This window comes from Myroides sp. NP-2, from assembly GCF_014145665.1.
GTDB lineage: Bacteria > Bacteroidota > Bacteroidia > Flavobacteriales > Flavobacteriaceae > Flavobacterium.
Window position 1 is genome coordinate 1 of record NZ_JACHTD010000012.1, and the last position, 57,671, is coordinate 57,671.

Annotated in this window: 54 protein-coding genes, 3 tRNA genes and 1 rRNA gene (1 of these 58 running past the window's edge); 29 read left to right on the top strand and 29 right to left on the bottom strand. The window is 37.8% G+C overall.

Annotated features, from left to right (window positions below):
* The first annotated feature begins 13 nt into the window (after positions 1-13).
* Positions 14-123: ribosomal RNA gene (gene rrf, locus H4K35_RS11890) — 5S ribosomal RNA — on the top strand.
* A gap of 72 nt (positions 124-195) precedes the next feature.
* Here the strand turns inward: rrf and H4K35_RS11895 are convergent.
* Positions 196-375 carry a hypothetical protein gene (locus tag H4K35_RS11895; protein WP_182628190.1) on the bottom strand — a complete coding sequence of 60 codons (180 nt, stop codon included), beginning with the start codon at positions 373-375 and terminating at the stop codon, positions 196-198.
* A gap of 192 nt (positions 376-567) precedes the next feature.
* Between H4K35_RS11895 and H4K35_RS11900 the strand changes: the two genes are divergently transcribed.
* From H4K35_RS11900 to H4K35_RS11910, 3 genes are read left to right on the top strand one after another with little or no spacing between them, the layout of a single operon-like run.
* Positions 568-1,419 (top strand): TraB/GumN family protein, encoded by an 852-nt coding sequence (locus tag H4K35_RS11900; RefSeq protein ID WP_182628191.1) that lies wholly within the window; start codon positions 568-570, stop codon positions 1,417-1,419.
* Positions 1,420-1,424: 5 nt separating this feature from the next.
* A complete protein-coding gene (locus H4K35_RS11905; protein WP_182628192.1) occupies positions 1,425-1,937 on the top strand; it encodes a sigma-70 family RNA polymerase sigma factor in 513 nt (170 codons plus the stop codon).
* Positions 1,927-2,529, top strand: coding sequence for a hypothetical protein (locus tag H4K35_RS11910; RefSeq protein ID WP_182628193.1), 603 nt, complete (start codon positions 1,927-1,929; stop codon positions 2,527-2,529). The genes H4K35_RS11905 and H4K35_RS11910 overlap by 11 nt, the downstream gene beginning before the upstream one ends.
* Before the next feature lie 214 nt (positions 2,530-2,743).
* On the opposite strand, the gene H4K35_RS11915 is transcribed toward H4K35_RS11910, so the two are convergent.
* The 3 genes from H4K35_RS11915 to H4K35_RS11925 all read right to left on the bottom strand — a co-directional run bounded on the left by H4K35_RS11915 (position 2,744) and on the right by H4K35_RS11925 (position 6,965).
* Positions 2,744-4,729: a heavy metal translocating P-type ATPase gene (locus H4K35_RS11915; RefSeq protein WP_182628194.1), complete on the bottom strand. Its 1,986-nt coding sequence runs from the start codon at positions 4,727-4,729 to the stop codon at positions 2,744-2,746.
* Between the two features lie 107 nt (positions 4,730-4,836).
* Positions 4,837-6,168, bottom strand: a complete 1,332-nt coding sequence (locus tag H4K35_RS11920; RefSeq protein WP_182628195.1) for an MATE family efflux transporter — start codon at positions 6,166-6,168, stop codon at positions 4,837-4,839.
* A 110-nt stretch (positions 6,169-6,278) separates the two neighbouring features.
* Entirely contained in the window at positions 6,279-6,965 is a 687-nt protein-coding gene (locus tag H4K35_RS11925; protein WP_182628196.1) for an OmpW family protein, read from the bottom strand.
* A gap of 165 nt (positions 6,966-7,130) precedes the next feature.
* On the opposite strand from H4K35_RS11925, the gene H4K35_RS11930 reads away from it, so the two are divergent.
* Complete coding sequence (locus H4K35_RS11930) at positions 7,131-7,490, top strand: CoA-binding protein (protein ID WP_182628197.1); 360 nt, start codon at positions 7,131-7,133, stop codon at positions 7,488-7,490.
* Here H4K35_RS11930 and H4K35_RS11935 read toward each other — a convergent pair.
* On the bottom strand, positions 7,467-8,966 hold the full coding sequence (locus H4K35_RS11935) for a sodium:solute symporter (RefSeq protein ID WP_182628198.1): 1,500 nt from the start codon (positions 8,964-8,966) through the stop codon (positions 7,467-7,469). The genes H4K35_RS11930 and H4K35_RS11935 overlap by 24 nt on opposite strands.
* A 195-nt stretch (positions 8,967-9,161) precedes the next feature.
* On the opposite strand from H4K35_RS11935, the gene recR reads away from it, so the two are divergent.
* The 3 genes from recR to feoB all read left to right on the top strand — a co-directional run bounded on the left by recR (position 9,162) and on the right by feoB (position 12,415).
* Positions 9,162-9,782, top strand: a complete 621-nt coding sequence (recR, locus tag H4K35_RS11940; protein ID WP_182628199.1) for a recombination mediator RecR — start codon at positions 9,162-9,164, stop codon at positions 9,780-9,782.
* 194 nt (positions 9,783-9,976) lie between these two features.
* A complete protein-coding gene (locus tag H4K35_RS11945; protein WP_182628200.1) occupies positions 9,977-10,210 on the top strand; it encodes a FeoA family protein in 234 nt (77 codons plus the stop codon).
* 21 nt (positions 10,211-10,231) lie between these two features.
* Positions 10,232-12,415, top strand: coding sequence for a ferrous iron transport protein B (gene feoB / locus H4K35_RS11950; RefSeq protein WP_182628201.1), 2,184 nt, complete (start codon positions 10,232-10,234; stop codon positions 12,413-12,415).
* A gap of 41 nt (positions 12,416-12,456) precedes the next feature.
* Here the strand turns inward: feoB and H4K35_RS11955 are convergent, their stop codons facing one another.
* From H4K35_RS11955 to udk, 6 genes are all read right to left on the bottom strand, one after another.
* Positions 12,457-13,116 carry a vancomycin high temperature exclusion protein gene (locus H4K35_RS11955; RefSeq protein WP_182628202.1) on the bottom strand — a complete coding sequence of 220 codons (660 nt, stop codon included), beginning with the start codon at positions 13,114-13,116 and terminating at the stop codon, positions 12,457-12,459.
* Positions 13,117-13,136: 20 nt separating this feature from the next.
* Positions 13,137-14,384, bottom strand: coding sequence for a DEAD/DEAH box helicase (locus tag H4K35_RS11960; RefSeq protein ID WP_182628203.1), 1,248 nt, complete (start codon positions 14,382-14,384; stop codon positions 13,137-13,139).
* Between the two features lie 124 nt (positions 14,385-14,508).
* Positions 14,509-15,915, bottom strand: coding sequence for a methylmalonyl-CoA mutase family protein (locus H4K35_RS11965; protein ID WP_182628204.1), 1,407 nt, complete (start codon positions 15,913-15,915; stop codon positions 14,509-14,511).
* An 11-nt stretch (positions 15,916-15,926) separates the two neighbouring features.
* Positions 15,927-17,288 carry a methylmalonyl-CoA mutase family protein gene (locus H4K35_RS11970; protein ID WP_182628205.1) on the bottom strand — a complete coding sequence of 454 codons (1,362 nt, stop codon included), beginning with the start codon at positions 17,286-17,288 and terminating at the stop codon, positions 15,927-15,929.
* Between the two features lie 21 nt (positions 17,289-17,309).
* Positions 17,310-17,615, bottom strand: a complete 306-nt coding sequence (locus tag H4K35_RS11975; protein WP_255492456.1) for a septum formation initiator family protein — start codon at positions 17,613-17,615, stop codon at positions 17,310-17,312.
* A 42-nt stretch (positions 17,616-17,657) separates the two neighbouring features.
* Positions 17,658-18,266: a uridine kinase gene (gene udk / locus H4K35_RS11980; protein ID WP_182628207.1), complete on the bottom strand. Its 609-nt coding sequence runs from the start codon at positions 18,264-18,266 to the stop codon at positions 17,658-17,660.
* A 223-nt stretch (positions 18,267-18,489) separates the two neighbouring features.
* Here udk and H4K35_RS11985 point away from each other — a divergent pair, with 223 nt between their 5' ends.
* The 4 genes from H4K35_RS11985 to yajC all read left to right on the top strand — a co-directional run bounded on the left by H4K35_RS11985 (position 18,490) and on the right by yajC (position 21,276).
* Complete coding sequence (locus H4K35_RS11985; RefSeq protein WP_182628208.1) at positions 18,490-19,314, top strand: siderophore-interacting protein; 825 nt, start codon at positions 18,490-18,492, stop codon at positions 19,312-19,314.
* A gap of 244 nt (positions 19,315-19,558) precedes the next feature.
* Entirely contained in the window at positions 19,559-20,500 is a 942-nt protein-coding gene (gene nusB, locus H4K35_RS11990) for a transcription antitermination factor NusB (RefSeq protein WP_182628209.1), read from the top strand.
* A 27-nt stretch (positions 20,501-20,527) separates the two neighbouring features.
* Positions 20,528-20,980 carry a DUF1573 domain-containing protein gene (locus H4K35_RS11995; protein WP_182628210.1) on the top strand — a complete coding sequence of 151 codons (453 nt, stop codon included), beginning with the start codon at positions 20,528-20,530 and terminating at the stop codon, positions 20,978-20,980.
* Positions 20,981-21,000: 20 nt separating this feature from the next.
* Positions 21,001-21,276, top strand: coding sequence for a preprotein translocase subunit YajC (gene yajC, locus H4K35_RS12000; RefSeq protein WP_182628211.1), 276 nt, complete (start codon positions 21,001-21,003; stop codon positions 21,274-21,276).
* A 130-nt stretch (positions 21,277-21,406) separates the two neighbouring features.
* Here yajC and gap read toward each other — a convergent pair whose 3' ends face one another.
* Complete coding sequence (gene gap / locus H4K35_RS12005) at positions 21,407-22,417, bottom strand: type I glyceraldehyde-3-phosphate dehydrogenase (protein ID WP_182628212.1); 1,011 nt, start codon at positions 22,415-22,417, stop codon at positions 21,407-21,409.
* Positions 22,418-22,465: 48 nt separating this feature from the next.
* The gene (gene lipA / locus H4K35_RS12010; protein WP_182628213.1) at positions 22,466-23,338 is read right to left on the bottom strand and encodes a lipoyl synthase; all 873 of its coding nucleotides are present in this window, start codon (positions 23,336-23,338) and stop codon (positions 22,466-22,468) included.
* A gap of 235 nt (positions 23,339-23,573) precedes the next feature.
* Here lipA and H4K35_RS12015 point away from each other — a divergent pair, with 235 nt between their 5' ends.
* The gene (locus H4K35_RS12015) at positions 23,574-24,407 is read left to right on the top strand and encodes a DUF4261 domain-containing protein (RefSeq protein ID WP_182628214.1); all 834 of its coding nucleotides are present in this window, start codon (positions 23,574-23,576) and stop codon (positions 24,405-24,407) included.
* Positions 24,408-24,715: 308 nt separating this feature from the next.
* On the top strand, positions 24,716-26,059 hold the full coding sequence (nhaA, locus tag H4K35_RS12020; RefSeq protein ID WP_182628215.1) for a Na+/H+ antiporter NhaA: 1,344 nt from the start codon (positions 24,716-24,718) through the stop codon (positions 26,057-26,059).
* 63 nt (positions 26,060-26,122) lie between these two features.
* On the opposite strand, the gene H4K35_RS12025 is transcribed toward nhaA, so the two are convergent.
* From H4K35_RS12025 to H4K35_RS12035, 3 genes are all read right to left on the bottom strand, one after another.
* Entirely contained in the window at positions 26,123-27,472 is a 1,350-nt protein-coding gene (locus H4K35_RS12025) for a DEAD/DEAH box helicase (protein WP_182628216.1), read from the bottom strand.
* Positions 27,473-27,555: 83 nt separating this feature from the next.
* Entirely contained in the window at positions 27,556-28,320 is a 765-nt protein-coding gene (locus tag H4K35_RS12030; RefSeq protein WP_182628217.1) for a C40 family peptidase, read from the bottom strand.
* 88 nt (positions 28,321-28,408) lie between these two features.
* Positions 28,409-29,587, bottom strand: coding sequence for an acetyl-CoA C-acyltransferase (locus H4K35_RS12035; protein WP_182628218.1), 1,179 nt, complete (start codon positions 29,585-29,587; stop codon positions 28,409-28,411).
* 420 nt (positions 29,588-30,007) lie between these two features.
* On the opposite strand from H4K35_RS12035, the gene H4K35_RS12040 reads away from it, so the two are divergent.
* The 5 genes from H4K35_RS12040 to H4K35_RS12060 all read left to right on the top strand — a co-directional run bounded on the left by H4K35_RS12040 (position 30,008) and on the right by H4K35_RS12060 (position 31,895).
* Positions 30,008-30,091, top strand: a tRNA-Ser gene (locus H4K35_RS12040).
* A gap of 6 nt (positions 30,092-30,097) precedes the next feature.
* Positions 30,098-30,175: transfer RNA gene (locus H4K35_RS12045), tRNA-Pro, on the top strand.
* Positions 30,176-30,190: 15 nt separating this feature from the next.
* A tRNA-Arg gene (locus H4K35_RS12050) sits at positions 30,191-30,264 on the top strand.
* 159 nt (positions 30,265-30,423) lie between these two features.
* Positions 30,424-31,260: an AraC family transcriptional regulator gene (locus tag H4K35_RS12055; protein WP_182628219.1), complete on the top strand. Its 837-nt coding sequence runs from the start codon at positions 30,424-30,426 to the stop codon at positions 31,258-31,260.
* 86 nt (positions 31,261-31,346) lie between these two features.
* Complete coding sequence (locus H4K35_RS12060) at positions 31,347-31,895, top strand: YbhB/YbcL family Raf kinase inhibitor-like protein (RefSeq protein WP_182628220.1); 549 nt, start codon at positions 31,347-31,349, stop codon at positions 31,893-31,895.
* Positions 31,896-32,090: 195 nt separating this feature from the next.
* Here the strand turns inward: H4K35_RS12060 and H4K35_RS12065 are convergent, their stop codons facing one another.
* The 3 genes from H4K35_RS12065 to H4K35_RS12075 form a co-directional block, all read right to left on the bottom strand.
* On the bottom strand, positions 32,091-32,315 hold the full coding sequence (locus H4K35_RS12065; protein WP_182628221.1) for a CDGSH iron-sulfur domain-containing protein: 225 nt from the start codon (positions 32,313-32,315) through the stop codon (positions 32,091-32,093).
* Positions 32,316-32,842: 527 nt separating this feature from the next.
* Complete coding sequence (locus H4K35_RS12070) at positions 32,843-33,520, bottom strand: hypothetical protein (protein WP_255492457.1); 678 nt, start codon at positions 33,518-33,520, stop codon at positions 32,843-32,845.
* Between the two features lie 268 nt (positions 33,521-33,788).
* On the bottom strand, positions 33,789-34,349 hold the full coding sequence (locus H4K35_RS12075; RefSeq protein ID WP_182628222.1) for a hypothetical protein: 561 nt from the start codon (positions 34,347-34,349) through the stop codon (positions 33,789-33,791).
* A gap of 161 nt (positions 34,350-34,510) precedes the next feature.
* Here H4K35_RS12075 and H4K35_RS12080 point away from each other — a divergent pair, with 161 nt between their 5' ends.
* Positions 34,511-35,296, top strand: a complete 786-nt coding sequence (locus tag H4K35_RS12080) for an alpha/beta fold hydrolase (RefSeq protein WP_182628223.1) — start codon at positions 34,511-34,513, stop codon at positions 35,294-35,296.
* Here H4K35_RS12080 and H4K35_RS12085 read toward each other — a convergent pair.
* Genes H4K35_RS12085 through H4K35_RS12095 form a run of 3 tightly spaced genes read right to left on the bottom strand, consistent with a single transcriptional unit; the run spans position 35,291 to position 37,103 of the window.
* Complete coding sequence (locus tag H4K35_RS12085; RefSeq protein WP_182628224.1) at positions 35,291-35,494, bottom strand: hypothetical protein; 204 nt, start codon at positions 35,492-35,494, stop codon at positions 35,291-35,293. The genes H4K35_RS12080 and H4K35_RS12085 overlap by 6 nt on opposite strands.
* 53 nt (positions 35,495-35,547) lie before the next feature.
* Positions 35,548-36,444 (bottom strand): lytic transglycosylase domain-containing protein, encoded by an 897-nt coding sequence (locus H4K35_RS12090; RefSeq protein WP_182628225.1) that lies wholly within the window; start codon positions 36,442-36,444, stop codon positions 35,548-35,550.
* 2 nt (positions 36,445-36,446) lie between these two features.
* A complete protein-coding gene (locus H4K35_RS12095) occupies positions 36,447-37,103 on the bottom strand; it encodes an alpha/beta hydrolase (protein ID WP_182628226.1) in 657 nt (218 codons plus the stop codon).
* A gap of 214 nt (positions 37,104-37,317) precedes the next feature.
* Between H4K35_RS12095 and H4K35_RS12100 the strand changes: the two genes are divergently transcribed.
* The gene (locus tag H4K35_RS12100; protein WP_002990470.1) at positions 37,318-37,599 is read left to right on the top strand and encodes a GNAT family N-acetyltransferase; all 282 of its coding nucleotides are present in this window, start codon (positions 37,318-37,320) and stop codon (positions 37,597-37,599) included.
* A gap of 105 nt (positions 37,600-37,704) precedes the next feature.
* Here H4K35_RS12100 and mtaB read toward each other — a convergent pair whose 3' ends face one another.
* Positions 37,705-39,024 (bottom strand): tRNA (N(6)-L-threonylcarbamoyladenosine(37)-C(2))-methylthiotransferase MtaB, encoded by a 1,320-nt coding sequence (mtaB, locus tag H4K35_RS12105; RefSeq protein WP_182628227.1) that lies wholly within the window; start codon positions 39,022-39,024, stop codon positions 37,705-37,707.
* A gap of 89 nt (positions 39,025-39,113) precedes the next feature.
* On the opposite strand from mtaB, the gene H4K35_RS12110 reads away from it, so the two are divergent.
* From H4K35_RS12110 to trpB, 7 genes are all read left to right on the top strand, one after another.
* Positions 39,114-40,724 (top strand): ABC transporter substrate-binding protein, encoded by a 1,611-nt coding sequence (locus H4K35_RS12110; RefSeq protein WP_182628228.1) that lies wholly within the window; start codon positions 39,114-39,116, stop codon positions 40,722-40,724.
* 107 nt (positions 40,725-40,831) lie between these two features.
* Positions 40,832-41,557 (top strand): LytTR family DNA-binding domain-containing protein, encoded by a 726-nt coding sequence (locus H4K35_RS12115; protein ID WP_182628229.1) that lies wholly within the window; start codon positions 40,832-40,834, stop codon positions 41,555-41,557.
* A complete protein-coding gene (locus H4K35_RS12120) occupies positions 41,554-44,523 on the top strand; it encodes a histidine kinase (protein WP_182628230.1) in 2,970 nt (989 codons plus the stop codon). Before H4K35_RS12115 ends, H4K35_RS12120 begins: the two co-directional genes overlap by 4 nt.
* 116 nt (positions 44,524-44,639) lie before the next feature.
* Positions 44,640-45,779 (top strand): metallophosphoesterase, encoded by a 1,140-nt coding sequence (locus H4K35_RS12125; RefSeq protein WP_182628231.1) that lies wholly within the window; start codon positions 44,640-44,642, stop codon positions 45,777-45,779.
* A 58-nt stretch (positions 45,780-45,837) separates the two neighbouring features.
* Positions 45,838-47,697 (top strand): ABC-F family ATP-binding cassette domain-containing protein, encoded by a 1,860-nt coding sequence (locus H4K35_RS12130; RefSeq protein WP_182628232.1) that lies wholly within the window; start codon positions 45,838-45,840, stop codon positions 47,695-47,697.
* Between the two features lie 287 nt (positions 47,698-47,984).
* Positions 47,985-48,635, top strand: coding sequence for a peptidoglycan-binding protein LysM (locus tag H4K35_RS12135; RefSeq protein WP_182628233.1), 651 nt, complete (start codon positions 47,985-47,987; stop codon positions 48,633-48,635).
* Positions 48,636-48,929: 294 nt separating this feature from the next.
* The gene (gene trpB, locus H4K35_RS12140; protein WP_182628234.1) at positions 48,930-50,111 is read left to right on the top strand and encodes a tryptophan synthase subunit beta; all 1,182 of its coding nucleotides are present in this window, start codon (positions 48,930-48,932) and stop codon (positions 50,109-50,111) included.
* Positions 50,112-50,228: 117 nt separating this feature from the next.
* Here the strand turns inward: trpB and H4K35_RS12145 are convergent, their stop codons facing one another.
* The 6 genes from H4K35_RS12145 to H4K35_RS12170 all read right to left on the bottom strand — a co-directional run bounded on the left by H4K35_RS12145 (position 50,229) and on the right by H4K35_RS12170 (position 57,306).
* Positions 50,229-52,442 (bottom strand): peptidase domain-containing ABC transporter, encoded by a 2,214-nt coding sequence (locus tag H4K35_RS12145; RefSeq protein ID WP_182628235.1) that lies wholly within the window; start codon positions 52,440-52,442, stop codon positions 50,229-50,231.
* Entirely contained in the window at positions 52,417-53,394 is a 978-nt protein-coding gene (locus H4K35_RS12150; protein WP_182628236.1) for an SPASM domain-containing protein, read from the bottom strand. The genes H4K35_RS12145 and H4K35_RS12150 overlap by 26 nt, the downstream gene beginning before the upstream one ends.
* Complete coding sequence (locus H4K35_RS12155; protein ID WP_182628237.1) at positions 53,375-53,599, bottom strand: hypothetical protein; 225 nt, start codon at positions 53,597-53,599, stop codon at positions 53,375-53,377. The genes H4K35_RS12150 and H4K35_RS12155 overlap by 20 nt, the downstream gene beginning before the upstream one ends.
* Positions 53,589-54,554 carry a hypothetical protein gene (locus tag H4K35_RS12160; RefSeq protein WP_182628238.1) on the bottom strand — a complete coding sequence of 322 codons (966 nt, stop codon included), beginning with the start codon at positions 54,552-54,554 and terminating at the stop codon, positions 53,589-53,591. The genes H4K35_RS12155 and H4K35_RS12160 overlap by 11 nt, the downstream gene beginning before the upstream one ends.
* Positions 54,555-54,664: 110 nt before the next feature.
* On the bottom strand, positions 54,665-54,805 hold the full coding sequence (locus H4K35_RS12165) for a hypothetical protein (RefSeq protein WP_182628239.1): 141 nt from the start codon (positions 54,803-54,805) through the stop codon (positions 54,665-54,667).
* A 128-nt stretch (positions 54,806-54,933) separates the two neighbouring features.
* Entirely contained in the window at positions 54,934-57,306 is a 2,373-nt protein-coding gene (locus H4K35_RS12170) for an outer membrane beta-barrel family protein (protein ID WP_182628240.1), read from the bottom strand.
* A 355-nt stretch (positions 57,307-57,661) separates the two neighbouring features.
* On the opposite strand from H4K35_RS12170, the gene H4K35_RS12175 reads away from it, so the two are divergent.
* Positions 57,662-57,671 carry the 5' portion of an ABC-F family ATP-binding cassette domain-containing protein gene (locus H4K35_RS12175; RefSeq protein WP_182628241.1) on the top strand. The gene runs 1,622 nt beyond the window's last position, so the window shows 10 of its 1,632 coding nt (coding positions 1-10); the start codon lies at positions 57,662-57,664; its stop codon lies beyond the right edge, outside the window.

The following is a 57,671-nucleotide window of genomic DNA, read 5'->3' on the forward strand; positions in this document are numbered from 1 at the left end:
ATAACAACCGCTTTAGGGTGGTTATTGCGGCGGGGCTCACCTCTTCCCATTTCGAACAGAGAAGTTAAGCCCGCTAGCGCAGATGGTACTGCCACATGGTGGGAGAGTATGTCGTCGCCCTTCTTTTGAAAGCCTGATTACGTAAGTAGTCAGGCTTTTTTTTTGGTTTACAGTGAACAGTACAGATGAGAATAATCAACACAGATTTCGTCGCTCTTTGCTCGTCGCTCTTTGCTCTTTGCTCGTCGCTCGTCGCTCTTTGCTCTTTGCTCGTCGCTCTTTGCTCGTCGCTCTTTGCTCGTCGCTCTTTGCTCGTCGCTCGTCGCTCTTTGCTCGTCGCTCTTTGCTCGTCGTTCGATGCTCGTTGTAAAGCACAATAATCTTACAAATGAAGAAACTAAACAAACCGTGCAAACCGCGCAACTAACAAACCGCGCAAAAAACAAATCGTAGATTCATCAACACCAAAAAAAATATAAACTAGGTGAGATAAACCGTACAAAATAAAGTTGTAACGTTTTTGTACTTTGTATACTAACTCTATAGATACCAAATAATTTGAATTAAATGAGGCATTTACTATTTCTTACTTACTTTTTAGTTTTTAATTTCGGAGCTAGTTCTGCTCAAAATACAATTGATAAATCTAATCTTTGGGAGATTTCTGGCAATGGATTAAAAGAATCTTCTTATCTCTTGGGTACCTTTCATTTACTTTGTGAAACTGATTTGCAGGTTTCTGAGAAAGTGTTGACTGCTATCGAAGCAGTGGAGCAAATTGCCTTAGAGGTAAATCTAGTAGATCCTAATGAATTGCTGAGCTTACAAGACTTACTGGTTTCTTCAACTACCTTATCTTCTCAACTGTCAGAATCTGAGCAAATTGAATTTCGAACTTTGTTGCAAAGCAAGTATGGCATGGATGCATCCGATGTCGATCACATGCCTCCCTTTTTGCTGATGGGCATGTTAGCTACAAAAAATATTCCTTGTGCTATGGCTGGTTACGATATGGCGATCCTACAATTAGGATTGGATAAGAATAAAAATATCTTGGGATTAGAGCGTTTTAAAGATCAAATTGACCTCACTAATCGCATTTATTCTGCCAAAGAAGTTCTTGCTCAATTGAAAGAAAAAGAGAATGCTGCAATGGATTTCGAAAGCATGGTCAATGCTTTCAATCAAGAAGATATAGAAGCGCTTTATCGCATAGTGATTGATCCTAAATCATTATCCAGTGAGGGCAAACGCTTATTGCTTGACAACCGCAATCGCATGTGGATAGAAAAGATGGTGCATATCATGCCTACAGCTTCTACTTTATTCGCCGTGGGAGCTGGACATCTAGCGGGCGAAGCCGGTGTAATAGCCTTGCTTACGGAAAAGGGGTTTACTGTTCAAGCAATTTTAAACTAAAACCCGTGCAGATCAAATTAGAACAAGAATTTTTAGAACGGATTAACGTCCATAAAGGTATTTTATTTAAAGTATCTAGGCTTTATATGGACACTAAAGCAGATCAGGAGGATTTGTATCAAGAAATGATTTGTCAGCTTTGGAAGTCTTATACTAACTTCTTAGGGGCTAGTCAATTCTCCACTTGGATGTATAGGGTTTGTATCAATACGGCAATTACGTATTTTAAAAAAAATAGTATAAGAGCCAAGTCGACGACCCGCCTAGACAACGAGAAGCATCAGTTGCAATTGGAGGAAGCTAGTTTTGAAGTAGAAGAACAACTAAAGTATCTCTATGGGGCTATTCATGAACTCAACGATGTGGAAAAAGCGCTAATCTTTTTGTTTTTAGAGGGTTTTTCCCATCTCGAAATCGCAAATAATCTCGGAATTTCTGAAGGAAACGCTCGGGTAAGATTAAATCGAACAAAAAATAAATTACAAGACATAATAAAACGAAAAGGATATGAATTTTGATGAGATAAAAAAATCGTGGAATAATCAATCGATTCAAGCAGAAAAAGTGACTGAAGAGACGCTATTGACCTCTAAAAGTCGATTGCCCCTAGATCGCATTCGCAAGAATACCTTACAGGATATTATACTACAAACTTCCGCCGTGATTGGGATTGCTTTTTTTCCTCAATTGCATGCCATGCCTGAAGACAAGTGGTTTTTCTTTTATGGGATTTACATTTTATTTGCTTTTGTATCTTTTTATTATATTATTAAGATGGCCTTGTTTTATCGCTCGTCGAGTACTTTTGAGATGAATTCAAGAGATAGTTTATATGAAGTGTATTTTCAAACCCGAATGTATGTCCAATTGTATGAGAATTTTTGTTTTTCCTTGGCTCCATTTGTCCTGTTTTTTATTCCCTTTTTTACTAAAATTCCTTTGAATAAAATCAATTTGCTCTTTACTAAATGGTACTTTTTGGTGTTTTTGATTCTTTCTTCTGCTTCTGTTTTTTTTATTTGTAGGTTGTGGATTAAAAGGCTGTATGGACGTTATCTCAAACAGATAAAAGAAACGCTAGACCAATTTAAGACAGTTGCAGATGAATAAGAAGCTATTCTTTATTAATAATATGTAGTAGAATGAGAAAAGAACAACTAAATATTTGTAGCAGAGACCTTATCCGCTTTGCTTTTAAGCTATTTCTGATAGGAGTGATAATTGGAGGCTTTGTTGCGTATAAACAAGCATAAAAAATGCCCCAAAAAGTGTCTATCTTTTCGGGGCATGTAAAGTTGTCCAATCATGTAAGGACTTTTTGTAATTAGATAAATTTCATTTTTTGGATTCGAACTGCATTTAAGATCGCGAGTAAAGCTACTCCAACATCTGCAAAAACTGCTTCCCACATACTAGCAATTCCACCTGCACCAAGAATTAAAACGATAATTTTTACGACTAAGGCAAAGGTTATATTTTGAATGACGATTTTGCGCGTTTCTTTTCCAATGTGAATGGAGGTAGCTACCTTTGATGGCTGATCAGTTTGTATGACAACGTCGGCCGTTTCAATTGCAGCATCACTTCCTAGTCCTCCCATTGCAATACCTACATCACTTAATGCAAGTACAGGAGCATCATTAATTCCATCTCCTACAAAGGCTATTGAACTAGTAGGATTATCTTTTTTGAGTTTTTCAACTTGTTCTACTTTTCCCTCAGGTAATAGTCCACCTAGAGCAAAATCAATACCTGTTTCTTTGGCTACTTTTTGCGTAATGGTATTTTTATCTCCACTTAACATTACTGTTTTTTGTACCCCCATATGCTTCATAAGGCGAATAGCTTCATGGGCATCTTCTTTGATCTGATCCGCAATGGTGATATAACCTGCGTATGTCTGATTAATGGCAACAACAACTATACTCTCTACAATGTCGTTAATCTCAGCTGGAAAATCAATAGTATGTTGTTCAAGTAAAGCCGTATTTCCAACGAGAATTTCTTGGTTGTTAATCACGCCAGCCAAACCTTTACCCGAAATTTCTCTAACATTTTCTGCAACTAACGCAGTAGGGTAAGCCTCTACAATCGCTTTGGCAATAGGGTGAGTCGATTGTTTTTCAATGGCTGATACAAGCTGAACAAATTCATCCTGTGGATGGGTTGTCTCTACTTTTTGTACTTTGAATACACCCGCTGTTAATGTACCGGTTTTATCCATGACTACAATATCCAATTTCGCCATGAGTTCCAAAAAGTTAGATCCTTTGAACAAGATTCCATTTCTTGAAGCGGCGCCAATACCACCAAAATAGCCTAGTGGAACTGAAATAACTAATGCACAAGGGCATGAGATGACCAAGAAGACTAAGGCGCGCTCTAACCATTGTGTAAAGACATAACCGTCTCCCAAAAACAAATAGGGAACAAAAGTGAGTAATACGGCTAAAAAGAAAACAATAGGGGTGTAAACTTTGGCAAATTTGCGAATATACAATTCTGTAGGTGCTTTACGAGCACTTGCTTCTTGTACCATTTCTAATATCTTTGCCAAGGAACTATCTTGGTATAATTTTGTTGTGCGAACTTCAATTACCTGTTCTAAGTTGATCATTCCCGTAAGGACAATATCTCCTTTTTTATACGTAGATGGTTTGCTCTCCCCTGTTAATGCTGAAGTGTTAAAGCTTCCTTTATCAGAAAGTAACTCTCCATCTAATGGGATTTTTTCTCCAACTTTTACCTGAATGCGCTCTCCAATCGCTACTTCCTCGGGATTTACAATTGTAAAAGTGTTATTTCTGAATACGTTAGCTTCATTAGGACGGATGTCTAAAAGGGCTTTGATATTGCCTTTGGCTTTGTTTACCGCAGATTCTTGAAAGAGCTCTCCAACGGTGTAAAAGAGCATCACAGCAACAGCTTCTGGATATTCACCAATAGCAAACGCCCCTAAAGTAGCAATACCCATTAAGGAAAATTCATTGAAGAAATCCTTTTTAAGCATCATTGAAAACGCTTCTTTTAAAACGGGAAAACCTACTGGAACATAGGCCGCTACATACCACAGAATGCGCAAGGTGGGATTGTTGATAAACCAATCAGCTTTGAGCACATTGGCAAAGAGTACACCCAAAAAGAATAAGAGCACACTAAAACCAATTGTGTACTTGCTATTCATATCACCGTGATTGTGATCGTGGTCATCGTGATCGTGATCGTGATCCCCATGGTTATGTTCAGGGGTTGGTTTTTTGTTGAATTCTAGTTTTGAATTGCAACAGCTGTCTTTATCTTGATGTATCATACCTATTTATATTAATTCTAGATACAAAGTTAAGTACTTCTGTACAATATAAATAGGCATGAGACATGTTTGCAACACTGCTACATTTTGGTTAACGGATATGAAGGTTAGAGTTGTCCTTTATTCACATAGTTTTTCTTGAAAATGTACATCAACGGGAAACTTCTGCAGCACATCCATATCGCAAAAGCGATCCAAACGCTATACAGTTGAAAGCCTAGATAATCGAAGACCAATAAAGTAGGCAAGAAGCCACAAAAGGTAGCGAATATCAGGTTGTTGCGCAAGAATTTTGCATCTCCCATTCCCTTAAAAATTCCGTCATAGATATATGCGAGTGAGTTGATAGGTTGTACCAGTAAAATAATCCAGAATACAGAAGTAAACACGCGAATAACCTCGGGATCTTGGTTGAACAATAGACCAATTTGCTCGTAGAATGCGAAGCAAATCCCAATTAAAATAAGGGAGATAAGAATGGCATATTTGCTGATGGCTTTGCTCATTTTCCAAAGTGCAGTATAGTTCTTTTCACCTAGTAATTTTCCAGACATGGCATTACCTGCGGTGGCATAACCATCGATAAAGAAAGAGAAAAATAACCAAATATTCATCAATATGCTTTGAGCGGCTATAAAGTTTTTTCCATATCCAGTGGCATAGGCGTTGGCCAAGTAAATGGCAACATTGAGGGTTGCTGTTCGGATGATAAAGTTAAAGCTCATGATAATGAAGGGCTTCAACGTAGGATTGATATTTTTACTCAATCGCATGCTAAATGGGGTATACTTGAAAAAGTAGTAAAAAGCCATAATTAGCATCACCGATTGAGCTACAACACTAGCATAGGCGGCTCCTTTGATGTGATAGGCAGGAATAATACCTTCGATTCCATAGACGAGTATGTAGGTGAGTATGACATTAAGTGCGGCTCCTGTTAAACTGCACTTCATTGCCCAAATGGTATTTTGTAAACCTCTAAACACACCATATAAAGCAAAGGTGATAAGCGTTAAGGGAAATCCCCAAGCTCGAATCAGGTAGTACTCTTTGGCATAGGTCAAGAGTAAACCTTCTGCATTATAAGCAGTAAAAATTTCGTGCACAAAAAAAGTTGTCGTTAGGAACAGCAAAAGGCTTAGCGTGAAATTAAACAAAATGGCTTGCGGAATTAATGTTTTAATCACCAATAAGCGCTTAGAACCATAATGCTGCGAAACAGTTGCCGATAACGATGTTTTGGTTTGGGCAACAACCCATATAATAGCCGATAAAAAGGAACCCACTAATCCTACCGCTCCTAGGGCTTCTACGCTATTTTCTTTTAAATTACCCACAATAGCAATATCCGTAAGCGTGATAATTGATTCCGAGATGCCAGAAAAAATGGCGGGTATTGCAAGTTTATTTATCCCTTTAAAAGTAATTGGCTGATCCATATGATTTATTTCTAGGTAAGGAAAATCCAAAGATCGACAAAATCACAGCACAAAAAAAATGTTCCTAATGCAAGCACTAGGAACATTTTATGAAAAAATCAATTAAATAATTAAAAACGCATACCTACACCAAAACCAATTAACATAGGGTCAATTTTAACTTTTGCTGGTATATTTAGTTGTTCACCAGTAGGGTTAAGATTGGTTGCATCAACTGTTACGTCTGTTTTCAAGAATAATTTTTTGAAGTCAACGTTGATAAAGAATTTATCCGTGATGTCGATGTCAAATCCAAATTGGTATCCCCAACCAAATTTATTGTCATATGAAATGTCCTTTGCTGTTCCCGATTTTTCATTGTAGAAAATCGTGTAGTTTACCCCAACCCCTACATATGGTTTGAAGTTACTTGTTACTGGATAGTGGTATTGTACCATTAACGTAGGTGGTAGCAACCATACACTTCCTAAGTCTACATTAGCGTTAGAACCTTTGTCTACTGCAGTTAAATCAGAACCTAAGGTTCCTACGGTGTGTCTTGAAGTACCTAAGATTAACTCGGCAGCCAAGTTTTCTGTAAAGAAATACGTAAAGTCAAGCTCTGGAATAAAGTTGTTATTCACATCTATTTGTCCTCCAATCGTGCTGATGTCAGCTCTATTGTGAGGAATTACTCCCACACCTCTTAGGCGTACTTGCCATTTGTAAGAGTCTTTCTCTTGTGGTGTTTCTTGAGCAGTTGCTGTATTACCCATTAATAAAACAGCTCCTAATAATGATAGAAATAGCTTTTTCATAGTTATCTGTATTACAATTATACTTTAACAAATGTATCTATTTTTTTAATATAAAAACATGATTTTTATCATTGTGTTATATTTTTGTTTAGATAATATTTGAAACTACTAGTGAATTTGTTTTATTTAAGATAATTTATTATATTTAAAGATAAGACTAAAAAGATGAAAAAGACAGTAGTATTAGGTGCTTCTTTGAAAGAAGAGCGCTATTCCAACCAAGCGATTCGCATGTTGCGAGAATATGGTCATCCGGTAGAGGCTCATGGTTTACGTGCAGGAAAAGTAGCAGATGTGGAGATTCATACGGATTTGAATGCTTATTCCGACATAGACACGGTGACCTTATATCTCAATCCACAACGACAGGAAGCATTTTATGAATACATTATTCAACTGCAACCCCGACGCGTTATTTTTAACCCAGGTACAGAGAATCCAGCTTTTTACAAGCAATTGATAAAGAACAATATCGGATACGAAGAAGCTTGTACCTTAGTCTTACTCCGTACGAATCAATTTTGATCGGCTATTACTCCAAAGTAATAGGAGCGTAATTAATGCATTGACAATGATTAGTTCATTGTCAAACACATATCCGTTTAATAAGTCGCTAGAGTGATTGCTAAACCAAAGCGTAATAAAAGGGGCAAGCAAGCAGATATAAGGCACATATTTGTCCTTTACTTGTCTGTTTTTAAAGAAAATAGCAAAGCTAAATAGTCCCAATAATGGACCATACGTATAGGAAGCGATTTTAAAAATCATGCTAACAACAGAGGCATCGTTAATGGCATTGAATAAAATAATAACCAAAAACATGAGAATCGAAAAACCGAAGTGAACCACTTTTCTCTTCCAGACGTTTGCAGGGGAGTCTTTTTGTTTATCCATGTGGAGGAAATCTATGCAAAAAGATGTAGTTAAGGCAGTTAGAGCGGAATCCGTTGTCGCAAATGTAGCAGCGGTTAAGCCCAATAAAAATACTAGTGCAGGAAATAGGGATAAGTGATTAAAGGCTATTTCGGGAAATAGTAAATCTGTTCTGGGTTTTTGCGTTACTGCATCTAAAGGGACCTCGATTCCTTGGTTATTGGCGTAGATGTACAACAAGGCACCAATACCCAAAAACAATAAATTGACCAGCACAAAGATTCCCGTGAATGAGTACATGTTTTTTTGTGCTTCTTTGATATTTTTACAACTCAAGTTTTTTTGCATCAAATCCTGGTCTAGTCCAACCATAGCAATCGTAACGAAAATCCCACCCAAGAATTGCTTGACAAAATGGTAGCGACTCCCCATAAAATCTTCAAAGAAGAAAACTTTGGAATAATTGCTTTCCTTTACTGCTTCAAAGGCTTGAATAGCAGATAAATCGAGTTGATGACAAATAAATATGATCGTTAATATCACGGAGCTTACCAAGAAAAACGTTTGTAGAGAATCGGTAATGATGATGGTTTTTAATCCTCCTTTATACGTATAGGCATAAATTAGTAACAAGGCAATCAGTACAGTTGCAAAGAATGGAATGCCAAAGAAATCAAATACATAGCGTTGTAAAACAATGACGACAAGATAGAGGCGAAAGGCAGATCCAATCGTTCGACTCAACAAGAATATAGAGGCAGCGCTTTTATAGCTGTACACGCCCATTTTTTTTTCGATATAGGTATATATCGAAACTAAGTTATACTTGTAATACAACGGGAGCAAAACGGAAGCAGTAATAATAAATCCCACTGCATTTCCCAAAATGAATTGAAAATACTTAAATTGTTCTCCGTTGGGCGAACCCACTTCACCAGGAACCGAGATAAATGTTACCCCAGAAAGGGCGGTTCCAATCATGCCAAAAGCGACTAAGTACCAAGTAGCATTTTTATTTGCACTAAAAAACGCATCATTACTACTGTCTTTGTTGCTGGTTAAGCGAGAAATAGCAATTAGTATTCCGAAGTAAACAGCGATAATGAGAATAATCGTTAGTGGCGTCATTGCACAAGTTTGTTTTGCATTTGTATAAAATCAAAAGTAAGTAAATTTTAGTAATACACGTCTATTTCTCCAGGTGAAATGAAGCTGTGTTTTTTGCTTTTGGATCAGAGAATTAACAGGATATAGGTGATAAATACTCCCGTTGGACATCACATAAAACGTGGAAAATAGTTGTATATTTTATATCTTTGCCTCATGGATTTCCCTTCAAAATTATTAGAAAAAGCAGTAGAAGAAATTTCTCAATTACCTGGAATTGGTAAACGCACTGCTTTGCGATTGGCCTTACATTTATTAAAACAACCCGAAGAACAAACTTCGCGATTGGTTCAGGCATTGGATAAGATGCGCCAAGAAATTAATTATTGTAACAGTTGTTATAATATTTCCGATGCAGAAATCTGTGAAATCTGTGCAAATCCATCTCGCGATCCACAAGTAATTTGTGTTGTGGAGGATGTGCGCGATGTCATGGCATTGGAAAATACCCAATTATATAAAGGCATCTATCACGTATTAGGTGGTAAAATTTCGCCTATTGATGGCGTTGGCCCAAGTCAATTGAATATTCAATCCCTTGTTGATAAGGTAAAAAACGGCACTGTTAAAGAACTAATTTTTGCCTTGAGTTCAACGATGGATGGAGATACTACCAATTTCTACATTTACAAACAGATCAAAGATTGCGATGTTATTACGTCTACTATCGCACGTGGAATTGCCGTTGGCGATGAGCTAGAATATGCTGATGAAGTAACTTTAGGTCGTAGTTTAGTGCATCGCGTGCCATTTGAAAACGCATTTAAAGCGATTTAAGGCCTTGAGGTCCTGTGCTTACCTTTTTTATGAAGATGGTGTAGCAAGAGGAAAGGCTGATGAATAGCGACTTTTATTGTGCTGTGATGGCTCAAGCTCGTCATTAGTTGTAGTTAAAAACTATAAATTACGCTAAAATTATTGTTAGGCTTGTCTAATTTTGTAATTTTGTACATCTAAACAAAAATAGACAAATGAATTTATCGGATTTAAAAATGGGAAATAAAGGCATTATCAAGGGCATATCAAAAGATTGTCCAAGAGAAGTGCATCAGCGATTTTTAGATTTGGGATTTGTCGCTGGCGCCACTATTGCAGTGCACAGTATTAGTCCCTTGAAAGATCCGGTAGCCTATTTGATATACAACACTATTATTTCTTTGCGCAAAGAGGATGCTAAGATGGTCTTACTAGAAACGAAGAAATAAATTTTGAAGAAAGGACAGCGTATGAGCACAAATTCAGCCTGTGAACTATGTGATTTGAATAAAGCGGCAGATTTAAAAAAACTCGGTAATCTTTCGGGAAAATACGATTATGCAGTAGCTTTAGCAGGAAATCCAAACACGGGAAAAAGCACAATATTTAATGCCTTAACAGGGTTAAAACAACATACAGGAAATTGGCCAGGAAAAACGGTTACCCGTGCTGAAGGTAGTTTCTCGTATAGTGATCAAACGTATCGTTTGATTGATCTACCCGGGACATATTCGTTAATGTCCACTTCTGAAGATGAGGAAGTGGCTCGTGATTATATTTTATTTGGTGAACCCGATGTTACCGTAGTAGTTGTGGATGCAGGACGATTGGAACGCCACTTGAGTTTGGTTGTTCAAATTCAGGAAATTACAACCAAAGTAGTGGTCTGTTTGAATTTAATGGACGAAGCCAAACGTCACGGTATTGAAATTGACGTCCGCGGTTTATCCCGTGATTTAGGGGTTCCTGTGATTCCAACTTCAGCTCGAAATAAAGAGGGAATCACCGATTTACTCCACGCTATTGATCAAGTGGCAAGAGGAACATTTGTAGCCGAACAAAAGAGCATTACTGGAATTTCTGGAGATTCTCGAAAAGCTGTACAAACTATTGCCGCAGACTTATTAGCGCTAGATCCACATATGCCAAGTGTTTCTTGGATTGCTATGCGCTTAATTCAGCAAGACCCTAGTATAGAAACGGCTTTACTAAGTGGAGCATTGTCCGAAGGAATTACTATAGATCAAGTACGTCCCATCATTGAAAAAGCTAAAAAATACCAAGAAACCTTAGGATTGGATTATTCTGATAATGTAGCAGCTGCTATTTTTTCACAAGTATCAAAAATTGTAGAAGGTAGAGTAGAGTCGGATGATAAGCAACGTGCTTTCCGCATCGATCGTGCTATTGATCGAGTGGTAACAAGTAAACGTTGGGGTTTTCCCTTAATGCTTGTGATGCTTGGAGGAATTCTATGGTTGACAATCATCGGATCTAATTATCCTTCTAGTGCACTGTCCTACCTCTTATTGGAACAGTTGTATCCCTTTTTGAAAGAAGGGGCTAGCACGTTGCAATTTCCTTGGTGGTTGAGAGGATTTTTAATTGATGGTGTGTATTTGGCAACGGCCTGGGTTATTGCTGTGATGTTGCCGCCTATGGCTATCTTTTTTCCACTGTTTACCCTACTGGAAGATTTTGGCTATCTACCCCGTGTAGCTTTTAATCTCGACCGTATTTTTAAAGGAGCAGGTGCCCACGGAAAACAAGCCTTGACCATGAGTATGGGCTTTGGTTGTAATGCTGCTGGTGTAGTTGCTACGCGTATTATCAACAGTCCTCGTGAAAAGTTAATTGCTATTATTACCAATAACTTCTCGCTGTGTAACGGACGTTGGCCAACGCAAATTTTAATGGCTACGATTTTTATTGGCGCATTAGTGCCTAAGTATTTAGCTAATACTGTGTCAACATTAGCTGTTGTGGGTATCGTAGTATTGGGGATTGCATTTACCTTCTTTACCTCTTGGATGCTTTCTAAGACCATGCTAAAAGGAGAATCATCCTTCTTTACCTTAGAATTACCACCATACCGTCCTCCGAAAGTATGGCAAACGGTATATACCTCTTTGATTGATAGAACCTTAATCGTATTGTGGCGTGCTGTTGTTTTTGCTGCACCCGCAGGGGCAATTATCTGGTTGGTGTGTAATATTGACATCGCAGATAAGAGCATCGCCCTTTGGCTAATTGATGGCTTAAATCCTTTTGCCTTGCTTATTGGATTGAATGGGGTAATCTTACTGGCTTATATAGTAGCCATTCCAGCTAATGAAATTGTAATACCTACTATATTAATGTTAACAGCCATGGTATTGGGGGATGCAGCAATTGGTCAAGGAGCAGGGGTTATGTTTGAAGTGTCGGATGGAGAAATTGCTACGATTTTACAAGCGGCAGGATGGACCACCCTTACGGGAATTAACCTGATGTTATTCAGTTTACTACACAATCCGTGTAGTACAACAATTTACACTATTTACAAAGAAACACATAGTGTGAAATGGACAACTGTAGCTTCAGTTTTACCAATTATATTTGGTTTGATTGTTTGTTTTACCGTCACTCAAATATGGTATTTGTTCACTTCATAAATGGAAGAGAGAAGCAATATAAACAAGAAAAAGTCGAGTAATTACTCGACTTTTTCTTGTTTTAGTCCTATGCCAATAAGAATTTGAGGACCTAGATATTTTGGTTTTTTATTCGTTAAATTGTCTAGTATTACTTTCACTCGTGCAAATTTTTCGCGTAAAAGGGTTTTAAATCCATACTTTCGGGTTACATCTTGGGCGTTAAATCCAACCGTTTGCAATTCCAAGTGATTGGCGATAAACACTGCTCTTTCGTTGTGGAAGGGTTGGGAAATGATGGTAAAGGCATCTTCGTTAAAAATGGCTTTCATGCGATAAACAGAGTCCAAGGTACGTAATCCCGCGTAATCCAAATAAATGTGATCTTTGGGTACTCCGCGTTCGATCAGTGCTTCTTCCATGTCTTTGGGTTCGTTGTAATTCTCTCGACTGTTGTCGCCACTTACTACTACAAAATCAATTTTTCCTGCGTGATAGAGCTTTGCAGCAGCTTCTATGCGATAGGTAAAATAGTAATTGAGTTGACCAGAACCAAGGTATTTCGAAGTCCCTAAAACAAGTCCCACTTTGTTGTGTGGAATCTGTTCAACAGTATCAAAGAGCTGTGCGCCTGTGCTAGATGCCACGCGTATATTGGCTCCCCATATACAAAAAAATAGGAGGATACAGAGAATTCCGATACAGTAGATTGTTTTTTTCATGCTATTGGATTAAAAGGGCATTAATACCAACGCTTTTTATTTTTCTTTGCGTTTTCGGATTTACGGGCATTGGGATTTTTCGCCTTATTTCGATAATCTTTCTTGGGCGCTGCTTCTCCTTTTTTCGGTTCTTCTTTCCATGGATAGGGATGATCAGAAACAGTTTTCGGTTGCGTACGCGTAAATTTTACAATGGCTTCCCAATACGTTTTTTCTGATTTGTCACAAAAGGAAATTGCTAAACCTTCATTGCCCGCTCTTCCTGTACGTCCAATTCGGTGTACAAAAGTTTCAGGAATGTTAGGTAAATCAAAATTAATCACCACAGGAAGGGAATCAATATCGATTCCACGAGCTGCAATATCAGTGGCAACCAAGACTTTTGTTTCTTTATTTTTGAAACTGTCTAAGGCTTCTTGTCTAAGGTTTTGTGATTTATCTCCGTGAAAGGCTGCGGCCTGAACACCATTTTTTTGTAAGGCTTCTACTACAGAATCCGCACCGTGTTTTGTACGGGTGAAGACCAGTACATCACTTAGTTTTTGATTGCGAATGAGGTGGTACAACAATTTTTTCTTCTCTCCTTTTTCTACAAAATACACCTGTTGTTTTACTGTTTTTGCACTCGATGAAATTGCATCTACAGCTACGTATTGGGGTTGTTTGAGGAAGGTATGAGCTAGTTCTCGGATAGGCAACGGCATGGTTGCTGAGAACAACAAGGTTTGTCTGGTATCGGGAGTAACTTGAATTAGTTTTTTTACATCGTCAATGAATCCCATATCCAGCATTAAATCCGCTTCATCCAGCACCAAAAAGTGAAGGTGATCTAAGTCGAGTTGTTTTTGCTTGTATAGATCCAAAAGTCGTCCTGGCGTACCAATGATGATATCTGCACCTTTGTTTAATTGTTCAATTTGAGGTTTACTTGAAACACCGCCGTAAATGGTCATCAGGGTTGCGTTGGTGTATTTGGCATATTGGGTGAAGTTATCAGCGATTTGTTGTGCTAATTCTCGCGTTGGGGTTACGACCAATACACGAGCTTTTTTGGTGCGTTTCGTATTGCCTAATCGGTGTAAATAATGGAGAATCGGCATCGCAAAAGCAGCTGTTTTTCCCGTTCCCGTTTGTGCACAACCAATGACGTCCTTTTCTTGTAAAACTAAGGGAATCACTTGTTGTTGAATAGGTGTAGGGGTTTGATACTCCAATTCCTCAAGGGCACGTAAAATATTTTTATTCAGTTGTAAATCTTCAAATGTCATAACCTATACATATATTATCAGACAAAGGTAAGCGATTTGAAGTCAATTTATGGAAAACAGCTAAAAAAAGCCTTCTCTTGTATTTTTAATGCCTTGTTAATGAGTGTTTTGATTTGAGAAAGAATTAGTGTAGGAGTGCTTGATGAATTGCATCTAACGTTGCTCCTACTTTAGCTGCTTCAATGGCTGAGGCTAATACATTTTCTCCTTTTGTCTGAACACTGTGAGTGAGTTTCGCTAAAGCGCCTGCTACTTCTTTATCCAGGGGAATAGAAGGTATTGGGCCATGCTCGTTTGCTTTTGCTTGAATACGCGTGGCAAGTACCGATTGAATACCGCCTCGCTCTGTTAGAGAAGGAAGGAGGTTTATTGTTTTTTCAACGAGATCCAAAGTGAGTTTTTCTACATAATAGCTTCCTGCCCATGGGTCAATCGTTTTACAACTCTTAATTTCTTCCATGAGAAAACGCTGCATTTGCCCTGCCGTTAGAGTTGTTGATGCCGTTGGAGGTAGTTGTAAATAAAGGGCTTGAGTTCCTCCAAAGACAGCTGTGGTAGCTTCTATGGTTGCACATGCTAAGGTATCAATAGGCTCGGTAGTTTGGAGGTCTATGTCTGAGGTTTGGGTGCGAATGGGCAAGGCTAAGGCTTGTTCATCCTTGAGGTTAAAGGGACGAAGTAAAGTTGACCAGATTCCCCTTGCAGCTCTCATCTTGGCGATCTCCACGAAGTGATCGGAACCTAAGATCCACGCATACGAAAGATGTGTCGCTATATAATTAACCGGAATTTGTTGTTTACTTGCTTTTTGAAGTAGATCAATTCCTAAGGTTAGGCTGTAGGCTAATTCCTCCTCCGCAGAGAGATTGAGTACTTTCAACGCTTTATTGGAAAGCGATAAGCTGTTAAATTTGGGGTGATGTTGGTGCAAATAGCTGATGGTATCAGTCACTACCTTAGTCGCTTTTTCAAAAGAATAAGCACCGTTGGTGGTTAGGATGGGCAACAACACATCATAGTGGAGATGTCCTGTTATATGTGAGTCTTCAAATCCCAATTCTTGTGCTGCGGCTATAAAGCATGCTAACAAGGGGATGATGGTGTCTGATGAGTATAGGGATACTGTAATTTCATCCAACGGAAGTTGGGCAAGGAGCACTTTCATATCTTCAAGGGAAGAGATGGTTGGCTGTGGATTTGTCCTAGATGATTTTGCAGGCGAAATAAGCGTAATTTCCCTTTGTCCTTGGTTTATCTGATTGCGATAAACTTGATTGCATTTTTCTAAGGTTGCGCTTTGGGGCACTTGATTGATTTGCCAAGGGTGCTGTACATGCATTAAAGGAGAGATTCCTCTGACGAAAGGAGCAAATCCCGCGGCAAAATCGATATCTTCTATAGCTTTAATTGCTTGTTTGCTGTATTTTTTTTGAATAGCAATTCCCTCAACCGTTGTTGTTACAGTGGAATCTGATTGTGTTTCGAATAGAGTAGAATCTATTTTCAAATGTTGTAAATCCTTTCTTTTCATAACGAATAATCTTAGTTGTTTTCCTCTGTTAATCTATGTTGTTCGTAGCTTTCTGCTAGGCGTTTTTCTATCAATGGTGCAAGTAGTGTTTTGCGTGGTTTTTGCTTGACAAAAGGAAAGAGCTCCAATTGTTCTTGTATTTTCTCGTTGGGATTAGCCTGTAAATTTGTACCGACGAGTATTTCTCTTTGCGCATGGAACCAATCTTGTTCTTTCTGGTCAGATTCCGCTATTTTGCGCTGGATTGTCCCTTGATGAAAAGAGGTAATTAATCCATCGGCTTGTTCAATCTGCTTAATGATGTCCAACGCCTTTTCAGCAAGTTGCTTGGTGAGCTCTTCGATGTAGTAAGCGCCTTCTGTTGGGTTGTCTACCGCGTGTAAATGACTGTGTTTTTTCAAAGAAAGAAGTTGATTTCTAGCGATTTGTTGGCTAGCGTAATTCTCTTTTCTGTATAAGGCATCATAGGGTAAGTTGCATACAAAATCTGCACCTCCTAAAACAGCACTCATACATTCGGTGGTTGTGCGCAAGGCATTGACTGTAGCACCATAAAGCGTTTTGTTTCGCTTGGTCGGTGTGCTTATTATTCTAACAGTTAGGTCGGTATAGTTGTATTCACTTGCAATTAAACTGAATAACAAGCGAAGTACTTTGTGCTTGGCAATTTCAAAAAAGTAATTCGAACCAACGGCAACTTCAATAAAAATGGGGTGTTGTATTGTTTTAACTCTCGACAAATATTCATTGAAGTGAGTGCAAGCATAAGCAATTTGTTGAACAATCGAAGCACCTGCTTGTTGATATGCTTTGGTGTCAATTGTGAGATTAACGTTGGAATATTGCTGTGTTAAAGCATTCAGGATATTGAAATCGCTATTGAGGTTGTGAAACCAGTTACCTGATGTGATCAATTGATGAATAGGATCAGTCAACAGGTGTAGGGTGTATTGCTGTTCCCTGGCCCAATGAGCTAGGTTTTCAATATAGGCATGATCTAAAAAGAGACAGCGCAACAAATAGGTTTTGTCTTTGGGCAAAGCTCCTAAGAGTTGGGTAACATCAAGCGTTGGATTTACCAGTGTAAAATAAAGCACTTCCGTACCCTTTTGCAAAGATGTCTTTGCATTGAGAATGGATTTGTCTATTTCTTGAATATAGATGGCTTGAACTATTTGCCACTGAGAGGTCTGCGTAGAAACGGGAATCGTCTGACTTTCATCTCTGTGATAGAACGGACGTACTTTAATTCCTTCTAAACTTTCCCAAACTAGCGTTTCATTGTAATCGGCTCCATGTAGTTCGTATTGAATTTTATTTTTCCATTGCTTGGCAGGAATGGAATTAAATTCTTCGAAAAGTAGATGATTCATAGTACTATAATATCAGGTTTACTAGGAAGATAAGGTATCAAATTCAATAATAAAAATATCTTCATTATCTCGTTTCATATAATATTTTTCTCTTGCGTATTTCTCGATTGCGTCTCCATCTTTCAAGTTTCTGATGGATTGCTTATCCTTGTCAATTTCATTTTGAAAGTAGTCTCTTTTTCCTTCCATTTTATCAATTTCCTGATCAATGGCACGATGTTCAATAAGCGAATAGCTATCAAAAAATACAATCCAAACAATAAAACCAATGGTTATTAAAAAAAACGGGTTTTTCACTATTCGGATGTATCGTAATTTGCGAAGCATACTTTTAGAATCCATTGGCATTATTATTTATATGGGATAAAGTTAACCTATTTTCTCGTTAATTACAGTACGAACAATATCAATTGCTACTGTATTGTAGGTGTCATTTGGAATAATGATATCCGCATAGGCTTTTGATGGTTCAATAAATTGATCGTGCATCGGTTTTAAGGTGTTTTGATAGCGATTTAAAACCTCGATCATATCGCGACCTCGTTCAGCAATATCGCGTTTCAAGCGGCGGATCAAGCGCTCATCAGAATCGGCGTGAACAAAGATTTTAATATCGCATAATTCACGCAGTTCAGGGTTACACAAGATGAGGATTCCCTCGACAATCATTACTTTTCTGGGATGCGTCAGTATATAGTCGTCAGTTCTATTGTGTTTTACAAAAGAATAAACGGGTTGATTCACGCTACTTCCTTCCTTTAACTCCTTGAGGTGTTGTACCAAGAGATCAAAGTCGATCGACCTCGGATGATCAAAGTTGATTAAGGTTCTTTCCTCTAAACTAAGGTTGTCTGTCGCCTTGTAATATGAGTCTTGGGATATGATACCAACTTCTGTTTCAGGGAGTTCGTTCATGATTTGGTGAACAACGGTCGTTTTTCCACTTCCTGTTCCTCCTGCAATTCCAATAATTAACATGTGTGCTTTTAATTTTTAGCAAAAATAGAAATTAATCAAAGAGGGGAAAAACATTTTTTGGTTTTAGGACGTTGTTAAGGCTTTTTAAGCAGGAGGTAAAAGAAGGATTATGTTGGATTATTCGATGGTAGTGTTCTTATTTATACTTGATCTAATTTAAAAAAGCTATATTTGTCTCTTCTGTATCAGGATAAGAGTATTGATTATTATAAACAAAGGATATATGGCTAAGAAAAATGTAGATCGAGGGATATTTACACTCAAAGAAAGAACGTACATCACCCCCCATTATATACGCATTACGTTAGAAGGGAAAGACACTCAAAAGTTCAGTCGTACCACCATAGGGGTAAACAACAAGATATTTTTGGCACCAGAAGGCTGCCCACGCGTTCATTTACCAGAATTTGATTTTGAAAAAGGACAATGGGTACCCATGGATGAGGCAATTCGCCCAAGCGTACGCACTTATACACATAGGGGAATTAATTTAGAAGCGAATGAATTATATGTAGACTTTGTGGCCCATGGCGATGAAGGACCCGCGTCTAAATGGGCGATTCAAGCGCCAATAGGAGCAGAACTTGGGGTAGCAATGGGAACTGAAGCAAGCGAACTCTATCCGGCGGCGAGTCGTTATATTCTAGTAGGAGACGGAACAGCTATTCCTGTATTGGGTGCTATTTTGGAAGATTTACCTGCTAATGTACACGTACAAGCTTTTATAGAAGTAGAAACCAAAGAAGATATACAATCTCTAGCGACAAAAGCAGAGGCATCTATTGAATGGGTAATTAATCCAACGCCAGGTCAGCATACAATACTGGCAGAAAAAGCTATGGCATATATAGAGGAGCAAGGGGAGATGGAATCAAAGTTTGCCTATGTGGCAGCCGAGTTTTCTACGGTTAAGATGTTGCGTAACTTCTTGCGAAAAGAGAAAAACTGGACTAAAGACGAGCTTTATGCGTATTCCTATTGGAAATTCGGCAAGGCAGAAAATGCTTCAGAAGCAGATCGCCGTGCTGAAAAAGCAAGTCTAGACTAAAAAAAGTTGAACCTACATGTATTGTCAAAATAAGGTAGATTCACTCTTCAATACCTTTAATTAAATCTGAAAACGAGGACTAGGGCCCTCGTTTTTTTTATTTATGAAGGAAACTGTCACATAAGTTTATAAAAACAAGTTAAAACTAGACGATCAATCGCGTGATTTTGTTTGATAAGAAATATTATTTGTTACCTTTGTCGGCTGAAATAAAAATTCAAATCATTTTAAGTTCTTTAGTAGCATGTTAAATCGAAGACACATTCGTATCAAGGTTATGCAGACGCTTTATGCCCTGCACCAAAGTAATTCTGACCAAGTTCAAGTTGGTGAGAAATTTTTAAACCACAGCATGGATAGTATACAAGAGTTGTATCTAGTTATGCTAACCCTCCTGATAGAAATTCGAAAAAAAGAAGAAGAATACATCGAAATTTCTCAGAAAAAACATTTAGCTACATCGGAAGAACGCAATCCAAACAAGAAGTTTATCGAAAACCAAGTCCTTGAGTTATTGAGTAATTCTACTTCAATTAGCAATAAAGTGGAAGAGCGCAGTATGGTGTATTGGCAAAGAAAGGATCACTATGTTCAATTGATGTTGGACGAGGTGAAAGCAAGCCAATTGTATAAAGACTACATGAAATCAAAGACGCGTTCGTTTAAAGAAGACCAAGACTTTATCGTTGACATTTACACGGAAATTCTTGCGCCAAACGAGAAAATTTACGACTTCTTAGAAGATACAAAATTAACCTGGGTAGATGATTTACCTGTTGTTAATACTTTGATACAAAAGCAATTAAGACAGTTAAAGGATGCGGAGCAAGCCTTTTTTGTACCGAAAGTATTCAAAGATAGCGAAGATAAAGAATTTGCTGTTGATTTATACCGTAGAACTGTCCTAAACGGTGCTGAATTTGCCAAAGAATACGACGGCAAAACACCAAATTGGGATACAGAACGCATCGCTGCTATAGATATTATTATTTTGAAAATGGCGATTTGTGAAATGTTGCGTTTCTCTTCTATACCAGTCAAAGTAACAATTAATGAATATTTAGAACTTGCAAAAGAATATTCTACACCAAAAAGTAGTATATTTATCAACGGTATTCTTGATAATATTTCGAAAGAACTAGAAACTCAAGGTCGTTTGAATAAAATCGGAAAAGGACTTTTATAAGACTAAATAACTAAATAACTATATCTCATGAAAAAAATATTAATGTTGTCATGTGTGGCCTTATTGAGCATGACAGCTTGTAAAAAAAATGATGCCTCTAGTCGTGTTAGCGAAGAAAGCGTAGCTAAAATTGAAGAAAAAGCTGCAGCTAAAAAAAATAGTGGAACGCCAAAAATGGAGTTTGTAGAACTTGCTCATGATTTTGGTACTATTGGAAATAACGAAGCGGTAGAAACGGAATTTAGTTTTACTAATACGGGAGATGCTGATTTAGTTATTATTGATGCTCGTGCTACTTGTGGATGTACAGTACCTGAGTATCAAAAAACACCTATTAAACCAGGAGAAACTTCAAAACTAAAAGTTAGATTTCAAACAGGAGCCGTAGGACAACAACAAAAAACCGTTACCTTAACAACGAATACAGAAAAAGGAGAGGAGTTCCTAACAATTAAAGCGAACGTTTCTCCAGCAAACTAATTTTTTAATACTTATATTTTATGGAAGGAATACAACAATTTTTACCCATGATTCTTATTTTTGTTGCGATCTATTTTTTTATGATTCGTCCGCAACAAAAAAAGATGAAACAAGAAAAGGAGTACGAGGCTAGTCTAAAAATAGGAGATCGTATTATTACTAAATCAGGTTTACACGGAAGAATTGCTGAGTTAAATGAATCAACAGTTGTTGTAGAAACAATGGCAGGAAAACTATTAATGGAGCGTTCTGCTATCTCTATGGATATGAGCCAAAAGCTTCAAGAGAAGAAATAAGCGAATAAGCAATCGATATAAGAAAATAGGCATCTCAGTGGATGCCTATTTTTTTTGTATGTAATGGGTTCAAATTCATTAATTAAAAAAGAATTTCCTTGGGTTGTCCCTTGTTTTCGTCAAGCTTTTCTTAGGCTTTTCTTAGGCTATCGATATAGCAAATTAAGTCAATTAAGCGAGAAGAATATCCGATTTCGTTGTCATACCAACCAACTACTTTCACCATGCGATCCAAAACTGAGGTTAGTTGTGCATCGAATAAACAAGAGTGGGTGTTTCCGATAACATCTACAGATACAATAGGGTCTTCGGTATAGGCTAAGATGCCTTTTAATTCGTTTTCTGCGGCAGATTTAAAGGCTTGATTAATCTCCTCAATGCTTACTTCTCGTTGTACATAGCAAGTAATATCGGTTAAAGAGCCATCAGGTACGGGTACGCGAATACCTCCACCGCCAATTTTTCCTTCGTATTCCGGAAAAATTTTGGTTAGCGCTTTAGCGGCACCAGTGGTTGTAGGTACAATGGATTGGGCTGCACCTCGAGCTCTTCTCAAGTCTTTGTGAGGTTGATCGTGTAGGCTTTGATCTGTGGTATAGGAGTGAACCGTGGTTATATAAGCTTGCTCCATCCCACATAATTTTTTGATAATTTTCACCATTGGAGCCGCATTATTTGTCGTGCAACTGGCATTGGAAATGATGCGTTCTTCTCCTGTTAAAATGTGCTCGTTAACTCCTAATACAATGGTTTTTATCTCATTGTCTTCTGGGGGAACAGATAAAATAACGCGTTTTGCACCTTGTTTTAGATGTGCTTCTAACAAGGCAGTTGTTTTGCGTTTTCCCGTTGATTCAACCACGTAATCAACATCCAACCTCGCCCAAGGTAGGTCAGTAATTTCCTTTGTGCTAAAATAGGGAATCTTTTGTTGATTGATAATTAAGTGATCAGCATCATAAGTTACCTCGGCTTGCAAGATTCCGTGAATGCTGTCGTATTTTATTAGATGTGCCATGGTCTGCACATCTGCTAAATCGTTAATAGCCACAACTTCAATGACAGGGTGGTTGAGCAATAATTTAAAGAGGTTTCGGCCAATGCGTCCGAATCCATTAATCGCAACGTTAATTTTTTTCATTGGTTGTAAAAGCAGATGGTCGCTTAGTAGCGACCATCACTATTATAATTATAAAATATGTTTTTGAGCTTTGTAAGAAGAACGTACAAGTGCACCACTTTCCACGTGTCTGAATCCCAATTCTAAACCGATTTCTTCGTATTTCTTGAATTGTTCAGGTGTAATAAATTCTTTTACAGGTAAGTGTTTTTTACTTGGTTGTAAATACTGACCAATGGTAATAACATCTAATCCGACAGCTCTTAAATCGTGCATGGTTTGGATTACTTCTTCTTCTGTTTCACCTAATCCAAGCATAATTCCTGACTTGGTACGTTTTGCACCATTATCTTTTAAGTATTTTAGCACAGCTAAACTGCGGTCGTATTTGGCCTGAATTCGTACTTCTCTTGTTAAACGACGAACGGTTTCCATATTGTGAGAGATCACTTCAGGAGCTACTTCAAGGATGCGATCCAATAAGCGTTCTTCACCTTGAAAATCGGGAATTAATGTTTCCATTGTCGTTCCAGGACTGATACGGCGTACCGCTTTTACTGTTTCTGCCCAAATGATAGACCCCCCGTCTTTTAAGTCGTCGCGATCTACACTTGTTAGTACAGCGTGCTTAATATTCATTAATTTTATTGATCGAGCCACTTTGTCTGGTTCATCCCAGTCTACTGTTTCTGGACGTCCCGTTTTTACTCCACAGAAGCCGCAAGAACGCGTACAGATATTACCTAAAATCATAAAAGTAGCTGTTCCTTCTCCCCAACATTCTCCCATATTTGGACAACTACCCGAGGTACAAATGGTATGTAATTTATATTTGTCTACCAGTCCTCTTAATTCAGTATATTTCTTACCTGTAGGCAATTTTACACGCAACCATTTTGGTTTGGCCTGTGGTTGTATATTTTTGTCTAAGATTGTATCCATACTTTCATTTTATCAAAGTACAAATATACTGAAATCTTCTCTTTTATCGTTGGTTTTTTGCGAATTATAAAACTGCCTCTAAACTAAGAATAGCCTTGTGTTTCTTGCTTCTTTTTGACGAGATTTTTGAGAATAGTGGTCGTTCAAAAGTCAAGATGGGTCAAATATTAATCGATAGAAATAAATGAGAAATAGCAAGGAATGCGTATTTTTGGATATCTAAAAAAAAGAAGTGATGGGATTATTTAATTGGTTGAAAAAAGAGCAACCTAAAAAGCAGGCGGAAACAACATCCAAAGAAGCAGTCGAACAAGCAGTCGAAGCTACCGATAGTTTGTTGTTGGCTATGCCGATGTTTGAAAAAGGCGAAAAATATAGTATTGAAGCTGTGTTAGCCTACCTCACTCAAACGTGGGGGTATGAAATAGAAGGGCAAGATTATGACGATACAACTGCTGTATTGACTACTCAAGGAACGATGTTTGCAATCGCTTTTATGCCTGCGCCTATCCCTGAAAACGATGTTCAGCATAGCGCTCAATTCGCTTATAATTGGGAAACTGTCTTGGAAGATATCCAAGAAGTGGATAGTCACGCGATAGTTTCTGTAGTTAGTGGCGCTATGGATGTTGTTGAGCGTCATCTTTTGTTGTCGCGTATTTTATTCGCTATCATGGCTACTACTCCCGCTTGCGTAGGGGTGTACCAAGGAAGTCAAACCTTGTTGATTCCACGTGAACAATATTTGGACTACGCCCAAGAGTTAGAAGAAGGAAAAGTAGTAGTTCCACTTTGGATCTACATTGGTTTACGTACAACCACAGAAGGAAATAGCCTTTATACGTATGGATTATCAGGCTTTGGCAAGCAAGAAATCGAAATTGTCAATTCTCCTTTAGCCTTAGATGAACTATACGGTTTTCTTGTCAATATAAGTTCGTATGTAATAGGGAGCGATGTGGTATTGCAGCATGGGGAAACGCTTGGTTATACAGCGGAGCAAAAGATAAATATTACCTCTTCTGCAGGAGTGTTTGTTGAAGGTCAAACATTGAAGTTAGCCATGTAAAGGGGGGAAACCCTATTTTTTATTAACCTTAGGCTTTTTATTTCCTAGTAGTTTGAATAAAAAAACAGTAAAAATGTTTTTATATAATTAACGTACAAAGCAAACTTTTGTTTATTAGTTTTCAAGAAAAGAAATAAGATCTTACCTATTGTTGTTTTAAACTCAAATTTGGTTGGGAAAAAGGTATATTTATAACAAAATTTAGAGTGCTTTTAAAATAAAGGATTTTTAAAAATTATTGGTTTGCTTGGTTAAAAGATAATGAAAAACTATATTTGTTATTAAATATTTATACAAACTCAAAAGAAATGGATGATAATCTAAAGTTGACACCAGCAGATAAGTGGATTGTTGCACCTGTAAATAAATTTATGCAAAAGTCTACATCTGGAGGGATAATATTATTTATTGCTGCCTTGATTGCCATTTTTATGGCGAATTCTGCTTGGGCAGATCAATACACTGCTTTTTGGGAAGAAAATCACATTGCCTTTTCCTTTAATGAATTTTCGTTAAATCACTCATTGAAACATTGGGTAAACGATGGATTAATGGCTATTTTCTTCTTTGTTGTTGGTTTAGAATTAAAAAGGGAATTAACCACAGGAGAATTGTCTTCACCCAAAAAAGCAATGCTACCGATTATTGCGGCGATTGGAGGTATGGTTGTTCCAGCTTCTATTTACGCTATTTTTAATGCGGGAACAGATGCTGCGCATGGATGGGGAATTCCAATGGCAACGGATATTGCGTTTGCTTTGGGGGTATTGTATTTACTAGGCGACAAAGTACCAACATCCTTGAAGGTGTTTTTAACTGCTTTGGCAATTGCGGATGATTTAGGCGCCGTAATGGTTATTGCTATTTTTTATACGGAACAGTTGTCGTTGATTAATTTAGGCATAGGGTTGGGCTTTTTCGGGTTGTTGATTATTAGTAACTTAATTGGAATTCGAAATACACTTTACTACGCTATTATTGGAATTGGGGGGATTTGGTTGGCATTTATGTTATCCGGTGTTCACGCGACAATTGCGGCAGTTTTAGCAGCATTTGCTATTCCGTCTACTGCAAAAATTCACGAGCCATTTTTCCGCAAGAAACTTGATCAACTTAGAAACAGATTTAACAGCATTGATCCTAATGACAAGATACCCAACCTAACAGGGGAGCAGATGGATTGTGTTGAGGAGATCAAAGATTTGGCTAAAAACAGCTTGCCACCTGCGATTCGCTTGGAGCACAGCATGCACAATTTCGTTGCTTTCTTCGTTATGCCTGTGTTTGCTTTAGCTAATGCTGCGATTCCAGTTAACATGAGTGAAGGCGAAGGTTTAAGTGCAGTAACATTAGGAGTAGCTTTGGGTTTACTCGTTGGAAAAGTGCTTGGTGTTTTCGGTCTTACGGCTTTGGTTATTAAGTCGGGCCTTGCTAAAATGCCTGAGGGAATGACATACAAAAACCTATTCGGATTGGGGTTATTAGCCGCTATTGGATTTACCATGTCTTTATTCGTAACAGAATTAGCTTTTGATATTAACATACATCCGGAGTTTCCAGGTCAAGCGAAATTGGGGATTCTAATTGCTTCTGGTTTAGGAGGATTATTGGGATTCATCGTCTTGAGTTTGGTTGGGAAACCCAAGAAGTAAAAGCATATACACAATAAAAAAGCCGAATATAACGCGTTATATTCGGCTTTTTTATTGTGTACCTTAGTCTTTCTTTTTCTTTGCCGCTCGTTTGGCTTCAACCGCGCGATTTCTTGGCTTTGTTTTTCTTGGTTTTCGCTTGCCAGGTCCACCCAAGTTAACTTTGGTATTCTTTTCTTTTTTGGCGTGAAAAGCAGCTCCTTTTTCTAATGGCTTTTTCACTTTAACCAATTGCTTGGCTTTGAGTTTTGATTTTTCAAACTCCATTAGTTTGTCAGAAATCTCAACGGTAGCAGGAATTTCCATAGGGCGTAATTCCTTTTCCATCAATTCTTCTGCTTCCAGAAGCATTTCCTCTTCTTTGGGGTCAACAAAAGAAATAGCAATCCCCGTTTTATCTGCACGTCCTGTACGACCAATACGGTGAATGTATTGTTCCGGAGAATCGGTAAACTGTAAATTGATGACATGGCTAATATCAGAGATATCCAATCCACGCGCCATAATATCAGTAGTCAATAAACCTCTTAGAACATTGGCTTGAAATTCAGCCATAGAACGCAAACGGAAGTTTTGAGATTTATTTGAGTGAATAACTGTAAACTCCTCTGGGAATGCCTCTTCTAATTGTTCCATCACAATATCAGCTAAACGCTTACTGTTGATGAAAATAAGTACGCGATTGAATTCCTCTTTGTTTTGTAACAAGTCCATCAATAGGTTCATCTTCGTATAGAAGTTGGGCACGAGATATACTTGTTGATCGATTTTTTCCAAAGGCGTTCCAGAAGCGGCAAGTGATACTTCTTCTGGGAAATCAAAAAAGTCTTCCAACACTTCATCTACTTCTTCTGTCATGGTAGCAGAAAACAAAATATTTTGTCTTTTGCTTCTCATCATGGCTAAGATTGAAGTTAACTGTGTTCTAAAACCTAAGTTTAGTATTTCGTCAAATTCGTCAATAACTAGTTTTTGTAGGTTGTCAAAGCGCAACACACCATCCAGTGCTAAGTCCATCATACGACCAGGTGTTCCCACTAAAATATCGACACCGTCGTAAACTGCTTTGCGTTGTGTGTTGATATTGGTTCCACCATAAACACCTAACGAGCGAATTGACATGTATTGTGTTAGTTTATTCACTTCATCAACAACCTGAACAACCAATTCGCGTGTTGGTACAATAATAACAACACGAGGTGTATCCACTTGGGCAAATTTCCACTGTTTTAAAATGGGAAGTAAATAAGCATATGTTTTACCTGTACCTGTTTGTGCAATTCCCATCACATCTCTTCCAGATAAAATAACGGGAAATGATTTGGATTGAATTGGTGTAGGTGTAGTAATTTGAAGCTCATCTAGGGCTTTTTGTAAAGCTTTCGGTAGATTAAATTGCTCGAAAGTATGCATAAAATATCTTATTTGGACAAAGATACGTTTTTTTACGCACGTAGTAGATATTGTAAGTAAATTGAATAAAAGGGATGGATCTACTAAAGGATTTTTTTGATTACGCGTAGTTTATGGGTGTGTTTTCCTGAGTCTACATTGTAGATACCCAAATGATCCAAACGATCAATACGCACTTTGCCATGTGCGTGAATAATGTAGTTATTATCCATTATAATTCCTACGTGAATAATATTGCCTTCGGCATTGTCAAAAAAGGCTAAATCGCCTGCTTCACTTTCTTCAATAAAGCTCAATGCTTCACCAACGGTAGCTTGTTGAGAGGCGTCTCGTGGAATCACATGTCCATTAATTTTGTATACCATTTGTGTAAATCCAGAACAATCAATACCAAAAGGTGTTTTTCCACCCCAAAGATAAGGGGCGTTCAAATACATAAATGCAGTTTTTACAAATTGACTTTTGGTGAATGTACCTGTTATGGAACGCCCTTCGAATGCGAATTTCATCGGATTGGTTGCGGCGTGTTTGAGTACGTTGAGGTTGCTCCCTAGCGGAATAGACATCAACTGGTTGTCTGCAGAATGTAGAAATTCTACAAAATCTCCTGCGTAAATAGGGGCTGTTTGATTAAGGGTTTCAAATTCATTTCTGTCGATGCATTGAAACTGTTTATTATCTACCCATCCTTGGTATTGATCAAAAGCCAATTCAATTTTAGACCATTTTTCTGTTTGTTCGAGTACTGTAAACAATTCTCCGAATAGCAATTGAGAAACCAATTCGCTTTTATCGCTTGGTTCTGCGCGTAGGGGAACAATCGAAAGATTACAATAGGCAAACGTCATAGTAGGTCTTTTTATTTAGGGTACAAAAATAAAGATGAGTTTGAAGAAATCAAACCCATCTTTGTATAAATATTAGTGTTGAGCAAAATTATGCTCTTTCAATCACAATAGCAGAAGCACCACCACCACCATTACAGATAGCAGCTGCACCAATTTTAGCGTTGTTTTGTTCTAATACATTTAACAAGGTAACAACGATACGTGCTCCTGAACATCCTAATGGGTGTCCTAAAGCTACAGCACCACCGTTTACGTTGATTTTGTCTGTATTTAAGTCTAAGATTTTAGCATTAGCTAAACCTACAACAGAGAAAGCCTCGTTGAATTCGAAGAAATCAACATCCGCAAGGGATAAGTTTGCTTTTTTCAAGGCAATTGGCAACGCTTTTGCAGGCGCAGTTGTGAACCAAATAGGCTCTTGTGCAGCGTCAGCATAACTTCTGATATAGGCTAATGGTTTTAAACCTAAATCTTTCGCTTTTTCTTCGCTCATTAGTACTACAGCCGCAGCTCCGTCATTGATTGTTGATGCGTTAGCAGCAGTAACCGTTCCTTCTTTTGTAAAAGCAGGACGCAATCCTGAAATCTTGTCTAATTTTACGTTTGAGTATTCCTCGTCTTTTGAAACGATGATTGGTTCGCCTCTGCGTTGTGGAACCTCTACGGGAACAATTTCCATATCAAATTTACCTTCTTCCCAAGCTTTAGCTGAACGCTCGTATGATTGGATGGCGAAAGCATCTTGTTCTTCTCTTGAGATGTTGTGTACTTTTGCTGTATTGTCAGCAGCTACACCCATCGCTTGGTTGTCATATGCATCAACAAGACCGTCATTTTGTAATCCATCCACCAAAGTAGTAGGACCAAATTTTTGTCCATTTCTCATATGTACGTAGTGTGGAATCAAACTCATATTCTCCATACCACCAGCAACAACTACCTCAGCATCTCCAGACATAATTGCTTGTGCTCCTTGCATGATCGCTTTCATTCCTGATGCACAAACTTTGTTTACTGTAGTACATGGAACATTACTGCTTAATCCAGCGTAAATAGCTGCTTGACGTGCTGGTGCTTGTCCAACACCTGCTTGAACAACGTTACCCATTAATACTTCGTCAACTAAATTTACATCTAAATTGATTTTATCAATAGCACCTTTGATCGCAACCGCTCCTAATCTTGTTGCAGGAACCGTAGATAGGGATCCTAAGAAGCTACCAATTGGTGTTCTAGCAGCAGATACAATTACTACTCTTTTACTCATAATGTATAGTGTTTAATAAGTTAGATTTATTTTTGATTCTATAGTTAACGACAAATATACATTATAAATTTATTTGTTAGAATTGTATAGGGAAATAATCCATGATATTAACATTAATCTTCCGTAGGACCTTTTATTTGGTGATTTAAAGGAGGCAATCGGGGAATAAAACGATATCTATGAAGAGGAGAGAGTGATAGAATAGGAAATACAAAGGAAGGATAGGCAGATTATACAGCATAATAGTCCCAGTGTAGCAAAAAAAAACAAAAAAAAATATAAGGTATGTGCTTGATAGATAATTGATTTGTTCGGGAGGTGTATTTTTTTTAAATTTTTATGTTGGAAATATTTGGAAACAACGAAAACTCGTGCTACTTTTGCATCCGCATTACAGAAGATAAGTCTTCTTAAAGCAACGGAGAGGTGCCGGAGTGGTAACGGAGCAGATTGCTAATCTGTCGACTGGTAACGGTCGCCAGGGTTCGAGTCCCTGTCTCTCCGCTTCTTCGGGGTGTAGCGTAGCCCGGTCATCGCGCCTGGTTTGGGACCAGGAGGTCGCAGGTTCGAATCCTGCCACCCCGACCACTACAACTAGTGTAGGGTCCAATAGCTCAGCTGGATAGAGCAACTGCCTTCTAAGCAGTAGGTCTCAGGTTCGAATCCTGATTGGATCACGAAAAAGTCTTAACGAGAGTTAGGACTTTTTTTGTTTTTATGTAAGCCGTGGATTTTATTTGTACTTTTAACTCGTTCGATCCCGTCAACTTCATCTAGTATCGAACGTATAAAATACGTATCTCGACAGGTAGATTCGCTTTAAAAGAATTTTATCCATGAATATTATTACCCTTCCTAACGATCTGAATCTTGATGGTATGGCCACCATTCAACTTTTTGATTATCGCAGTTCCCGAGAAGTAGCTCGACAACAAATCGCGCTCAACCAAAATACATTTAGCTTTTTGCTTGAGGGAACTAAAGAAGTTGTTTTTGAAGATGCACTACAGTCCATTGACCCCGCGAAATTCTTACTGATGAAAGCTGGACATTGTTTAATGACAGAACAATTGTCAAAAGCCAATAGCTACCGAAGTGTCTTGTTGTTTTTTTCCAATGAGATGATTTATAAGTTCATCCAAAAATATGAAGTAGTGCAAAAGAAGCCGAATGACTATAAAACGGCGTATGCTTTCGATTACGATGCCTTTATTCGTCGTTTTGTATGCAGTTTACTCGATATTGCTACCTTGTCAAAAGAAATTCAACAGCATTTATTAGCGGTCAAATTAGACGAAATTCTGTGGTATTTGGTCGAAATAAATGGAAAAGATATGCTCTACTCACTGGTGTATACAACGGATGATAGCGTACAAAAGTTTACCCGCATAATCGAAAGCAATCAGCTGCGTAAATCGACGCTGAAAGAGCTTGCTTTCTTGTGTAATATGAGTGAGTCAACTTTTAAGCGAATGTTTAAAAAACACTATGGAGAATCGCCTATGCGTTGGTTTCAAAACAAGCGATTAGAACAGGCACATTATTTATTGACGGTGGAAAAGAAAACGGCTTCGGAAATTTATCTTGAAGTAGGCTATGAAAGTCTATCGAGTTTTGTTCAAGCCTATCGTGTAAAATATGGACACACGCCCAAACAACATCATAAAATGTGACCTTTTAGCTACAGTTTTTGAGCCCTTATCTATCTGTCTTTGATCGATACAAGGCTACTTTTGTTGGAAATAATAATTCAACTAGAATGAAAAAAGCTCAGTTACTTGTACTGCTGTTTTTGACCGTATCAACGGCAGCATTTGCACAAAAAACATTTACCTTATCGAGTAAAGATTTAGGAGGAGAAGGAACAAAAACATTGGAATTTAATGGGTTTGGATGTAATGGGAATAACCAATCTCCTCAATTGTATTGGGAAAATGCACCGGAGGGAACGCAAAGTTTTGCTATTACTATGTATGATCCAGATGCACCAACAGGAAGTGGATTCTGGCATTGGGTGGTCTTTGATATTCCATCAACTGTAAGCGAATTAGTCGCTAATGCAGGAAATATTTCCCTTGATCTAGCACCCAAAGGAGCAATTCAGAGTGTGACCGATTACGGCAGTAGAGGATTCGGAGGACCTTGTCCACCAGAAGGACATGGATTTCATCAATATATTATCACAGTTTACGCCTTAAAGACAACCAAATTGGGATTAGATGCGCAGGTAAATCCAGCACTTGTTGGGTTTAATCTTTGGAATCAAACGCTTGCAAAAGCTAGTATTGTGGCGTACTATAAACGATAAATCTATTTCGTTTTGCAATGAGCGAAGACTTGTTTTGAAGCGGGAAAGTGTATCTCACTAGGATACGTTTAAATGTTTGAATGAAAAAAGGTCTTTGGGAAACCAAAGACCTTTTTTGTGCTATTTCCTATGCCTTACGCTAGTTCAACGCAAGAGTATTTTTTGTTTTATTGTAGCGAATCTGAAAAGAACAACTTAGACTTTCTTTGGTGGAAGATCGAAGGCAACTGCTTCGTGTTCAAAATGTCCATTGTGTGCACCATCACAAAACGGTTTGTTTTTAGAAAGGCCACAACGACAAATGGATACTACTGTTCTTCCTTGTAATCCGTAGGTATTTCCATTGCGATCTACAATTTCAAAATCCCCTTCGATCTTTACCGATCCGTTATTGTTGATGGTTAGTTTTGTTTTTGACATGTCTATTTGAGTTTCGTTATTTTGTACGAAAATAAAATAATAAAATGAGGATGTAGAACCTATGGTTCTATTTAGACAGATTCCTTTTAATACGTGGTAGGCTTAGTGGTTGTCTTTAGTGTCATAGAGGATCTCCTCTATTTATAATAACAGTAGGGTATGCTGATTCTACAGATGCTCTGCATCCAAATGTGCTTCCTAAATCTCGATTTGCTTGGGAAGAGGTGATTGCATCGATTGAATCTCTACTAATTTATATGTCAGTCTTATGTTAGGATAAAAGAGTCTCAATGGGAATTGAAACTTTGTTATTTGTGGTTCTTCGGCTCTTTTAGATTTATTGCTAGAGAGGGGATTACGTAAAGTAAAATAACTCTAATAATATATAGGTAACTGTAAGGACTAACCCAACAATGTAATATTTATTATTATTTTTAATCCCTGTTTTATTTGATTTAATTAATAAAAATAATATAATTATAGTCAATAAAATATTTGGTGTGAGTCTTATTAAGTGTGTATTCATTTTATTTAATATTTCGATTCCATAAAGCGAGAGCGTATTTGAAGGTGTTTAACGCGTTAAAATGAATCTCTTGCTCTAGCTCATTCAGCGTTTTATTTTGTTTAACTTCTTCAATTTTTTTATCAAAATAAGTCTCAACATCAAGATCTTTTGCATCTGCAGTTTCAATTAATACCTTTTTAAAATAGGTAGGAACTTTATCGTCTTCATAATTTTCTTGTATAATAGAAACAATATTGTCAATAAAGATGTCAGTGTCCAATTCATCAAATGTTTTAAAGAATTTATCTAAATCACTAACTAGCTTTTTTTTATCAAAAATACTTTCAACTTCTTTTGTGGACATCGAAAAAGATGTTGATAATTTAGTAACAAGAGGTGCATGTAAGGTATCTACAAAATCAGTTGAATTCTTAAATTTATTTAAGTTATCATTAACAAATTCAACAATGAATTTATTGTGTGCAAATCCAACCTGCTGATTTAGATTGTCAAAATGCTGTGCAAATTTATCATCTGCTAGGTAAATCATACTTGGTTGATCCCAATACCAACTCCAAGCACTCGATCCGACTCCACCAATTACGATACCAACTGCTGTACCAAGAGGCCCTAAAGCTGTTCCAGCTGCTCCCCATACATATGCATCAGCTGCGTCAGTAGCAGCATAGTAATCCATTCTTTTTAGGCATAATTTTATCTTTTTGAATTTGAATAAAAGTACTTTTTCTATTACTCTATAATGGCTATTTGTGGTCTTTTGTCAAATTTTTAACTAAAAAAACATATAAAACAAATAATAAGATATTTTTTTTATAGTAATGATAATAAGTTTTGTGCTCTAAATGTTGGATAAATGTTAAAAAATAATACGTTTTTATTCATTAAGGTGAAGTTCTGAATTAATCCGTTACACGAGTTATTCTTAGGTATAAACTAGTAACGAACTACCACGCTCGTTTATCCGTTACAATAGGTTTCGTTAGATCAAACACCACATTAAAGCTAGTTTTAGCACCCGCACGTTGTAGATTATAGCTATATTCCTCCTCGTTAATGGTTACCCACCATAGGTTAGATGCTGCCGCGGGAATGCTCTGGGCTGTTTCTTGATCTGCGGGAAAATACTGTATTGTATCGTTTCCTGTATTGGTGGTTGTTCCTCCATACATGGTGATTTCATCCGGTTGACCGTTGGGTTGACGGTGGTCGTGTTTAAGTTCCAGTCGATCGCCTTTGAGGGTAAATACCCAAGTACGAGAAAGGTCATCCCCAACAAAAAAAGCAATTTTTACCTCTCGATTTGTACAGGATGAAACATACATGATGAGTTCCTTATTTTCAAAATCGGCTGGGATAGGAGTAGAAACAATTTTTCCTTTATAGGCCTTGCCACAGTGTTGTGCGAGGTTAGTCGTGAATTGTTCGGGATAGTTAGGTGTCGTTTGCGCTTGTGTTTGCACCATACTGAAGATACTTAGTAGTAATGCGATTGTTATTTTTTTCATTGCTGTACAGTTGTTATGGAGGTAAATATAGGAGTATAAATCAATTTACGCTAAACAGAGGGAAAGGTGGGGAATAGTAGTATTGTAAAATTCGCAATTAATCATATACTATTCAAATATATATTGCATTAAAATTTATATTTTTGGGTAAAGCTAAAAAAATGTATAGAATTACGGATAAAATAGTTTCAGTGCAGGGACAAGAGATAGCTGTTCAGCTGTATATCCAGGATCGCCCTACTACGGAAACAACCTTAGTGTTGTTGCACGATTCTTTGGGAAGTATAGCATTATGGCGCGATTGGCCAGGTTTGTTAGCCGAGCATTTGCAGTGTGATGTTATGGTTTATGATCGCGTGGGCTATGGAAAATCCCAACCTATGCAAACTTCTTTTCGCGAGCGAAACTACTTGGAACAAGAAGGGGAGTTTTTAGAGGCTTTGCGCCAAGTTTTGCAGTTGGGTAAAATTGCCGTTTTTGGACATAGTGATGGGGCTTCTATTGCACTTTGGTATGGTATCTTATACCCAGAACATACAGCGGCTATGGTTATTGAGGCTGGTCATGTCTTTGTGGAAGAGGAGACTTTGCAAGGTGTACGAGATGCGAAAAAAGCTTATGAAGAGACGGAATTAAGGCATCGTTTGGCTAAATATCACGGAGAACGCGTGGAAAAGCTGTGCTATGCTTGGTTTGATATCTGGTTGGACCCAGCGTATCGCGATTGGACGATGGTGCCAGAATTGTCTCGTATTACCTCTCCTTTACTTTTTTTACAAGGTGATTTAGACGAGTATGGTTCTTTGGCACAAGTGGAACAAACCCTCCAACATGTAAGTGGGGTAGCAGAAAAGTACATCTTTGAACAAGTGGGACATATCCCCCATAAAGAGCAAAAGGAGACAACCTTAACTCTGATTGTCTCCTTTTTAAATCGCTATTTATAAGCTGAGTAAATGCTCAATTTTTTCGTAAAATAGTTGTTCAATTCTCGGGTCTTTTGCCTGTAAATAGGAAGACTTCAAACTGTTTAAGTATTGATCTAAATTCGTGATTACACTGCCTTTTGCCAATTCAAAAGGCTCTTGCAGATTCTTGGCTTTAATTGTTTCTAGGGCAGTTTTAATGTATGTTTCTTTGTCCATTTTGGAATTTATAATGAAGTTTAGTTCCCAGTTTAGTTCAACCGTTAACCAATTTATCTCGGTAACTCGATGGTATAGGTTTTACCTTTGGTTTTTAAGTTTGTATTGACTAACCACGGGTTATATAGTTTCAAAATTTTGTAGTTTGAACCTTGTTCTTGTGCAAACATCGGTAGATCTTCTATATCATTGCTTACTGTAATGGTACGCATGGGAATAGGAGGATATTTATCTGCTTTTGGAATATTGTATCCGTAGCGCTCGGGATGGCTCATAATTTCTTTCATTGCAAGGATGCGGAATACATAACGAGAAGTTTCTTGATTTAGAAACAAATCGTAATAGTTGTCTACATATTGGGAGTTCATGGCTTTGGTCATTCCCGCCATTCCCCTGTTATATGCTGCGGCAACCATCGTCCAAGAACCAAAGCGATTTTTAGCGTCGTTGAAGTATTTACAAGCGGCTTCTGTCGCCTTTTCTAAGTGGTAACGCTCGTCTACAGTATCGTCAACGGTCAGGTTGTATTCGCCAGCAGTACCTTTCATGAATTGCCAGAATCCTGTAGCTCCTGCTGAAGAAACTACGTTGGACAAAGTACTTTCGATGACACAAAGGTATTTGAAGTCATCGGGTATATTATTTTTTTTCAAAATTGGTTCAATGATAGGAAAGTAGCGTTCAGCTCTTTTGATCACGAGAGTTGTGGATGAATGTAGGTTAGCGTTGATAATCATTTCGCGGTCAAAGCGCTCTTTGACATCAATAATGTCTAGCGGGGCTGATTCTCCAGCAAAATTTGCAGTTAGCGGTAAAGAAACGTGGTGTTCTGTTGGGCTTTTTTGTTCCGTATTTTGATCAGATGCGCTGTGTGCAGTTGCAAAGATAAACGTAGAAGCCACCCCGACAACTGCTGTTGTGTAAAGTGCGTTTTTTAGATTTTTTTTCATAGTTATTCTAGTATAATTTTTTGTAGATTTTCGTTAAACCATTTGTACTTCACTAGGATCATTGCATGAGTCCCCCCTTTTACTTTAATTGCATTTTTTATGTTTTTTATAGGAAAGATTTCGTCTTTTGTACCGTGAATGTGGATGACCTGATCCAACGGTTCTTTCTGATTCCACGTTACTATCGTTTGAATGCACCAATTGAGGTAGTGTGGATCTCGAATGGACAAATAGCGATTATACAGTTCCACGCGATTTTTTTGTTTGTCACTTCCGTAACGAGCAACCAGCTTTAGTAAGAATTCCACGCCATGTGTGGGAATTAGCTTGTAGAGCTTGGTGTATTTTGCCCATTTAAAACAGGCGGGAAATTCGCGATTGGAACGAACGCTCGAGATGATAATTGTTTTTTGAACCTCAATGCGCTTGGATAATTCCTGTGCTATAATTCCACCGAAAGAAACGCCCACTAAGATAGGATTATTATGTTGAATCAACGGAATGTATTTCGCGGTGTAATCCAATAAATTTTCGTTCTTTTCACAAGGCAACCATTCTAAAAAATGCAGATCAAAAACAGAAGTATCCCATTTTAATCGTTCAAAAATGAGCGAGGTGGAAGACATGCCCGGGAAGAAATAAATTGGTATTTTGTTCATTTTAAATAAATTAACATACTAAATAGGGACGGTTTGGAAAAAAATGACGAACTTTGATAAATATAGCGATAAAAATAGTTGCATTCGCGGTATATATAATCTAAAAATTTCTTACGATATAATTGTTATGAATAGGGGCATTCGCCACCGTTCTTTTTTTGTTGCTATGAAAAGGAGGTATCAGCATAACATGAAAATATAAAATTTTAGTATAATGGAAATTAAAGACAATGAATTGCTTCGTCAGTTTGAGCTCGAAACCGATCAAGGTTTGCTTAGCGTGGAGTATTCACTACAAGAAAGAAAAATCTTTCTTACCAAGTTAAAGGGGTTCGAGGAAGGTGTTCAAGCGCAATCCATCGATTTTCTAAAAGGGGTACTCGATATTGTTAGAGAAAAAAGACTACGCGTAGTTCCTACCCATCCAAAAATTGTTTCTTTCTTTAGGAAAAATCCTATTTACAAAGAAATGCTTCCTCCAGGGATAAGAATTTAATCCTGTGAGATTTAAAAACCACTTATAACACACACAGCATACCCCAATTTGGGTGAAAAAAAGCAAAAAACCTGTTTGAACGTCAATTCAAACAGGTTTTTTTATTTAATCTAGAAAATCAAATCGAACAATACCGTCGTCGTCAATTTTCGTTAATTTAATTTCGCGAAGCGTATTGACTAAAGCTGGATCCCACGGTGTTTTTACTTTGACGTAATTCTCGGTAAAACCGTGAATGTATCCTTCCTTGTTTTCGCTCTCAAACAAAACGGTTTTCTCCTTTCCAATTTGAGACTCATAGAAGGCACGGCGTTTTTTTACGGATAAACCGCGAAGCATTTTGCTTCTTTTGTTGCGCACTTCCATCGGTACAACACCTTCCATAGCTATGGCTTCCGTATTGTCGCGCTCCGAATAGGTGAATACGTGAAGGTAAGAAATCTCTAGGTTGCTCAGGAAATTGTAGGTGTCTAAAAATTTTTCGTCTGTTTCACCAGGGAAACCAACAATTACATCCACTCCAATACAGCAATCGGGCATTACTGTGCGAATTTTATCTACGCGTTCAACGTATAGTTCGCGCATGTATCGGCGCTTCATTTTCTTTAAAATGTCGTTGCTTCCCGATTGTAGGGGAATGTGAAAGTGAGGTACGAAGGTTCTACTTTGAGAAACAAATTCGATGGTTTCATTTTTTAATAGGTTAGGCTCAATCGAAGAGATGCGCAAACGCTCAATCCCCTCTACTTGATCTAATGCTTGTACAAGCTCTAAAAATGTGTGTTCGTGTTTCTTATTGCCAAACTCTCCTTTTCCGTAATCGCCAATATTTACTCCAGTTAGTACAATTTCTTTGATGTCTTGAGCCGAAATTTCAGCTGCATTTTTCAAGACATTCTCCATTGTATCACTTCGAGAAATACCACGAGCCAACGGAATAGTACAATACGTACATTTGTAATCGCAGCCATCTTGAACTTTTAAGAACGCTCGCGTGCGATCTCCAATAGAGTAGGACCCTACATAAAAATCTGCTTCTGAAATCTCACAAGAGTGTACTTGTCCCATTTCGTTTTTTGAAAGGTCATTGATATAATCGGTTAACTTGAATTTTTCCGTTGCCCCTAAAACCAAATCCACACCATCAACACTGGCTAGTTCAGCCGGTTTTAATTGTGCATAGCACCCCACAGCGGCAATAAAAGCCTTGTCGTTTTTCTTCTGTGCTTTTTTAACTATTTGTTTGAATTGTTTATCTGCATTTTCGGTTACAGAACACGTATTGATTACATAAATGTCTGCCACATCTTCAAATTCAACACGATCAAAACCTTCATCTACGAAACTTCTTGCTATTGTTGAGGTTTCAGAAAAGTTTAGCTTACAGCCTAAGGTGTAAAAAGCTACTTTTTTTCTATTTTCCATAATCATTCTTTACTATGAGTAGTAACTTTGAAGTATATTTACTCTTTGTTGTCACAAAGCGTGCAAATTTACGTACAAAATTCGGTTTGATGAAATCAATAATTTATTATATATCAATTCTTTGTATCTGCTTCACTGTTGCTTCTTGTCGAAATAAAACACAGGAAAAAGTAGAGGGAACAGTCTTTCGCTACAATGAAGATTCTAATATTCAAACACTTGATCCAGCTTTCGCACGCAGTATGGCTGTGATATGGCCCTGTAATCAGTTGTTTAATGGGTTGGTACAACTCGACGATCAATTAAACGTGGTAGGAGACATTGCTCAATCATGGACTGCTTCTTCCGATGGATTGACCTATGATTTTATTTTGCGCAAAGGGGTGTACTTTCATCCACACCCTGCTTTTGGTGAGGCGCAAACACGCGCGGTAACTGCTGCTGATTTTGTGTATAGTTTAGACCGATTGACTGATGTGAAAACAGCATCGCCAGGAGGATGGATTATGCAAAAAGTTAAGCGCTATCAAGCCGTGAATGACACTGTATTTCGCTTGCAGTTAAAAGAATCCTTTCCCGCAATTCTCGGATTGTTATCCATGCGATATGCTTCCGTGGTTCCTCGAGAAGTCGTGGAAGACCCTCAACATGATTTTAGAACACATCCCATTGGAACAGGACCGTTTTATTTTAAATTTTGGGAGGAAAATGTCAAATTGGTCTTAAGGCGAAATCCCAATTATTTTGAAAGAGATGAGCAAGGGGTTCAACTACCTTATCTCGAGTCGGTAGCCATTACTTTTTTACCTGATAAACAAAGTGCTTTTTTACAGTTTATTCAGGGCAATTTGGATTTTATCTCGGGCTTAGACCCTTCGTATAAAGATGATCTGATTACCCTTGAAGGGAAGTTACAACCCAAATATCAAGAGGAGGTGCAGATGGAAACGGGACCTTACCTCAACACGGAATATTTGGGATTCAATATGGCAGATAAAAATAGCCCTACGAGTGATAAGCGCATTCGTCAGGCATTGAATAAGGGGTTTGATCGCGTTAAAATGTTACAACATTTGCGCAGTGGAATGGGAACCGCTCAAGTCGGCGGATTTATACCCCGTGGTTTACCTGGGAATACCGTATCGGATGAATTGTACGACGTAGAACAAGCGAGACAGTTGGTACAAGCGTACAAAGAAGAACACAAACTGTCCAAAGTCGTTATTCCGTTGTCTACTAATGCAGGATATTTGGATATAGCCGAGTATTTGCAAAGAGAATGGCAAAAAATTGGACTGACTGTAGAGGTAGATGTCATGCCACCAGCTACCTTGAGACAAGGGATGGCTTCAGGTAAAATTGCGTTTTTTAGAGGGAGTTGGATTGCCGATTATCCCGATGCTGAAAATTATCTTTCTCTATTTTACAGCAAAAACAAAGCACCTAACGGACCTAATTATACCTTTTTTGACAACCCAACCTATGACGCGATATACGAACGCGCCTTTGAGCTTACGGCACTTGATCAACGCATTGCGCTATACGAACAAATGGATCGCTTGATCGCAGAAGAGGTTCCTGCCTTGGTTTTGTTTTATGACCAAGCTGTGAGATTCAGTCGCCGAAATATTCATCAATTGGGCATTAATCCCATGAATAATTTATTTCTGAAGAAGGTAAAGAAAGAGGAAATAAAATAAGTTGATTTTTGTATAAAATTCGTTAGTGATATGTTATATTTGAAACAATAGAAAAGCGATTAGCTGATCTACACACCAACATACAACCTTACAAACGAATTTAGATTATGAATGAGTTAGTCGTTCTAATTGTTGATGACGAGACGAAGGTTGCCGAAGTATTGAAACACCGATTACAAAACAGCATACAGCTCCAGCATAAATTGGTTTTTTACACGGCAAAATCGGTCGCAGAAGCAGTAAAAATGATTGAACAATATACACCCGATCTCGTTTTCTTGGACATTCAGATGCCCAAAGAAAACGGATTAGCTTTGTTTGACTATTTCGAAAAACCACTTTCCTTTGAAGTTGTTATTACCACTGCGTATAGTCAATACGCATTAGAGGTATTGAATCAACACCCTTGTTTATACTATTTATTGAAGCCTATTGCCGTGGATAATTTGCAATTGGCATATGACAAATACCTAGAGAAAGAGGGAGAGCAATTGTTTATCAAACTCATCAAGAGCAACCAAAAGCGCGATGTTGTTTCCGTGGATGATATTATCTACTGTAAAGCAGATGACAACTATTGTGAAGTATATTTAAAAGATCAAAAATACCTAGTTTCTAAAACATTAGGAGCAGTTTCTGCCAAGTTACAACACCCTCATTTTTATCGGGTAGGGCGATCTTATGTCGTCAATATGAAACACATTAAACACATTGAAACGGGGAGTAATCGCATTGTTTTCAAACACGAAATTGTCATCAACGATTGTGAAGTCAAGCACGATATTGTTGTTTCTGCTGCTAAAATGAAAGAATTTAGAGCCTTTGAGTTATGATACGGTGGATGATGCTCCTGCTATTTGGGTTATCGCTTCCCTTACTTTATGGGCAGACCACGGTCACAACGCGTTATACAACAGCAGATGGGCTGATTGCCAATGATGTTCGTGTTTTGCTCATGGACAGTAAAGGGATGCTCTGGATTGGATCACGAGCGGGCTTGAGCGTGAAAAAACAGGGGCGTATAGTAGTAGATGATGAAGCGCTCAAACATCGGTTTACCAATATAACCTCAATCGTTGAAGATGGAGATCAAGGAATTTGGGCGGGAAGTTATGGACAAGGGATTTTGTATAGAGGCAAAACAAAAACACAATTGTTCAACGCCGCAACGGGATTAGACGAAGATCGCATCAATTGTTTAGCTGTGTTTGACACAAAGTTGTATATCGGTACTTCGGAGGGAATTTCCATTATCGATATTCCTACACTTAAAATAGAGACCTTTTCTAAGCAGCATTCACTTGCTACCCCGAGTGCCGTATCGAGTTTTTACCAAAAGGATCACGCTATTTATGCAACCACTATCAATCACGGGGTGTTTAAAGTTGAAGCCGGACAATTGCATTCCATCGGAGATAAAAAAGAAGTTGTCGCTTCCTTTTTTGATCCCAAACGGCAAGAGTTATTGCTGGGATTGAAGTTCGCTCTTGAAATACAATCTCAGGGATCTCATGGCACTTCACTAAATAACAATGTAAAAGGGACTCGTTTTTTTCAAGCAATAGGGAATAAAGTTTTTTGGGTTAGTGCGGATATTCTCAATGAGGGCGGTGGTATTTATGCGTGGGATGGACATCACATAGAAAAACTCAATCAAACGTACGGCATAGAAAATACGGATCTATACAGCTTAGCCTATGACAGTAAACGAAATTTTTTATACGTAGGGACTAAAGAACATGGATTATATCAAGTGGATTTAGGTTCGCCTTTGCGTTTTGATCCGCGATTCGGTCTTATTGATGCCCTAGTGGTACATGGGGAGTATATTCATGTTTTTGGAGCGAAAGGCTGGTGTGTTGTCCATCAAAATAAAATCGTTCAAACTAAAGGAAAAGAGGCTTTTAAGTCGTTTCAATTGGCGAATAATAAACCGTTTATTGGTGTGACTACTCGTGAAAATAACTTTTTCGAAATAGAACACCGCATTCTCGCCAATCAGATTAAGTTTTACAAAGCCGTTGTCCATGCAGATGCCCTATGGGTAAGCACTAATATTGGTTTTTTCCAACTAACCTTAGATGGACAGCTAAAGCAATATGCTGGCATTCACACCTATCAATTTGATTTTTTCCACAATCAACTCGTTGAAACTGATCCCTATGGAGGAGTTAGAGTGTATGATGATTTAACCACTTTCGACTACCAATACTTCGATCGATCGGATGGAGCTTTTGTTCCACGCGATATCGTTGATATGAAAGAGGTAGAGGGAAAGCTGTACCTAGCAGGCGCTTTGGATGGTTTGTATGTCTATGAAAACAACCAGTTTCGCTCACTCTATCAAGAGGGAGTATTTGTAGAAAATAGATTAAAACACCTAAAAAAAGGTGATGGTGCGCAATTGTATGTGGCTACAGATTTTGGCGATGTATATTGCTTGGACCTCAGTGATTCACAACCTAAAGTAAAATTTAAAATCGAACAAGAGTCTATCCTAGGACACGGAATTACGTTCTTGGAGTACGTTGATCATCAGTTGTATATTGGAACAAATGTGGGGGGCACCGTATTAGATAACAAAGGAACATTTCTGTTTAATAAAGAACAAGGTTTGGATAATTACGCAATAAAAAGCAGTGGTATTATAGGTCCGAACTTAGTTTTAGGTACAGAGAAAGGATTATACACCTTAGATCGGCGTCACTTTAATTCCCAACCAATACAGTATAATTTAGTTATTTCTTCAGTAAAAGTTAATGAAACCCTTTTGGAACTTAAGCAAGGACAACTCTTAACCGAAAAAAAACTGGTTTTGCCCAATTATCAAAATTCTATTTTTGTTGATTTTGTTTTACTAGGAGCAAAATATCCCGATAAATTAAAGTTTCAATATCGAGTAAAACCTACGGAACAATGGATTAATTTAGAGCAACCTTCCTTGACCTTACACTATTTGAATGCGGGAAAATACCCGATTGAAATTAGAATTTACGACTATAATAATGGAAGCGAACAAATCGAATTGTTGCTAGATGTTACGATAAAACCTCCCTTTTACTACAGCTGGTGGTTTTTTAGTGTGGTGGGATTGGTTGTGATAGGGATTGTGATGCTGATCTTCAGGCGACTCAAACGACAGCAGGAGATAAAGGATAAACAGTTGCGTTTTGAAAAGAAAGTAGCAGAATTAAAAGTGCTCTCCGTGCGCAGTCAGTTGAATACCCATTTTATTTTTAATGTATTGAGTTCGTTTCAGTACTTTATTATTGCACATAAAGAAGAGGAAGCCCTGTACTATCTGGAGCGATTTGCTTCTTTAATACGCAAAACACTCAATCTCTCTATGGTTGAACAAGTGAGTGTTAAGGATGAGATCGACTATATTGAGGGGTATTTTGAATTGGAAAATATGCGTTTAGACGAGCGTGTGCAGTTGGAAATCACTGTAGAGAAGCATTTGAATTTGCATCAGATTACGATTCCACCCCTGTTGTTACAGCCTTTTGTAGAAAATAGCTTGGTACACGCTTTTCCTGAAAGTATTGAACACCCAAAATTGCACATTAATATTTACCAAAAGCAAGCGGATGTTATCCTAGAGGTAATCGACAATGGAATCGGAAATCAACAAGACTTACAACAACGAGCAACTCACGAATCAAAAGGGTTGTATTTGGTGAAAGAACGCATGAAAATGATTCAGGCGTATTTAGATGAGCACTTGACTATTCAATCTACTGAGACGGGGACCCGCGTTCGCTTAGTGTTGAAGGATGCGATTCAGGTAAAGAATTAACTCGTCAATTATTTGTTAATAAAACTCGAGAAAGCAAGAAAGGATCGTATTATTGCTAAAATGGCTAGTAAGCTGCTGTTATTCAGTAGCGCGCTATAGATTTTATTTTAAAACTCATGAAGGGAAGATTGTTTTTTGTAGCCATTTTTGTGGCGTATTTTTTAGCTAATTTGTATTTAGGATTTCGCGTTTATCCATTAGTGGAGCATAAGATCTGGAGTATTCAGGTCATCTATGGTGTGGCGGTGGCTTTTCTGATTGTCTCGCCAATTTTGTTTTTTGCGTTGAGAAAACGCATTAGCGTACCAGAGACCGCTATTTTATATAAAGTGGGAACGGGCTGGCTAATGTTGATCATCTATTCGTTTCTTCTTGCCCTAGTTTCAGAACTTGTCATAGCTATTTGGGGCAATCATTTCGCGACTTTTAGTGGGGGACTGCTCGTTTTACCTCAATTACAAGCGTGGATTATTGTGCTAGGTACAGCACTTATAGCAGGTATTGGCAATGTCAATTACTACCGTAAGAAAGTTGTTACTTTGCATTTAGAGACCGTTAAACCGTTGGCTGAGCCTATTAAAATGGTTGTATTAAGTGATTTACACTTAGGTCATGCAATTAGCAGACGTGAATTGAAGCGCTGGATTGCCTTTATTAACGAACAAGATGCTGACGTTGTGTTATTTGCAGGGGATATCATTGACAATAGTCTGTTGCCTTTGACGTATTATAAGTTGGATGAGTTATTGCGGGAAATTAAAAGTAAACACGGAGTTTACGCCTGTTTGGGTAATCACGAGTATTTGGCGAATGTCGAAATGAGTCTTGCTTTTTTGCGCAAAGCCAATATTACTGTTTTGCGCGATGAGGTGGTGAATATAGGTCCTCTACAGCTTATCGGAAGAGATGATAAATCCAATCCTCACCGCAAAGCGCTATGCGATTTGGTTCAACCCCAACCCAATGTAATACAGATTGTCTTGGATCACCAACCCTATGACTTAGCACAAGCGGCAGAACAACACCTTGATTTTCAGTTTTCAGGACACACCCATCGCGGGCAAGTTTGGCCTTTTTCGTGGATTACAGACTATTTGTTTGAACAATCTCACGGCTATGTAAAGAAGGGAACAACCCAGTTTTACGTTAGTTCAGGCCTTGGGATTTGGGGTGGAAGATACCGCATTGGTACTCAATCTGAGTATGTGGTAGCCACAATAAATGCCAACTGCAATGATAAGAAAGAGGAAGCTTAAAATAGACGCCCTTTTTTAATGGAGAATAAAAGGTTATTTTTGTCAAAATTTTGTTGAAGTGAATTATTTATCAGTAGAAAATATATCGAAATCTTTTGGGGCACATACTTTGTTTGAAAATGTGTCATTTGGTATTAATAAAGATCAAAAGATTGCTTTTGTTGCAAAAAATGGATCAGGGAAGACGACCATTTTGCGAATATTAACCGGTGCCGATGATCCCGATCAAGGACAAGTGGTCATGCGCAAGGGAATTCGCATGGAGTTTTTATCTCAAGAACCCAATCTTCAAGATGAATTGACCATTGAAGAAAGTATTTTCGCCTCGGATAACGAAGTTTTGACGGTTATTGAAGCTTATGAAAAGGCATTGGAAAACCCTGAAGATCAAGAGGCGTATCAAAAGGCTTTTGAGCAAATGGAGATTCACAACGCTTGGGATTTCGAAACTCAATACAAGCAAATTCTTTCCAAACTGAAACTCGACGATTTAAAGTTGAAAGTGAAAACGCTATCAGGTGGACAGCGAAAACGCTTGGCTCTGGCAATTATCTTAATCAATAAACCCGATTTGTTGATCCTCGATGAGCCAACCAACCACTTGGACTTAGAAATGATCGAATGGTTGGAAAACTATTTTGCAAAAGAGAATATTACATTGTTTATGGTGACCCACGACCGCTTTTTCTTGGAAAATGTGTGTAATGAGATCATTGAGTTAGACAATGGAATTATCTATCAATATAAAGGCAATTATTCGTACTACTTAGAGAAAAAGGAAGAGCGAATAGCCGCAGAAAATGCCAGCATTGACAAAGCACAGAATTTATTTGTCAAAGAGTTGTCGTGGATGCGAAGACAACCCAAAGCGCGTACGACGAAATCCAAATCGCGTATTGACGACTTCTACGTCATCAAAGAAAAAGCCCATAGCAGAAGAAAAGAGCACCAAGTAGAGTTGGAAATCAATATGGAACGCATGGGAAGTAAGGTGGTCGAATTGCACAAGTTGAACAAATCGTTTAACGGCAAGGTGATTCTAAAGGATTTTAGCTATATGTTTAATAGGGGAGAACGCATTGGAATCATTGGAAAAAATGGTTCAGGAAAATCGACCTTTTTAAATATCTTAACCCAATCGATCAAACCTGATACAGGAAAAGTCGTGATTGGTGAGACCATTAAGATTGGTTACTATACCCAAGGCGGAATCAACGTTAAACCTGAACAAAAGGTAATTGATGTAATTAAGGAGTTTGGTGAGTATATTCCCTTAGCCAAAGGACGTTCTATTTCGGCAGGACAGCTTTTGGAACGCTTCTTATTCGATCGCAAGAAACAACATGACTTTGTGGAGAAATTAAGTGGAGGAGAGTTAAAGCGCTTGTATTTGTGTACCGTTTTGATTCAAAACCCCAATTTCTTGATTCTCGATGAACCAACCAACGATTTGGATATCGTAACGTTAAACGTTTTAGAGAGCTTTTTGTTAGATTATCCTGGCTGTTTAGTTGTGGTTTCTCACGACCGTTATTTTATGGATAAGATTGTCGACCACTTATTTGTGTTTAGAGGTGATGGAGAAATTGAAGATTTCCCTGGAAACTATTCCGATTTTAGAGCCTATGAGGACAGTATAGAACCCGTGAAGGAAGAAGGTCCGAAAGAAAAAGTCAACTGGAAGGAAAATCAAGTGAAAAATGGCCTGACGTTTCAAGAACAAAAAGAATTGCAAAAAACAGAACGGGAGATGGCAAAGTTAGAAGAGCAGAAACAACAAATTGAAAAGGAATTTGCCGATGGAAAAGTGAGTGATGATCAAATTGAAACCAAGGCAAAAGAACTTCAAAAGATAATAAAAGAACTCGAAGAAAAAGAAGAAAAGTGGTTTGAATTATCAGCCAAAATGGAGGAGTAATTTTCGAGGTAAAAAAAGACAAAAAGAGGACTAAAAAAAGCGTTTTAGTTCTCTTTTTTATTTTTTGAAACTGATTTAAGCTATAAAATATAGTAAAATTTTAAGATTTTCACAAGGGTTTAAATGTTAAAGTTTTTTCTTGTATCTCTTTGTTAATCAGTGTTTGTGTGTAAACGTAAGGTTAAGGGAATGTAATTTAACGATTAAAAAATAGGCAGATTTAAAAAAGGAGGTAACTTTGCGGAGTGAAATTTCAAGTGGTGACAGGGCTTGAGAAATTAATTTTAATGAGGAAAAAATGTTCTTTTTTTATTGGCTTATTACTGCTATTAGGTGGAGTTTTTTCGGGTTTTAAAAAGTACGAAGTTATACTTTTAGAACAGTATAAAATACTTCCCGATGAAGCGCTGTCTTACCATCTTCCAGAAGAGAAAATGACGAAGGAAGTAAAGACAGATGAATTAGCCGTAATACCATTTACAGGGAAAACCTACATTGGTTTTAAACAAGCATTAGGTGCTAGAGAATCTAATGGATTGTATCGAATTGTCAACTCGTATGGTTACATCGGAAAATACCAATTCGGAAGGTTAGCTCTAAGATCAATAGGGATTTTTGATTCTGAAGAGTTTTTGAATGATCCGCAATTACAGGAAAAAGCATTTGATGCCCTGATTGCAAAAAACAAGTGGATTCTTAGAAATGAGATTAAAACGTACGAAGGACGAAGAATCGACGGGATCAGAATCACAGAGTCAGGTATACTGGCTGCGGCACACTTAGGTGGAGCAGGATCTGTGAGAAAATATTTGAAAAGTAATGGAGCTAATTCATTTAGCGATGGATATGGGACATCAATCAAATCCTACTTGAAAAAGTTTAGTGGATATGATGTTTCGGAGATTGATCCAGAGAAGAATGCGTTAGTCATGCTGTAAAAAGTAAAAGCTGTCTGTTGATACAGGCAGCTTTTTTTTTATTTGGTCAACTAAAATTAATTCCTACCTTTACACCGTAAAAATAACAGAAATGAATTTTAAACATACAAACAATTGGTGGTGGAGCAACTTACGTCAAGACGTCGTGAGCTGTCCTGCTATTGGTATGTATGAAGAAAAAATATAAGGAAACGAATATATTATTCCTACACCTCTAAGGGCTTGTCATCACGACAAGCCCTTTTTTTGTGCCCAAAAATTAAAAACAAACCTATTTATTAAATCAGAATCAAGATGAAGTATCAAGTAAATCAAGCAGGATTTTATGGCGATTTTGGAGGTGCTTTTATACCTCCAGCTTTAGAGCCAATTGTCAGTGAATTGCAAGCCGTGTATTTAGAAATAATGAACGAGCCAACCTTTCAAGCTGAGTATCAAAAGCTATTAGCCGATTATGTAGGGCGACCAACGCCTTTGTACTATGCCGCGCGTTTATCGGCTCTGTACAACACAAAAGTGTATCTAAAGCGAGAAGATTTATGCCATACTGGAGCGCATAAGATCAACAATACCATTGGTCAAGTATTACTGGCGAAGCGCTTAGGTAAAAAGAAAATTATTGCTGAAACTGGTGCTGGACAACACGGTGTGGCGACAGCAACAGTATGTGCCTTAGCTGGTTTAGAATGTGTGGTGTTTATGGGAGCTACTGATATTGAACGTCAGGCACCCAATGTAGCGCGTATGAAAATGTTAGGCGCTGAGGTTCGCCCAGCTAAAACAGGTACACAAACGTTAAAAGAAGCAGTAGATGAGGCTTTGCTCTACTGGATTGAAAATCCAACGGATACCTATTATCTAATCGGATCTGTAGTCGGACCTCATCCATACCCTGATATGGTTGGACGTTTTCAATCGGTGATCTCCAAAGAAATTCAACAGCAGTTACTAGAGAAAGAAGGGGTGGATAAACCCAACTATGTCGTGGCTAGTGTAGGGGGTGGAAGTAATGCTACAGGTGCGTTCTACTCCTTTTTGGAAGACCCAACTGTGCAGTTGATCGTTGCAGAAGGCGGCGGTAGGGGAGTTAATACCTCACAAACGGCAGCTACCTCGTTTTTAGGCAAGCCAGGGATTCTTCACGGTAGTAATACCTTGTTCATGCAAGATGAAGCAGGACAACCGCTAGAAGCCTATTCTATTTCAGCTGGATTGGATTATCCCGGTTTTGGACCGTTGTTCGCCTTGATGAAACAACAAGGGCGCGCTGAATTCTTTGCCATCAAAGATGAAGAAGCCATGGAAGCCGGATTGGAACTGTGTAAATTGGAGGGAATCATCTCCGCCATCGAAAGTTCACACGCCCTAGCCGCGCTCAAACACAAAACATTTTTGCCCACAGATATCGTAGTGGTTAACCTTTCCGGTAGAGGAGATAAGGATTTACAAAACTACACCAACTACTTTCAATTGTAGTTTTTCAGAAAAAAGCCCAGCAACACTGCTGGGCTTTTAACATTTAATCCCAGGACTAAGACGATGAAGTGCAACAAGATAATCGAATGTCCTAAGGAAACTCAAACCAATCTGATATTAAATTTCCAATTGGTTCTTTATCAAGGAATAATAAAAGCGATGGTTTTGTATTAGTTCTTTATGCGTGCCTGTTTCCACCACTTTGCCTTTGGATAAAACAATGATTTGATCTGCGTGTTTAACTGTACTTAAACGATGGGCAATGATAATCACAGTTCTGTCCTTGAAAAAAGTTACTAAGTTGTCGTGTATTATTTTTTCATTTTCCGCATCCAAGGCAGAGGTTGCTTCATCGAGTATGAGAATTTTTGGGTTTTTGTACATGGCCCTAGCAATGAGAATGCGTTGGAATTGTCCCTTGCTTAGTCCAATGCCATTCTCGCCGATTCGCGTTTGCTCTTTTTGAGGTAAATTCGCAATAAATTCGCTGCAATTAGATAAGTGGGTTACCTTTTTAAAATGAGTGGGATCAAAAGGAGCTCCTAAGGTGATGTTCTCTTGTACCGTATCCGAAAAGATATAGCCATCTTGAAAGACAACACTTATGAGATCACGCCAAACATCTGATTCTATTTGATTGATGTCTTGCCCTTTAAATGTAATCGTTCCACTTTGGATATGACAGTATTTCAACAGCAATTTAATCACTGTAGTTTTTCCACTTCCACTCGTTCCTACAATGGCACTTACTTTATTGAGGGGAAAAGAAAGGTTTAAATCTTCAAATAAATTGAAGGAATTCCCACCGAAATACGAATATTTCACTTGGTTAAATCGAATGGCATTATTCACGCGATACAAGTTGTGTTTGTTTTTTTCTTTGTGGATAGCATATAATTGACTCTCATCCTTTTGGCGATACACATCAGAAAGCCGATCCAAACTAATGGAGGCGTCTTGGTAGGAATAGAGGTAGGCAATGAAATTCTCTATGGGAAGTGTCAATTGTCCTATAATAAAGGAAATACTCAATAAAGCTCCTAAAGATAAATGATGGTGAATGACTAAATAAGAAACATAGGCTATGATGGAAATATTTTTAAGTTGGGATACGTATTTGACGCCAATACTCTGTTTGAGTTCAAGTAAAATCGTCGATTTGTTCAACTTGAATAAATCTAGCTCAATTTCTTTCCACTGTTTTGTTTTATAGTCCGTTGCATTGTTTATCTTAAGGTCGGAAATCCCATTTATTATTTCGTATAGGATGTTCTTGTTTTTGGTTTCGATTTCAAAGCGTCTGTAGTTGATATGTCTTCGACTGTTTTGAAAGGAATATACCCAAAGGACAGATAGGGCAGAGCTGAGAATAAAGAACAAAAATACCATAAGCGAATAGTGTATCAAAAGGATAGAATAGATTCCAAATAGCAAGAGGGAAACCAAAAATTGAAGCGAATGGTTGGAAAAAAACTCCTCAATTCGCTTGTGATCATCGATTCTCAATAGAATATCGGTGGTTAGCTTACTCTCAAAATACATCAGGGGCATCCGAATTAATTTTTTTAAAAAATCGGTGATAAGGCTAATGTTTAATTTTGTGTTTACATGGAGAAACAGCCAACCTTGAATGAATTCGATAGCAGTAGTACTGGTATATAGGACAAATTGGGCAAGTAAGAGATAGAGAACAACCTGCATATTTTTCATGTGAATTCCTTCATCAACTAAGCGTTCATTGATAAAAGGATAAAAAACGCTAATTCCGGTGATGATTAACAGCAAGAGTAAAAGACCTATGAATGTAGTTTTAAAAGGTTTCAAATAGTTCAAAAAGAACAGGCGCTTATTAAAATCGTCATTGGCTTTTATCTCCTGAATAGTAAAGGTTTCATTGGGGATTAATAATAGGGCAATTCCTTTTTTGTCATCATCTCTTTTCCAATATTCAAAAAAATCAGATTGTTTTATCTTTAGCTTGGAAAACCCAGGATCGGCAATGAGGGCTCTACCTTGTTTGTCAAGGCCTAAAAAAACGACATAATGGTTGTCCTTCCAATGGAGAATACAAGGTTTAGGTGCTTTATCGACAAGTTGTCCCATCGTTATTTTAACAGCAACAGCCGTAAAGCCAATATAAGTAGCCGCATCGATTAACTCGGAAAAACTTACGCCACTTTTATTGATGTGACACCAGGTTCTTAATTGGTGAATATTTACTTTTTTGCCGTAGTAGTTCGCTATCATACTAAGGCAAGTAGGTCCACAATCCGCGGATTCAAGTTGTCTTATAAACTTGAATTTTTTATACAATAAGTTGATATTTTCCATCGGCTCGTCTTTTCATATCATGGGTGATAAGGTAGTTGTATCTCAATTCACTGTCTTGAATATCTATAATTTGATCAGGAGTAACATACCAGAATTCTTGAAACTCATCGCTGTTCACTACTTGTTTTAGCGGTTGTTTGGATAGGGATCCAAACACCTTTTTGTTCTTAATGCAGTTTTTTATTTGACCTTTAGCGGTAATAGCTACTTTTTTGTTGTAATAGGGGTTGTGGTTTTGACACTCGTGATAGTAGGCTATGTTGTTGATTAAGACTGTAGAGGCTATGGTTGCTTTGGTAATATCTTCAAGACTTTCAGGTATAAAATATACAGTGTGTTTTTCTCTATTTACGGTGTGTTTGGCTTCACTAGAGTAAAAGACGATCCTATTGACAATTGGAAATTGATCTAGGGTATTTATTATTTTAGAGCAGTAGGATGGAGCACAGCTTGGCAACATAATTTGAAGGCTACAACAAACGGATTGGGAGCAATATTCAAGTACGTCGACAAGTTCGTTGAGGTTGTTTTCTCTGCAAACGGTTAAACGGAGTTCTATAAATTTAGTGAGCAAATCATCGAGTTGTACAAAGAGCGATTTTAAATTGTAATGTGTAAAGCTGTATTCTATTATGGCATTGTTTATAATTTCAGGGCTACTCCAAGAGTTTTCTAAGTCAGGAAAATGACTTGCCGCTAGTTCACTTTGAAAGGCAAATTTTTCTTGTAGTAAAAAAGTGACATAGGAAAGGAAAATAGTTTCTTCTGCTTTAAAATATTCTTTTACTGCGAGATAAGGCTGACTTTGGAGCAAGGTTATAACGGTTATCATGGCCTGGGGAATATACTTGATCTTTCCCTTTTGTAAATCACACAGAATATTTTTATCCTTGCCTTTGACGATTTTGCAGTAGGCAAATAAGACGATATAGTTAGATTGAATCAGGGTCATACAGTAAAAAATTAGAAAGGGGTTTATGGGAATTACAAACAATATAATTCGAGCTAAAATGCTTACTACTCGTCGTATACCAACTTTGGGTTCGCAACTCGTGCACGTCTTTGGTGTTTTCGCATTCCATAATTCGGTAGGTCAACGGGAGAAAACACAATTCATCTTCAGAAAAGATGGAGGTTTTGTTCGATTTATGTGTCATGATTGATGAGCCATTTAGCTATTTTTTCTTCTACATTATAATTACAGCGATAGCTAGGTGCATTGTATTGTCCAACAGGATTGACTTCAAGCATTATATATTCACCTGCCTTGCTTTTAATAATGTCTAGCGAACCTGTGTTGAGATTTATCGATTGCATAAATGCAATGAGTTTACTTTCATATTCAATGGGCAATTGATAGGGAATCCAATGAATATTCTCCGAGTAAAAATTGAGCTTAATATCCACGGTATCGGATTGATCTGTAGTGAGTATGATTGCACTTGCATAGCATGTTCCATCAAGGTAAAAAACGCGTATTTCATATGCCGCTTCGATACAGGCTTGAAATAAGGTTAATACAAATTGTTCAGGTAATTCACCTACGTCTTCTTTTTTTAGTTTTTGGGTATATATGCTATAAGTGTGCTGGGGCGTAATAAAATAAGAACTGTGTTTAATTGGCTTTACAATTAAATCGCAGTCGACGGTACGCTGAAACTCAAGTACGTCTTGTTTGTTGTTACTCACTATTGTTGTAGGTGTAGCAATATTAAATTGTTGGGCTAGATAGGTCACTTCGAGTTTGTTTAACCTGAATCCTTCTTCTTGAGGCATCCATGTTTTGTGCGCAAGTATTCGCTTTAAATAAGTAATAGTGTCTATTATTTCCTGATTAATTTCAAATAACGCTTGCGTGAACGGTTTGTTCTTTGGGAGACTTATTTTCACATCACATTCTAGTCGACGATACCAAATCACTTTGATCTTATCTGTTACGTCTTCTCCTTTGATAAAAATTCGGCCATCATTAATCTCTAATCTAAAGGCCTGTTTTTTTTGAATAAAATCTTCTACCGTAACTTTTACAAACTCAGCCTTGTAGTATAAAAGCCAATCAATGACAGGATCTGTGCCCTGCTCGTATTCGTCAAATGAGAGGATTAGAATCATGTTTTAGATATAAAATATTATTATTGCGCTTTGTTACTCCTTGGTTTTGATGTAAGAGTGATTAATACTGACTAGTATGGTATTAATCACTCTTTGATTAAGAATTAGACTTATTGCTGATAATCACGACTATTGCTGTCGACATCAAATTTTTTGCTGCAGTCATATTGGAATGATGCATTACCTCCTATAATTGTATTAACAAGATCCTTGTTTAATACATCAAATGATTGTAAGGTTTGTAATTTCATGATAATAAAATTTAAGATTGGGAGTCATAAGTTTATTGTCATTTACTCTTAAGGACATTGCTTGCAAGCGCTTCTTAGCTTCGTTACAAAGGCGATTCAATAGCTTGGCGAACACATCGCAGACAGACTTAATCAGTTCTGTTTCTTTCTTCTTCATTGCTAAAGTTTTTCGTTTTTGTAGCGGCTATATTTGTTCCAAATTTGTATACTAACGATAGGCTAATTTGCCGGGTATCATAGTAGTTGGTGTAGGTTTGTTTGATGGTGTTGACCTCGCTTTTAATCGTGTTTTTATTGGTCTTGAATAGGTCACTACCCACTGCGTTAAGTTGGAGCTTTCGATCGAGTAATAGCCATCTTATTCCTACGTCTGTGCGGTGATAGGCGGTGATATAATCCATGCCGCTTATTCCAGGAGCAACGTACTGAAAGGTTACCTCACCAAGGAGGGTTTTCGTTTGGTTGAAGGTGAGGGTATTGCTGAGGGAAAAGTAGAAGTTCAATCCACTTTGTTCGGCTTTTGTACTGGATAAATTTGACTTAATCTCGGTGTAATTTACATTGTATTGAAGGTAAGAGGTAAGCCAATGCCACTCTTTGAACGTATAGGATTGGGATAAACCTATACTGATTTCTTTTAGAAAGTTTTTGCGTATTGTTGCTTGTGTGACCGTATTGGGGGCTGTGAGTGTAATTTGATCCACGCCATTTATTGTTCTAGAAAGATAAAAAGAGGTGTTTAAGTTATTTTTATAGACATGTGCAAATTCAAAATTATCGCTAAAAAAGGGTTGCAGAAAGGGATTTCCCTCTGTATATGCATAAGGAGTGGAGTACCAACGGAAAGGATTTAAAGAAGAATAGGAAGGTCTATTAATCCGCTTGCCGTAGTTGAATGACCATTGGTTATTTTCATTGGTGATATAGGTGACGTATAAGGTGGGAAACAAATGGGTATAGCGGTTCTCTTGGCGTTCGTTTAACGTTAAGGAAAGCCCTTTCGTTTGTGTGTGCTCTAGGCGAACACCCAATTTTATGTCCCACTTTTTTAGCGTTTTAGAAGCGCTTGCGTACAGCGCTTGTGTGTTTTCGCTATAGTTAAATCGATTCGATTGCCCGAGATCTAATGCCTCGATTCTATGATTATAGGTGCTTATATCGCTGTTGTTTTGCATAAAGGACACTTTACCACCAAAATCGAATTGGACTTTTCCCAAGGGCCATTCAACGTTTACAGTGGAAGTATAGGTGGTAATGCTTTGGTTGGTTGCATTTGTAAAACTGTCGACTTCCTCTCTTTGTGGAATGCGCACATTACTAGTATTGATTCGCTCTTGGGTGTTGGTATAGGTGAAATAATCTAAATCAACAGTCATGTTTTTTCCCAAGGTGTCAAAAACAGTTTTAAAATGTCCATTCAAGGCATGAGAAACTATTTTTTTATCCGTATGAGCCCGTGTTGTAAGTAGAGAATCGATTCCTTTTGAAGGACCATAAATAGGAGTTGAGGTTTGCTCTTGATTATCAGGTCTGTTGCTGTTGCCTAGATATTGAATTCCAATTGTAGAACGATCATTTACTGCATAGTCTATCCCTGTTCTATTCGAAAAAAAACGTGTAAAATATTTTATTTTGGTATCTGTATCCCAAAGCTGAGTGGGATAGTAGATCTTATTCTTCTCTTGTACTTGAATAGCACCATCGTTTTTGTTGGTTGAAGAAAAGATTGACCACTTGTTTTTTTGGTAGGTGAGACTGCCCCCTACGGTTGCTGATGTATAGCTCGATTGTTGAAAGCTAGAAGTAAGCTCACCGCCCCAAAAGTTGTTTATTGTCTTTTTTAATACAATGTGAATTAATCCACTGTTCCCCTCGGCATCATAAGTAGCGGGAGGGTTGGTCATCACTTCTATTCTAGCAATGTCCTCCGCACGGATAGAACGCAAATAGGCAGTTAAATCCTCCGCTGTTAAAGGGCATAATCGGTTATTAACCAGAATTTGGACACTATTTTTTCCGAGCATACCGATCTTATCCCTTTCAATTCGCACTCCTGCTGTTTTTTGTAAGACTTCTAATGCATTAGCACCAGCTGAAACAATACTATTCTCGACGTTGAAAATAAGGCGATCTGATTTTCTGGTGAGTAATGGTTGTGCTGCGTGAATCACAACTTCTTGAAGCTCACTACTTTCTTCTTGGAGTAGAAGTAAACCTAAATCTTGTGTAGTTGTTGTGGGGAAATACTGCTCCCGAGAGCGATAACCGATAAGGCTTAGGGTTAAAATAAAGGCATGAGAGGTAGGAATTATCAAGGAGAAATACCCTGTTTCATCCGTCAATACGCCAGCTTTTGTTTTGTTGTCTATTACATCTGTGGCAACGACATTGACAAACGGAAGCGGTTCGTTTTGGGCGTTTTTAACCAGTCCGGTATAAGTCTGACAATAGCTGCAGAAAGAATACAAAAAGAGAGAAAAAAAGAGTATTGCGTTTCTCATGGCCTTTAATTATTTTTTATATACTATTCAAAATTATCAATCTATTTTTTTATTTATATTATCCCATTGGGTAGATTTTGTGTGATAAATGTAAAACTACCTCTGAGGGTAGGAGTGTGTTTTATTCCCCAAAAAGATGTTTCTTTAACGCGCATAAACCAAGAGTAAGTACAAGAAAGCAAGTCAAGACTAAACCTCGGCTTTGTTTTCCTAAGTATGCTGCCACAGCTGATAGACAGGGGGATTCTAATGTTGGAATGTTTTGCTTTTCACTTTTTCAAAACCATCGGCAATAAATATCCCGATCTAAAACAAACAAATACTATATTTGCAGCTGTTTTTAATAAAATACAATATGATAACAG

Excerpts from the sequence above, each read along its gene's own strand:
- gap (WP_182628212.1), bottom strand. The coding sequence starts at position 22,417 with ATGAAAAAAATTAACGTTGCGATTAATGGATTCGGACGCATTGGCCGA.
- H4K35_RS11935 (WP_182628198.1), bottom strand. The coding sequence starts at position 8,966 with ATGACGCCACTAACGATTATTCTCATTATCGCTGTTTACTTCGGAATA.
- H4K35_RS11910 (WP_182628193.1), top strand. The coding sequence starts at position 1,927 with ATGAATTTTGATGAGATAAAAAAATCGTGGAATAATCAATCGATTCAA.
- H4K35_RS12075 (WP_182628222.1), bottom strand. The coding sequence starts at position 34,349 with ATGAAAAAAATAACAATCGCATTACTACTAAGTATCTTCAGTATGGTG.
- H4K35_RS12115 (WP_182628229.1), top strand. The coding sequence starts at position 40,832 with ATGAATGAGTTAGTCGTTCTAATTGTTGATGACGAGACGAAGGTTGCC.
- mtaB (WP_182628227.1), bottom strand. The coding sequence starts at position 39,024 with ATGGAAAATAGAAAAAAAGTAGCTTTTTACACCTTAGGCTGTAAGCTA.
- H4K35_RS12065 (WP_182628221.1), bottom strand. The coding sequence starts at position 32,315 with ATGTCAAAAACAAAACTAACCATCAACAATAACGGATCGGTAAAGATC.
- H4K35_RS12170 (WP_182628240.1), bottom strand. The coding sequence starts at position 57,306 with ATGAGAAACGCAATACTCTTTTTTTCTCTCTTTTTGTATTCTTTCTGC.
- trpB (WP_182628234.1), top strand. The coding sequence starts at position 48,930 with ATGAAGTATCAAGTAAATCAAGCAGGATTTTATGGCGATTTTGGAGGT.
- H4K35_RS12165 (WP_182628239.1), bottom strand. The coding sequence starts at position 54,805 with ATGAAATTACAAACCTTACAATCATTTGATGTATTAAACAAGGATCTT.
- feoB (WP_182628201.1), top strand. The coding sequence starts at position 10,232 with ATGAGCACAAATTCAGCCTGTGAACTATGTGATTTGAATAAAGCGGCA.
- H4K35_RS11975 (WP_255492456.1), bottom strand. The coding sequence starts at position 17,615 with ATGCTTCGCAAATTACGATACATCCGAATAGTGAAAAACCCGTTTTTT.
- H4K35_RS12135 (WP_182628233.1), top strand. The coding sequence starts at position 47,985 with ATGAGGAAAAAATGTTCTTTTTTTATTGGCTTATTACTGCTATTAGGT.
- H4K35_RS12100 (WP_002990470.1), top strand. The coding sequence starts at position 37,318 with ATGGAAATTAAAGACAATGAATTGCTTCGTCAGTTTGAGCTCGAAACC.
- H4K35_RS11925 (WP_182628196.1), bottom strand. The coding sequence starts at position 6,965 with ATGAAAAAGCTATTTCTATCATTATTAGGAGCTGTTTTATTAATGGGT.
- H4K35_RS11930 (WP_182628197.1), top strand. The coding sequence starts at position 7,131 with ATGAAAAAGACAGTAGTATTAGGTGCTTCTTTGAAAGAAGAGCGCTAT.
- H4K35_RS11915 (WP_182628194.1), bottom strand. The coding sequence starts at position 4,729 with ATGATACATCAAGATAAAGACAGCTGTTGCAATTCAAAACTAGAATTC.
- lipA (WP_182628213.1), bottom strand. The coding sequence starts at position 23,338 with ATGGATACAATCTTAGACAAAAATATACAACCACAGGCCAAACCAAAA.
- nusB (WP_182628209.1), top strand. The coding sequence starts at position 19,559 with ATGTTAAATCGAAGACACATTCGTATCAAGGTTATGCAGACGCTTTAT.
- H4K35_RS12125 (WP_182628231.1), top strand. The coding sequence starts at position 44,640 with ATGAAGGGAAGATTGTTTTTTGTAGCCATTTTTGTGGCGTATTTTTTA.
- H4K35_RS12160 (WP_182628238.1), bottom strand. The coding sequence starts at position 54,554 with ATGATTCTAATCCTCTCATTTGACGAATACGAGCAGGGCACAGATCCT.
- H4K35_RS11960 (WP_182628203.1), bottom strand. The coding sequence starts at position 14,384 with ATGACATTTGAAGATTTACAACTGAATAAAAATATTTTACGTGCCCTT.
- H4K35_RS11970 (WP_182628205.1), bottom strand. The coding sequence starts at position 17,288 with ATGAATCATCTACTTTTCGAAGAATTTAATTCCATTCCTGCCAAGCAA.
- H4K35_RS12090 (WP_182628225.1), bottom strand. The coding sequence starts at position 36,444 with ATGAAAAAAAATCTAAAAAACGCACTTTACACAACAGCAGTTGTCGGG.
- H4K35_RS12155 (WP_182628237.1), bottom strand. The coding sequence starts at position 53,599 with ATGACACATAAATCGAACAAAACCTCCATCTTTTCTGAAGATGAATTG.
- nhaA (WP_182628215.1), top strand. The coding sequence starts at position 24,716 with ATGGATGATAATCTAAAGTTGACACCAGCAGATAAGTGGATTGTTGCA.
- H4K35_RS12070 (WP_255492457.1), bottom strand. The coding sequence starts at position 33,520 with ATGGATTACTATGCTGCTACTGACGCAGCTGATGCATATGTATGGGGA.
- H4K35_RS11900 (WP_182628191.1), top strand. The coding sequence starts at position 568 with ATGAGGCATTTACTATTTCTTACTTACTTTTTAGTTTTTAATTTCGGA.
- H4K35_RS12060 (WP_182628220.1), top strand. The coding sequence starts at position 31,347 with ATGAAAAAAGCTCAGTTACTTGTACTGCTGTTTTTGACCGTATCAACG.
- H4K35_RS12120 (WP_182628230.1), top strand. The coding sequence starts at position 41,554 with ATGATACGGTGGATGATGCTCCTGCTATTTGGGTTATCGCTTCCCTTA.
- H4K35_RS12025 (WP_182628216.1), bottom strand. The coding sequence starts at position 27,472 with ATGCATACTTTCGAGCAATTTAATCTACCGAAAGCTTTACAAAAAGCC.
- H4K35_RS12085 (WP_182628224.1), bottom strand. The coding sequence starts at position 35,494 with ATGGACAAAGAAACATACATTAAAACTGCCCTAGAAACAATTAAAGCC.
- udk (WP_182628207.1), bottom strand. The coding sequence starts at position 18,266 with ATGTTAATTATTGGAATTGCAGGAGGAACAGGAAGTGGAAAAACGACC.
- H4K35_RS11965 (WP_182628204.1), bottom strand. The coding sequence starts at position 15,915 with ATGAAAAGAAAGGATTTACAACATTTGAAAATAGATTCTACTCTATTC.
- H4K35_RS11985 (WP_182628208.1), top strand. The coding sequence starts at position 18,490 with ATGGCTAAGAAAAATGTAGATCGAGGGATATTTACACTCAAAGAAAGA.
- H4K35_RS12030 (WP_182628217.1), bottom strand. The coding sequence starts at position 28,320 with ATGACGTTTGCCTATTGTAATCTTTCGATTGTTCCCCTACGCGCAGAA.
- H4K35_RS12015 (WP_182628214.1), top strand. The coding sequence starts at position 23,574 with ATGGGATTATTTAATTGGTTGAAAAAAGAGCAACCTAAAAAGCAGGCG.
- H4K35_RS11955 (WP_182628202.1), bottom strand. The coding sequence starts at position 13,116 with ATGAAAAAAACAATCTACTGTATCGGAATTCTCTGTATCCTCCTATTT.
- H4K35_RS11995 (WP_182628210.1), top strand. The coding sequence starts at position 20,528 with ATGAAAAAAATATTAATGTTGTCATGTGTGGCCTTATTGAGCATGACA.
- yajC (WP_182628211.1), top strand. The coding sequence starts at position 21,001 with ATGGAAGGAATACAACAATTTTTACCCATGATTCTTATTTTTGTTGCG.
- H4K35_RS12035 (WP_182628218.1), bottom strand. The coding sequence starts at position 29,587 with ATGAGTAAAAGAGTAGTAATTGTATCTGCTGCTAGAACACCAATTGGT.
- H4K35_RS12080 (WP_182628223.1), top strand. The coding sequence starts at position 34,511 with ATGTATAGAATTACGGATAAAATAGTTTCAGTGCAGGGACAAGAGATA.
- recR (WP_182628199.1), top strand. The coding sequence starts at position 9,162 with ATGGATTTCCCTTCAAAATTATTAGAAAAAGCAGTAGAAGAAATTTCT.
- H4K35_RS11920 (WP_182628195.1), bottom strand. The coding sequence starts at position 6,168 with ATGGATCAGCCAATTACTTTTAAAGGGATAAATAAACTTGCAATACCC.
- H4K35_RS12110 (WP_182628228.1), top strand. The coding sequence starts at position 39,114 with ATGAAATCAATAATTTATTATATATCAATTCTTTGTATCTGCTTCACT.
- H4K35_RS11945 (WP_182628200.1), top strand. The coding sequence starts at position 9,977 with ATGAATTTATCGGATTTAAAAATGGGAAATAAAGGCATTATCAAGGGC.
- H4K35_RS12095 (WP_182628226.1), bottom strand. The coding sequence starts at position 37,103 with ATGAACAAAATACCAATTTATTTCTTCCCGGGCATGTCTTCCACCTCG.
- H4K35_RS12150 (WP_182628236.1), bottom strand. The coding sequence starts at position 53,394 with ATGACCCTGATTCAATCTAACTATATCGTCTTATTTGCCTACTGCAAA.
- H4K35_RS12055 (WP_182628219.1), top strand. The coding sequence starts at position 30,424 with ATGAATATTATTACCCTTCCTAACGATCTGAATCTTGATGGTATGGCC.
- H4K35_RS12145 (WP_182628235.1), bottom strand. The coding sequence starts at position 52,442 with ATGGAAAATATCAACTTATTGTATAAAAAATTCAAGTTTATAAGACAA.